At 64.7% G+C, this 57,252-nt stretch carries 51 protein-coding genes (2 of these 51 only partly in view); 25 read left to right on the top strand and 26 right to left on the bottom strand.

Annotated elements, in window-relative coordinates; genetic code table 11:
• Both WFP44_RS09820 and WFP44_RS09825 read left to right on the top strand, forming a co-directional pair.
• Positions 1–1,229 carry the 3' portion of a UDP-glucose dehydrogenase family protein gene (locus WFP44_RS09820; RefSeq protein WP_336926385.1) on the top strand. 73 nt of this gene lie to the left of the window's left edge, so the window shows 1,229 of its 1,302 coding nt (coding positions 74–1,302); its start codon lies beyond the left edge, outside the window; the stop codon is at positions 1,227–1,229.
• A gap of 54 nt (positions 1,230–1,283) precedes the next feature.
• Positions 1,284–1,622 carry a hypothetical protein gene (locus WFP44_RS09825; protein ID WP_336926386.1) on the top strand — a complete coding sequence of 113 codons (339 nt, stop codon included), beginning with the start codon at positions 1,284–1,286 and terminating at the stop codon, positions 1,620–1,622.
• Positions 1,623–1,631: 9 nt separating this feature from the next.
• On the opposite strand, the gene WFP44_RS09830 is transcribed toward WFP44_RS09825, so the two are convergent.
• The 3 genes from WFP44_RS09830 to WFP44_RS09840 are packed head-to-tail and all read right to left on the bottom strand — an operon-like array spanning position 1,632 to position 4,602.
• Positions 1,632–2,525: a hypothetical protein gene (locus WFP44_RS09830; protein WP_336926549.1), complete on the bottom strand. Its 894-nt coding sequence runs from the start codon at positions 2,523–2,525 to the stop codon at positions 1,632–1,634.
• Entirely contained in the window at positions 2,519–3,289 is a 771-nt protein-coding gene (locus tag WFP44_RS09835) for a hypothetical protein (protein ID WP_336926387.1), read from the bottom strand. The genes WFP44_RS09830 and WFP44_RS09835 overlap by 7 nt, the downstream gene beginning before the upstream one ends.
• On the bottom strand, positions 3,286–4,602 hold the full coding sequence (locus tag WFP44_RS09840; RefSeq protein WP_336926388.1) for a replication-associated recombination protein A: 1,317 nt from the start codon (positions 4,600–4,602) through the stop codon (positions 3,286–3,288). The genes WFP44_RS09835 and WFP44_RS09840 overlap by 4 nt, the downstream gene beginning before the upstream one ends.
• Positions 4,603–4,695: 93 nt before the next feature.
• On the opposite strand from WFP44_RS09840, the gene WFP44_RS09845 reads away from it, so the two are divergent.
• The gene (locus WFP44_RS09845) at positions 4,696–5,157 is read left to right on the top strand and encodes a hypothetical protein (protein ID WP_336926389.1); all 462 of its coding nucleotides are present in this window, start codon (positions 4,696–4,698) and stop codon (positions 5,155–5,157) included.
• On the opposite strand, the gene WFP44_RS09850 is transcribed toward WFP44_RS09845, so the two are convergent.
• Entirely contained in the window at positions 5,128–6,309 is a 1,182-nt protein-coding gene (locus WFP44_RS09850) for a glycosyltransferase family 4 protein (protein WP_336926390.1), read from the bottom strand. The genes WFP44_RS09845 and WFP44_RS09850 overlap by 30 nt on opposite strands.
• A 190-nt stretch (positions 6,310–6,499) precedes the next feature.
• Between WFP44_RS09850 and WFP44_RS09855 the strand changes: the two genes are divergently transcribed.
• Positions 6,500–6,997 carry a GlcG/HbpS family heme-binding protein gene (locus tag WFP44_RS09855; protein ID WP_336926391.1) on the top strand — a complete coding sequence of 166 codons (498 nt, stop codon included), beginning with the start codon at positions 6,500–6,502 and terminating at the stop codon, positions 6,995–6,997.
• Between the two features lie 17 nt (positions 6,998–7,014).
• Here the strand turns inward: WFP44_RS09855 and typA are convergent, their stop codons facing one another.
• Complete coding sequence (gene typA / locus WFP44_RS09860; protein WP_336926392.1) at positions 7,015–8,841, bottom strand: translational GTPase TypA; 1,827 nt, start codon at positions 8,839–8,841, stop codon at positions 7,015–7,017.
• Positions 8,842–9,168: 327 nt separating this feature from the next.
• Here typA and WFP44_RS09865 point away from each other — a divergent pair, with 327 nt between their 5' ends.
• Both WFP44_RS09865 and WFP44_RS09870 read left to right on the top strand, forming a co-directional pair.
• Positions 9,169–11,823 (top strand): TonB-dependent receptor, encoded by a 2,655-nt coding sequence (locus WFP44_RS09865; RefSeq protein ID WP_336926393.1) that lies wholly within the window; start codon positions 9,169–9,171, stop codon positions 11,821–11,823.
• Positions 11,824–11,944: 121 nt separating this feature from the next.
• Complete coding sequence (locus tag WFP44_RS09870; protein ID WP_336926394.1) at positions 11,945–12,334, top strand: DUF805 domain-containing protein; 390 nt, start codon at positions 11,945–11,947, stop codon at positions 12,332–12,334.
• Positions 12,335–12,354: 20 nt separating this feature from the next.
• Here WFP44_RS09870 and WFP44_RS09875 read toward each other — a convergent pair whose 3' ends face one another.
• Together WFP44_RS09875 and WFP44_RS09880 are read right to left on the bottom strand one after the other, a co-directional pair.
• A complete protein-coding gene (locus tag WFP44_RS09875; protein WP_336926395.1) occupies positions 12,355–14,874 on the bottom strand; it encodes an ABC transporter permease in 2,520 nt (839 codons plus the stop codon).
• Entirely contained in the window at positions 14,871–15,587 is a 717-nt protein-coding gene (locus WFP44_RS09880) for an ABC transporter ATP-binding protein (protein WP_336926396.1), read from the bottom strand. The genes WFP44_RS09875 and WFP44_RS09880 overlap by 4 nt, the downstream gene beginning before the upstream one ends.
• Positions 15,588–15,645: 58 nt before the next feature.
• Here WFP44_RS09880 and WFP44_RS09885 point away from each other — a divergent pair, with 58 nt between their 5' ends.
• Positions 15,646–16,347, top strand: coding sequence for an arylesterase (locus WFP44_RS09885; RefSeq protein WP_336926397.1), 702 nt, complete (start codon positions 15,646–15,648; stop codon positions 16,345–16,347).
• A gap of 4 nt (positions 16,348–16,351) precedes the next feature.
• Here the strand turns inward: WFP44_RS09885 and WFP44_RS09890 are convergent, their stop codons facing one another.
• Positions 16,352–17,602 carry an MFS transporter gene (locus WFP44_RS09890; RefSeq protein WP_336926398.1) on the bottom strand — a complete coding sequence of 417 codons (1,251 nt, stop codon included), beginning with the start codon at positions 17,600–17,602 and terminating at the stop codon, positions 16,352–16,354.
• Positions 17,603–17,604: 2 nt separating this feature from the next.
• Positions 17,605–18,675: a LacI family DNA-binding transcriptional regulator gene (locus WFP44_RS09895; protein WP_336926399.1), complete on the bottom strand. Its 1,071-nt coding sequence runs from the start codon at positions 18,673–18,675 to the stop codon at positions 17,605–17,607.
• Between the two features lie 180 nt (positions 18,676–18,855).
• On the opposite strand from WFP44_RS09895, the gene WFP44_RS09900 reads away from it, so the two are divergent.
• The 9 genes from WFP44_RS09900 to WFP44_RS09940 all read left to right on the top strand — a co-directional run bounded on the left by WFP44_RS09900 (position 18,856) and on the right by WFP44_RS09940 (position 30,065).
• A complete protein-coding gene (locus tag WFP44_RS09900) occupies positions 18,856–21,588 on the top strand; it encodes a TonB-dependent receptor (RefSeq protein ID WP_336926400.1) in 2,733 nt (910 codons plus the stop codon).
• A 71-nt stretch (positions 21,589–21,659) separates the two neighbouring features.
• Positions 21,660–22,526: a glycoside hydrolase family 16 protein gene (locus WFP44_RS09905; protein ID WP_336926401.1), complete on the top strand. Its 867-nt coding sequence runs from the start codon at positions 21,660–21,662 to the stop codon at positions 22,524–22,526.
• Complete coding sequence (locus tag WFP44_RS09910) at positions 22,523–24,952, top strand: glycoside hydrolase family 3 protein (protein WP_336926402.1); 2,430 nt, start codon at positions 22,523–22,525, stop codon at positions 24,950–24,952. The genes WFP44_RS09905 and WFP44_RS09910 overlap by 4 nt, the downstream gene beginning before the upstream one ends.
• Before the next feature lie 43 nt (positions 24,953–24,995).
• The gene (locus tag WFP44_RS09915; protein WP_336926403.1) at positions 24,996–25,586 is read left to right on the top strand and encodes a TetR/AcrR family transcriptional regulator; all 591 of its coding nucleotides are present in this window, start codon (positions 24,996–24,998) and stop codon (positions 25,584–25,586) included.
• A 47-nt stretch (positions 25,587–25,633) separates the two neighbouring features.
• Positions 25,634–27,223 (top strand): FAD-binding oxidoreductase, encoded by a 1,590-nt coding sequence (locus WFP44_RS09920; protein ID WP_336926404.1) that lies wholly within the window; start codon positions 25,634–25,636, stop codon positions 27,221–27,223.
• Positions 27,220–27,648, top strand: coding sequence for a c-type cytochrome (locus tag WFP44_RS09925; protein WP_336926405.1), 429 nt, complete (start codon positions 27,220–27,222; stop codon positions 27,646–27,648). The genes WFP44_RS09920 and WFP44_RS09925 overlap by 4 nt, the downstream gene beginning before the upstream one ends.
• On the top strand, positions 27,645–28,046 hold the full coding sequence (locus WFP44_RS09930; RefSeq protein ID WP_336926406.1) for a hypothetical protein: 402 nt from the start codon (positions 27,645–27,647) through the stop codon (positions 28,044–28,046). Before WFP44_RS09925 ends, WFP44_RS09930 begins: the two co-directional genes overlap by 4 nt.
• A gap of 10 nt (positions 28,047–28,056) precedes the next feature.
• Positions 28,057–29,682, top strand: a complete 1,626-nt coding sequence (locus WFP44_RS09935) for an FAD-binding oxidoreductase (protein ID WP_336926407.1) — start codon at positions 28,057–28,059, stop codon at positions 29,680–29,682.
• Complete coding sequence (locus WFP44_RS09940) at positions 29,679–30,065, top strand: c-type cytochrome (protein WP_336926408.1); 387 nt, start codon at positions 29,679–29,681, stop codon at positions 30,063–30,065. Before WFP44_RS09935 ends, WFP44_RS09940 begins: the two co-directional genes overlap by 4 nt.
• Here the strand turns inward: WFP44_RS09940 and WFP44_RS09945 are convergent.
• Complete coding sequence (locus tag WFP44_RS09945) at positions 30,062–30,940, bottom strand: helix-turn-helix domain-containing protein (RefSeq protein ID WP_336926409.1); 879 nt, start codon at positions 30,938–30,940, stop codon at positions 30,062–30,064. The genes WFP44_RS09940 and WFP44_RS09945 overlap by 4 nt on opposite strands.
• Positions 30,941–31,055: 115 nt before the next feature.
• Between WFP44_RS09945 and pobA the strand changes: the two genes are divergently transcribed.
• Positions 31,056–32,231 (top strand): 4-hydroxybenzoate 3-monooxygenase, encoded by a 1,176-nt coding sequence (gene pobA / locus WFP44_RS09950; protein WP_336926410.1) that lies wholly within the window; start codon positions 31,056–31,058, stop codon positions 32,229–32,231.
• Between the two features lie 9 nt (positions 32,232–32,240).
• On the opposite strand, the gene WFP44_RS09955 is transcribed toward pobA, so the two are convergent.
• From WFP44_RS09955 to WFP44_RS09975, 5 genes are all read right to left on the bottom strand, one after another.
• Positions 32,241–34,001 (bottom strand): DUF8021 domain-containing protein, encoded by a 1,761-nt coding sequence (locus tag WFP44_RS09955; RefSeq protein ID WP_336926411.1) that lies wholly within the window; start codon positions 33,999–34,001, stop codon positions 32,241–32,243.
• A 23-nt stretch (positions 34,002–34,024) separates the two neighbouring features.
• Entirely contained in the window at positions 34,025–36,028 is a 2,004-nt protein-coding gene (locus WFP44_RS09960; RefSeq protein WP_336926412.1) for a PQQ-dependent dehydrogenase, methanol/ethanol family, read from the bottom strand.
• 219 nt (positions 36,029–36,247) lie between these two features.
• Entirely contained in the window at positions 36,248–36,748 is a 501-nt protein-coding gene (locus tag WFP44_RS09965) for a MarR family winged helix-turn-helix transcriptional regulator (protein WP_336926413.1), read from the bottom strand.
• Positions 36,745–37,152 carry a MarR family winged helix-turn-helix transcriptional regulator gene (locus WFP44_RS09970; protein WP_336926414.1) on the bottom strand — a complete coding sequence of 136 codons (408 nt, stop codon included), beginning with the start codon at positions 37,150–37,152 and terminating at the stop codon, positions 36,745–36,747. Before WFP44_RS09970 ends, WFP44_RS09965 begins: the two co-directional genes overlap by 4 nt.
• Before the next feature lie 155 nt (positions 37,153–37,307).
• On the bottom strand, positions 37,308–37,472 hold the full coding sequence (locus WFP44_RS09975) for a hypothetical protein (protein WP_336926415.1): 165 nt from the start codon (positions 37,470–37,472) through the stop codon (positions 37,308–37,310).
• Positions 37,473–37,651: 179 nt separating this feature from the next.
• On the opposite strand from WFP44_RS09975, the gene WFP44_RS09980 reads away from it, so the two are divergent.
• Positions 37,652–38,353 (top strand): pirin family protein, encoded by a 702-nt coding sequence (locus tag WFP44_RS09980; RefSeq protein WP_336926416.1) that lies wholly within the window; start codon positions 37,652–37,654, stop codon positions 38,351–38,353.
• A 38-nt stretch (positions 38,354–38,391) separates the two neighbouring features.
• On the opposite strand, the gene WFP44_RS09985 is transcribed toward WFP44_RS09980, so the two are convergent.
• Genes WFP44_RS09985 through WFP44_RS10000 form a run of 4 tightly spaced genes read right to left on the bottom strand, consistent with a single transcriptional unit; the run spans position 38,392 to position 43,099 of the window.
• Positions 38,392–39,588 (bottom strand): ABC transporter permease, encoded by a 1,197-nt coding sequence (locus tag WFP44_RS09985; protein ID WP_336926417.1) that lies wholly within the window; start codon positions 39,586–39,588, stop codon positions 38,392–38,394.
• The gene (locus tag WFP44_RS09990; RefSeq protein WP_336926418.1) at positions 39,588–40,313 is read right to left on the bottom strand and encodes an ABC transporter ATP-binding protein; all 726 of its coding nucleotides are present in this window, start codon (positions 40,311–40,313) and stop codon (positions 39,588–39,590) included. Before WFP44_RS09990 ends, WFP44_RS09985 begins: the two co-directional genes overlap by 1 nt.
• A gap of 11 nt (positions 40,314–40,324) precedes the next feature.
• Positions 40,325–41,641, bottom strand: a complete 1,317-nt coding sequence (locus WFP44_RS09995) for an efflux RND transporter periplasmic adaptor subunit (protein WP_336926419.1) — start codon at positions 41,639–41,641, stop codon at positions 40,325–40,327.
• Between the two features lie 12 nt (positions 41,642–41,653).
• Positions 41,654–43,099, bottom strand: a complete 1,446-nt coding sequence (locus WFP44_RS10000) for an efflux transporter outer membrane subunit (RefSeq protein WP_336926550.1) — start codon at positions 43,097–43,099, stop codon at positions 41,654–41,656.
• Between the two features lie 182 nt (positions 43,100–43,281).
• Here WFP44_RS10000 and WFP44_RS10005 point away from each other — a divergent pair, with 182 nt between their 5' ends.
• Genes WFP44_RS10005 through WFP44_RS10020 form a run of 4 tightly spaced genes read left to right on the top strand, consistent with a single transcriptional unit; the run spans position 43,282 to position 46,741 of the window.
• Positions 43,282–44,337 (top strand): HupE/UreJ family protein, encoded by a 1,056-nt coding sequence (locus WFP44_RS10005; RefSeq protein WP_336926420.1) that lies wholly within the window; start codon positions 43,282–43,284, stop codon positions 44,335–44,337.
• Positions 44,337–45,296: an MBL fold metallo-hydrolase gene (locus tag WFP44_RS10010; protein ID WP_336926421.1), complete on the top strand. Its 960-nt coding sequence runs from the start codon at positions 44,337–44,339 to the stop codon at positions 45,294–45,296. The genes WFP44_RS10005 and WFP44_RS10010 overlap by 1 nt, the downstream gene beginning before the upstream one ends.
• Before the next feature lie 22 nt (positions 45,297–45,318).
• Entirely contained in the window at positions 45,319–46,167 is an 849-nt protein-coding gene (locus WFP44_RS10015) for an XdhC family protein (protein WP_336926422.1), read from the top strand.
• Entirely contained in the window at positions 46,127–46,741 is a 615-nt protein-coding gene (locus WFP44_RS10020; protein ID WP_336926423.1) for a nucleotidyltransferase family protein, read from the top strand. The genes WFP44_RS10015 and WFP44_RS10020 overlap by 41 nt, the downstream gene beginning before the upstream one ends.
• On the opposite strand, the gene WFP44_RS10025 is transcribed toward WFP44_RS10020, so the two are convergent.
• From WFP44_RS10025 to WFP44_RS10050, 6 genes are read right to left on the bottom strand one after another with little or no spacing between them, the layout of a single operon-like run.
• Positions 46,722–47,540: a nuclear transport factor 2 family protein gene (locus WFP44_RS10025; RefSeq protein WP_336926424.1), complete on the bottom strand. Its 819-nt coding sequence runs from the start codon at positions 47,538–47,540 to the stop codon at positions 46,722–46,724. The genes WFP44_RS10020 and WFP44_RS10025 overlap by 20 nt on opposite strands.
• Before the next feature lie 10 nt (positions 47,541–47,550).
• Entirely contained in the window at positions 47,551–48,381 is an 831-nt protein-coding gene (locus WFP44_RS10030; protein ID WP_336926425.1) for an HAD-IIA family hydrolase, read from the bottom strand.
• Entirely contained in the window at positions 48,378–49,838 is a 1,461-nt protein-coding gene (locus tag WFP44_RS10035) for a biotin carboxyl carrier protein (RefSeq protein ID WP_336926426.1), read from the bottom strand. Before WFP44_RS10035 ends, WFP44_RS10030 begins: the two co-directional genes overlap by 4 nt.
• Position 49,839: 1 nt before the next feature.
• Positions 49,840–50,331 (bottom strand): acetyl-CoA carboxylase biotin carboxyl carrier protein, encoded by a 492-nt coding sequence (locus WFP44_RS10040; RefSeq protein WP_336926427.1) that lies wholly within the window; start codon positions 50,329–50,331, stop codon positions 49,840–49,842.
• A complete protein-coding gene (locus tag WFP44_RS10045) occupies positions 50,328–51,371 on the bottom strand; it encodes a PEP/pyruvate-binding domain-containing protein (protein ID WP_336926428.1) in 1,044 nt (347 codons plus the stop codon). The genes WFP44_RS10040 and WFP44_RS10045 overlap by 4 nt, the downstream gene beginning before the upstream one ends.
• Before the next feature lie 5 nt (positions 51,372–51,376).
• Positions 51,377–53,236, bottom strand: coding sequence for a PEP-utilizing enzyme (locus WFP44_RS10050; protein ID WP_336926429.1), 1,860 nt, complete (start codon positions 53,234–53,236; stop codon positions 51,377–51,379).
• Positions 53,237–53,523: 287 nt separating this feature from the next.
• Here WFP44_RS10050 and WFP44_RS10055 point away from each other — a divergent pair, with 287 nt between their 5' ends.
• Positions 53,524–54,717 (top strand): cation:proton antiporter, encoded by a 1,194-nt coding sequence (locus WFP44_RS10055; protein ID WP_336926430.1) that lies wholly within the window; start codon positions 53,524–53,526, stop codon positions 54,715–54,717.
• A 3-nt stretch (positions 54,718–54,720) separates the two neighbouring features.
• Here the strand turns inward: WFP44_RS10055 and WFP44_RS10060 are convergent, their stop codons facing one another.
• The gene (locus tag WFP44_RS10060; protein WP_336926431.1) at positions 54,721–55,719 is read right to left on the bottom strand and encodes a helix-turn-helix domain-containing protein; all 999 of its coding nucleotides are present in this window, start codon (positions 55,717–55,719) and stop codon (positions 54,721–54,723) included.
• A gap of 113 nt (positions 55,720–55,832) precedes the next feature.
• On the opposite strand from WFP44_RS10060, the gene WFP44_RS10065 reads away from it, so the two are divergent.
• Positions 55,833–56,870, top strand: a complete 1,038-nt coding sequence (locus WFP44_RS10065) for an amidohydrolase family protein (protein ID WP_336926432.1) — start codon at positions 55,833–55,835, stop codon at positions 56,868–56,870.
• 13 nt (positions 56,871–56,883) lie between these two features.
• Positions 56,884–57,252, top strand: the 5' portion of a protein-coding gene (locus WFP44_RS10070) for a CaiB/BaiF CoA transferase family protein (protein ID WP_336926433.1). The gene runs 744 nt beyond the window's last position; 369 of the gene's 1,113 nt are visible here — the first part of the coding sequence; its start codon is at positions 56,884–56,886; the stop codon falls past the right edge of the window.

The following is a 57,252-nucleotide window of genomic DNA, read 5'->3' on the forward strand; positions in this document are numbered from 1 at the left end:
ATGTCACCTGCGTGGACAAGGACCGGGCCAAGATCGACGCGCTGCTGGAAGGGCGCATCCCGATTTTCGAGCCGGGGCTGGACGATCTGGTCGCCAGCAATGTGGCCGCCGGGCGGCTGAAGTTCACGCTCGACCTGGCCTCTGTATTGCCGCAGGCGGATGCGGTGTTCATCGCGGTGGGCACGCCCAGCCGCCGCGGCGATGGCCATGCGGACCTGTCCTATGTCTATGCCGCGGCGGAGGAAATGGCCCCGCTCTTGCGCGATGGGGCGGTGGTGGTGGACAAATCCACCGTTCCCGTGGGCACGGGGGACGAGGTGGAGGCGATCATCCGCAAGGCACGGCCCGATCTGTCCTTCTCGGTCGCGTCCAACCCGGAATTCCTGCGCGAAGGCGCGGCAATTGACGATTTCAAGCGGCCCGACCGGGTGGTTATCGGCGTCAATGATGAGCACGCGGAGCGCGTGTTGCAGGCCATTTATCGCCCGCTGACCCGAAACGAAGCGCCCATTCTGGTGATGAGCCGCCGCGCCGCGGAACTGACCAAATATGCCGCCAACGCCTTCCTTGCGACCAAGATCAGCTTCATCAATGAAATCGCCGATCTGTGCGAGAAGGTGGGCGCGGATGTGCGCGATGTGGCGCGCGGCATTGGCAGCGACAGCCGCATCGGTGCGCGGTTTCTGCAACCCGGCCCCGGCTATGGCGGATCCTGCTTTCCCAAGGATACGCTGGCACTGCTCAAGACCGGGCAGGATTACGACGCGCCCCTGCAAATCGTCGATGCGGTCGTGAAAGTGAACGCACAGCGCAAGCAGGCGATGGGGGGGAAGGTGATCGCCGCGCTTGGCGGGCAAACGCAGGGCAGGACGGTGGCTTTGCTGGGCCTGACGTTCAAGGCCGATACCGACGATATGCGCGATTCCCCCGCCATCGACATTGCGCGGTCGCTGCAGGCCGCAGGCATCACGGTGCGCGCCTATGACCCGGAAGGCATGGAAACGTCAAAGGCGGTGATCGACGGGCTGGTCTACTGCAGCGACAGCTATGACGCGCTGACCGGGGCGGATGCGGCGGTGATCGTGACCGAATGGGATGCGTTCCGCGCGCTCGACCTTGCGCGGGCCAAGCGCGTAATGGCCAATCCGCTGCTGGTCGATCTGCGCAATCTCTACAGCCGCAAGGATGTGGAACGCCACGGCTTCACCTATGTCGCGGTGGGCCGCTGATCCGCCGCCAGCGGGTTTAGCAATTTGTTTGCTTGTCCATGGCAAGAATTGGGCATGATCTTTGCCAAACGCTCCCACACGCTTGTCTTTGGGGCCGCCATTGTGGCGATGGTGGCCTTTCTGGCCGACCGCGACGGCGCGATCAGCGCGCTGGCGTCGCAATCGCACGAAGATCCGGGCAAGAGCGCCGAAGCTTCGGCTGAAGTGGCCGAAGCCCCGCCAGTGGTCGAGCAAGCGCCGATGGTGTCGGACGATGCGGCCTTTGCCGACGATGTGGAGATGGACGAGCCGTTTGGCACGGAGGAATTCGATCCCATGCCCGACAATATGGGCGAGGATATCTACAACCCGGATGACGGGGCATTCGGCACAGAGTCTTCGGACGGCTGGTAAAGGCGGTTCCTACATGACGCCGAACGTCCACCCTTCAGTCTGCGCAATCTGTGGGGTCAGGCGGGCGGGCTTCCATAATTCGGGCCGATCGGCACGGGTGCGCAGCCACGCGGCAGTGAGCAGCGCGTCGGTCGAATGGTCGTCGATCGCGCCGCTGCCGGTGACAGGCGGACTTCCCAGATTGGCGAGCGCGGCGTTCAATTCCTCCACGCGGCGCATCTTGCTGCGCCCGGCGCTGCGGCCGGCAGCGATGGCGGCAATGGTCGTGTAGATTTCGACCACCAGCGATGATCCGCCCGCCGCTCCCGGCCCGGAGGGCAGCGGGTCGATCGGCCAGACCGGAAGATGTCCGCGCAGCCGGTGGAGCATCCGCATCCCTGTCAGGCTGGATTTGCCCACTTGCGCCGCGCCCACCAGATTGAAATTGGAATAGGGTTTGCAGCCTTGCACTTCCTGCACCAGTTCGGCCACGCGGAACCGGCCCCGGCCACCGCCAAAGGCATCGCCCTCGCGCCCGCCATGGCGGCGGAAATGGCGGCTGGCCTCCGGGTGATCGACAAGGGTGGTGGCGGCAAGATGCGGATCGCTCGCACAGATATCGTCCACCAATTGCCACAGGGCCGGTGCAGTGCGGGGGCTTTGCTCCCAGCCGGGGAAATAGGCGCCCCGGTCCGCAAAGGGCAAGGCAATGCCCAGATCCAGGCCCACCAGCGTGCCCGGCGGCAGATCGTCGCGCAGCAAGGCCAGCACTTCGGCGCGCGACCAGCCCTTGTCCCGCTTCACCAGCACCGGTGGCCCGCCTGTGTCATCTGCCATCGCCACGGCAATCGCGCGGTGGCGTTCGCCCACCGCGCCCGACCAGTCCACGGCGATGAAACGGGAAAAGCGCGGCGGTGTCAGCATCCGCCCGGCGAAATCTTCCACCCGTCCGCCTCGCGCGCATGGAAAGGGGTGCGCTGCGCCTTGTCCCAGTCGAACCCGGCCGCTTCGGCATCCTTGTAGGCAACCGCGCCGATATTCAGGCAATCCTCACCTGCCCAGCGATCGATGCGGAAATCGTCATAGTCTTGGAAAGTCCAGGCGAGATTGTGCCCATCGGGCAGGCGGAACAACTCTCGCAGGCCTGTGCGTTCAACCTGCCAGATGGCCAGACTTTCCAGCCCGCCAAAGCCCGATTGCGTGATTTGCAGCGCTGCAACCCGCGCGGAGGACGGGGAGAAAACCGGCATTTCACCCACTTCCACCACTTGCCCTCCGCCGCTGCGATCAAACAGGAAGGTGCCGAACGCCTCGAACGCACCCCAGGGCAGCGCCAGGAACCGGCTGCCCTGAAGCATCTGCCCGTCACCCAGATTGAGCAGCCAGCTGGCGTCCTGACACACTTGTCCGCCACCCAACGTGGTGACGGCGATATTGGTCTGGTCGGTGGCGGCGATGGCGGAAAGCGCGGGCGCGATCACCAGCGGATCGGTGCGCGGGCCAAACTCCTCCTCATTATAGGCATATTGCGGCGGCGGGCACGAACCCGGATCGGGCCGGGCCAGCGCCTCGACCAGTGTCTCGCTGTCAGCATCGCTTTCGCCCGCATCGGGCGGCGACGCATCGCCACAGGCGGCAAGAGTCACAATCCCCGCAAGCGTGGTGGCAAGAGGCCAAATCCGCGTCATCCTCGTTCCTTTCGCAGGCGATCCCAGTAATCCAGCCGCTTGCGCACCTCACGTTCAAACCCGCGTTCGACCGGGGCATAGAATGTCTGCGGCGGCAGGTCGTCGGGCCAGTAATTGTCGCCCGAATAACCTTCCGGCGTATCGTGATCGTAGGTGTAGCCTTTGCCGTAGCCCAGCTTTTCCATCATCCCCGTGGGCGCGTTGACGATGTTCATCGGTGGCATCAGGCTGCCCGTATCCCTCGCGGCATTCCACGCCGCTTTCTGCGCCAAATAGGCAGCGTTCGATTTGGGCGCGACCGCGATGTAGAGGCAGGCCTGCACCAGCGCCAACTCGCCTTCGGGGCTGCCCAGAAAGCGATAGGCCTCCATCGCCGCCATGCATTGCGGCAGCGCCTGGGGATCGGCCAGGCCAATATCCTCCACCGCCATGCGGACAAGACGGCGGGCGAGGAACAGCGGGTCTTCGCCTGCCACCAGCATCCGCGCCATGTAATACAGCGCCGCCTGCGGATCGGAGCCGCGCACAGCCTTGTGCAGCGCGGAAATGAGGTTGTAATGCCCTTCGCGGTCCTTGTCGTACACGGCCACGCGGCGTTGCAGGAACTGGCCCAGCGCCGCGGGATCGAGCGGTGCGTCCAGCCGCGCCGAATAAAGCGTTTCGGCCTGCCCCAGCAGGAAGCGCCCGTCCCCGTCCGCACTGGCAACCAAGGCGGCGCGGGCATCGGGGGTGAGCGGCAGCGGCCCTTCCAGCGCCTCGGCACGGGCAAGCAGGCTTTCGAGCGCGCCTTCGTCCAGCCGTTTGAGCACCAGCACCTGCGCGCGGCTGAGAAGCGCGGCGTTGAGTTCGAAGCTGGGATTTTCGGTGGTCGCGCCCACCAGCGTCACCGTGCCGCTTTCGACATAGGGCAGGAAGCCGTCCTGCTGCGCGCGGTTGAAGCGATGGATTTCGTCCACGAACAGCAGCGTCTTCTGGCCCGCGCGGCGCGCGTCCTCTGCTGCGGCGAATACCTTGCGCAGATCGGCCACGCCCGAAAACACCGCGCTGACCGCGGCGTAACGCATCCCCGTGGCGGCGGCGAGCAGGCGGGCGATGCTCGTCTTGCCGGTGCCCGGCGGGCCCCACAGGATCATGCTCGACAATCGCCCTGCGGCCACCATCCGGCCGATCGCGCCCTCAGGCCCGGTCAGATGGTCCTGACCGATCACCTCGCCCAGGCTCTGCGGGCGCAGCCGGTCGGCCAGGGGCGCATCGGCCGCAGGCGAAAGGTCAGCCGCAGCGAAACCGGGATCGGGGGCGAAAAGATCAGCCATCTTGCCCATCAGATAGGCCGGGGCAGGGCGGATTGCCAAGCGCGCAGATTGGGCGCATCCTTGCACCGGCAAGAGGAGAGGAGGGCCGCCCCCGTGTCAACCGAGCGAGAAAGCACGCCGGTGCCCTGGCATCTGTGGGTAGTGGGCACGCTGGCGCTGCTGTTCACGCTGATGGGCGCCTATGACTATGTCATGTCGCAGACCGGCAACCGCGCCTATATGGAAGCGATGGTGAAGCCCATGGGGCTCAATACAGACGTGGCTGTGGCCTATTTCTCCGGTTTCCCCCTCTGGGCCGATGCGGTCTGGGCGATCGGCGTATGGGGCGGGGTCGCAGGTGCGGCGCTCCTGTTGCTGCGGCGCGCGCTTGCTTATCCCATGCTGCTGCTGTCGTTGGCGGGACTGGTGCTGTCCAACGCCTATGCCGTCGCCAATCCCGTGCCGGGCATGACCGACAGCTTTGCGACCTATGCCACGGTTGCCATCGTGTTTGCCCTCATGCTGGGGCTGGCGCTGTATGCCCGATCAATGCGCCGCTTGGGCGTGCTGCGCTGACACCGCAGGCTGCCGCTGCGCAATCAGCCGCAGATAGGTGCGCGCCACCGCGCCGTTGATTGCATCCCATGAAAAATGCCGGCTGCGCGTCTCGCCAGCGGCCCCGTGCGCGCTGCGCAGCGACGGATCGGCGCAATAGGCGGCAACCGCATCGGCAAAGGCAGGGATATCGCCCGGTTCAACCAGCATTCCGGTAATCCCGTGCGCCACAAGGCTGGTGGATCCGGTCGCCCGCGCCGCGACAACAGGAATGCCGCTGGCCATGGCTTCGAGTGTCACATTGCCGAATGTCTCGGTGATCGAAGGGTTGAGCAGCAGATCCATGCTGGCCACCGCGCGGCCCAGATCGGCGCCGCCCTGAAAACCGGTGAACACCGCGTCTGGCACGCTTTGTTCGAAAAAGGCGCGTGCCGGGCCTTCCCCCACCACCAGCACCTTGTGCGCCACGCCGCGCCGCTTCAGTTCCTCCAGTGTGGCGCCAAAGACATCCAGCCCCTTTTCCATCACCAGCCGACCCAGAAAGCCCACCGCCACATCGCCATCGGCAATGCCGTGCGCGCGGCGCCATTCCGGATCGCGGCGCGAGGGATCGAAAATCGCCCGGTCCACCCCGCGCGACCAGATCGAGATGTCATGCCCCATGCGCTGTTCGCGCAGCACCTGCACCATGCTTTCCGACGGCGCGACCAGCGCATCGCAGCGCCGGTAGAAGCGGCGCAGGATCGCTTCCACCGCCGGTTCCAGAAAGCCCAGATTGTAATAGCGCGGATAGGTTTCAAAGCGCGTGTGCACGCTGGTCAGCACGGGCAGGCCGCGTTTCCGCGCCCAGGTCAGCGCGCGGTGTCCTGCCATGTCGGGGCTGGCGATATGCAGGATATTGGGCGCAAACCGTTCCAGATCGGCCTTGCCTTCGGCCGAAAGCCCCAGTGAAAACCTGTATTCTCCGCGCCCCGGAACAGGCAGGTTGGGCAAGCCCACCAGATCGCCGGTGGGCGGAAAGGCTGGATTTGGCACCTTGGGTGAATAGACGCGTACATGAGCGCCCTGGCGCAGCAGGAAATCCACCAGCCTGTTCAGCGCCTGATTGGCTCCGTCACGGACATAATTGTAATTGCCGCTGAACAAGGCCACGCGCAGATCGCTTATCTCCATGGCTGGCCCATAGGACAGGCTTCGCCCGATTGCGAGAGGGGCGATGGCGGAGCCGTGCAAATTCACTGCCGACAGAACGGGCGCGGACGGTCGCGTGGCGGCAAATGCGCCCAGTATCAGGGGGTTGTGGTTGAAGCGGCGCTCTCTATGCTGTCACAATCGGGTTACAGTCGGGAAGGGAACTGCCACAATGCCCATGCCACCACAAGCCGCGGCCCGCTGTCTTGCCATGCTGGCTATTGGCAGCGTCGCCAGCGCTGCCAATGGCCCGGTCGCCGCGCAAACGCTGCGCCCTGCGCTGGATTATGCCAATGCCGCGACGATCCGTGACACCTGCCTTGCCTTTGCGGCAGAGCGCGGCCTCGCCGTGGCGGTCGCGGTATATGACGCGGCGGGTCGGCTGATCGCCTATGCCCATATGGACGGCGCCCCCACGGCGGTAGGCGAATATGCCCAGTGGAAGGGGCGTTCGGCGGCTACCATCCACGTTGCGTCAAAGGAAACTGCCAATTGGGGGCCGGGCGCGCCGCCGCCGGGGCTGGCAACCTGGGAAGGGGGCGTGCCCTTCTTCACCACCGATGGCGCCCCGCTGGGCGGGGTGGGCGTATCGGGCGCGTCAAGCGCACAGGACAGCGCCTGCGGCGAAACGGGTATCGCCGCCGCAGGATTGCTGTCGCAAAGGCCGTAAGGCCGCGCTTTGGCAGCTTACGCCGCTTCAACCTTGCGCTTGTGGCGCTTGCGCTCGTGCGGGTCGAGATGCACCTTGCGCAGGCGAATGCTCTGCGGGGTCACTTCGACCATCTCGTCCTCGTCGATATAGGCAATCGCCTGTTCCAGCGTCATGATCCGCGGCGGAGTCAGGCGGATGGCGTCGTCCTTGCCGCTGGAGCGGAAGTTGGTCAGCTGCTTGGACTTGAGCGGATTGACTTCCAGATCGTCGGGCTTGGCGTTTTCGCCAATGATCATGCCTTCATACAACTTGGTGCCGGCGGTGATGAACAGCTCGCCGCGCTCTTCCAGCGAATTGAGAGCATAGGCTACCGCATCGCCCGCTTCCATCGAGATGAGCACGCCGTTCTGGCGGCCTTCGATCCGGCCCTTGTAGGGGCCATATTTTTCGAACAGGCGGTTCATGATGCCCGTGCCGCGCGTATCCGACAGGAATTCCCCGTGATAGCCGATCAGGCCGCGGCTGGGGGCGGAGAAGGTGATGCGGGTCTTGCCGCCGCCGCTGGGGCGCATATCGGTAAGCTCTGCCTTGCGCAGCGCCATCTTCTCCACGACCGTACCCGAATATTCATCGTCCACGTCGATCACGACCGTTTCATACGGTTCGGTGCGGTTGCCGTTTTCATCGGTGCCGAAAATCACACGCGGGCGCGAAATGCCCAGTTCGAACCCTTCGCGGCGCATGGTCTCGATCAGCACGCCCAGCTGCAATTCGCCGCGCCCGGCCACTTCGAAGCTGTCCTTGTCCTCGCTCTCGGTCACGCGGATGGCGACATTGGATTCCGCCTCGCGCTCCAGCCGGTCGCGGATCATGCGGCTGGTTACCTTGGTGCCTTCGCGCCCGGCCAGCGGGCTGTCGTTCACGGCAAAGCGCATGGACAGCGTGGGCGGATCGATCGGCTGCGCCTGAATCGGTTCAGTCACGCTGGGATTGGCAATGGTGTTGGCAACTGTCGCCACGGCAAGGCCGGCAATCGAAATGATATCGCCTGCCTTGGCTTCGTCCACCGGCACGCGCTCCAGCCCGCGGAAGGCGAGCAGCTTGGACGCGCGGCCCGTTTCCACCACCTTGCCCGACGAATCGAGCGCGTGGATCGGATCGTTCACCTTGATCGAACCGGAGGCGACCTTGCCGGTGAGGATGCGGCCGAGGAAATTGTCACGATCCAGCAGCGTCACAAGGAACTTGAACGGCCCGTCCTCGTCCGCGGATGGCGGAGGGACATGGTCGACGATCTTCTGGAACAGCGGGGTCAGCGTGCCTTCGCGCAAGCTCGGGTCTTCATTGGCATAGCCGTTGCGGCCCGAAGCGTAGAGCACGGGGAAATCGAGCTGCTCGTCATTCGCCTCAAGGCTCACGAACAGGTCGAACACCTCGTCAAGCACTTCCTGAATCCGTTCGTCCGGGCGGTCGATCTTGTTGACCACCACAATGGGGCGAAGGCCGAGCGACAGCGCCTTGCCGGTGACGAACTTGGTCTGCGGCATCGCGCCTTCGGAACTGTCGACCAGCAGGATCACGCCGTCGACCATCGACAGAATACGCTCCACCTCGCCGCCGAAATCGGCGTGGCCGGGCGTATCGACGATGTTGATGCGCGTGCCTTCCCATTCCACGCTGGTGCACTTGGCAAGGATGGTGATCCCGCGTTCCTTTTCCAGATCGTTGGAATCCATCGCCCGCTCCTCGATCCGCTGGTTGTCGCGGAAGGTGCCGGATTGGCGGAACAACTGGTCGACCAGAGTGGTTTTGCCATGGTCAACATGGGCGATGATCGCCACATTGCGAAGGGGCGCGGACATAGAAGAGCCTTTGGATAGTTTGGCCGCGGGCGAACATATGTGCTGCACCTGCGAAGTTTCACGCGCGCTTTAGACGACACGGGCCGACAGGGCAAGGCACTGCGCCAATGTGTCCAAAATGCGGCGCAAGCCTTTGCTGCAGCGCAATAATTTGCCGGAATGTGGCCCATTTGCTACAGGCGCGGTTTCAATCGCAACTGTTTTGAACAAGGTTAAGCGGTTCACGATTGCGTTGACGCGTGGGTGCGGCGTATCCAGAGAGCGATCACAACCGGTGCACCAGAGCCCAGAGGGCCTGCCGGAGGTGTGAGGGAGATGGAGAAGCTCATGATTAACCGCACTTCCGGCAAGTCCGGACACGCGCGCTCGCTCCTTTGCGGGGTCGCCGCCATTGCCATTGCCATGCCTGTTGCCTCCTATGCGCAAGACGCGCCGGAGGAAGAGGCAGCCAGCGGCAACATGATTATCGTGACCGCCACAAAGCGCGAAACCACGCTGCAGGAAACACCGGTCGCCGTCAGCGTTACCACCGCCGAAACGCTGGAGCGCGAACAGATCCGCGATCTGCGCGATCTTCAGGCCGTGGTGCCATCGCTGCGTGTCAGCCAGCTGCAAAGCTCGGCCAATACCAATTTCATCATCCGCGGCTTTGGCAACGGCGCAAACAATGCCGGCATCGAGCCTTCGGTGGGCGTGTTTGTTGACGGCGTCTATCGCAGCCGCACGGCGGCGCAGATCAACGATCTGCCCAATGTCAGCCGCATCGAAGTGCTGCGCGGCCCGCAATCGACGCTGTTCGGCAAGAACGCATCGGCGGGCGTCATTTCGCTTGTCACCTCGGCCCCGTCCTTCACGCCTGAAGGGTCGCTGGAAGTATCCTATGGCAATCTCGATGCCACCGTGGTGCGCGCCTATGCCAGCGGCCCGCTGAGCGACAGCTTCGCAGTCAGCCTGGCGGGCGGCATCAACCAGCGCGACGGCTATAACATCGACACCGCATCGAACAGCCGCACGAACGAGCGTGATCGCTGGTTCGTGCGCGGGCAGATGCTGTATGACAACGGCAACAACCTGCGCGCGCGCATCATTGCCGATTACGACAAGATGGACGAGAATTGCTGCGGCGTGGTCAATGTCCAGCGTTCGCCCGCCTCGGCCGCCATTCTGGCGCTGGGCGGCCAGTTGAACGATCCGAACGATCCCTTTGCCAATCTCGTCTACAACAACTTCCCCTCGACCAACGAGATCGAGAATTACGGCGTTTCCGCACAGCTCGATTTCGAACTGGGCGGCAATTTCACGCTGACCTCGATTTCCGCCTATCGTGAAAATAACGGGCAATACGATCAGGACGTCGATTTCACCTCGCTCGACCTGCTCCAGCGTTTCCAGACGCAGAACCTGGAAACCTACACGCAGGAACTGCGGCTGGCGGGCGAAATCGGCCCGGCTTCGTTCCTGGGCGGCCTGTTCTACTTCCGTGAGAACATCACCGAGGACCAGACGGTCAACAAAGGCGCGCGTTTCCGCAACTTTGCCGATCTTTCGGCAGGCGGGAACGGCTCCGGCAGCACCGTCGCCTTCCTCGAACAGACAATCGGCACACTTTACGGCGACCCCACGCAGTTTGTGAACACCTTCGCGACGCCGGGCATTGCGGAAACCGGCGGGTTCTTCCTGCGCAACAACGCGCTGTCGCTGTTCGGCCAGGTTGATTTCGAAGTCGCCACCGGCCTCGTCTTAACGGTGGGCGCGAACTACACGATGGATCGCAAGCGTGCGGTGACCGATTACCAGTCGCGCGACGTGTTCTCGAATATCGATCTTGTCGATGCAGGCTTCCGCGCGATTCGCGCGCAGACCATTGCGACAGTGGTCGGCCAGCAACTGGGCCTCGATCCGGGCGTGCTCGCCACGCAGGAACAGATCAATGCCTTTGCTGCCAATATCGGGTTGGCGAACTTCAATAACCTGATCGTTGTTCCGGCAACCGCCTTTGCCACCGCCAATTCGACCAATCCTGCGGTGAACCCTTTCCTGGTGGGCCGGGCGTTGCAACTGTTCCCGCGTTTCATCAACATCCCCAACGCAGTTGAGGACGGGCGCACGCGCGACAACGATCTCGCTTACACCGTCCGCCTGGCGTATGATGTCAGCCCAGACATCAATGTCTATGCCAGCTATGCGACGGGCTTCAAGGCAAGCTCGTTCAACCTGGGCCGTGACAGCCGCCCGCTGGCGAGCGATCTGGCTGCGGTGACCGCGCTTAACCCCACTTTCCGAAACCAGATTGCGGGCAGCCGCTTTGCCGGGCCGGAAGAATCCAAGGTTATCGAGCTGGGCTTCAAGGGCAATTGGGATGTGTTCTCGATGAACCTGACGGGCTTCCGGCAGGACATCGATGGCTTCCAGTCCAACATCTTCACCGGCACCGGCTTCCTGCTGTCCAACGCCGGTAAGCAGCGCACTTGGGGTGTCGAGCTGGAAAGCATGGTGAGGCCGGTGGAGCAATTGACGCTGAACTTTGCCACCACCTGGCTCGACCCAACCTATGTCAGCTTCCCGCTCTCGTCGATCGGGGATCTGACCGGCACCAAGCCGGCAGGTATTCCGGAATGGACGGTGGTGCTGGGCGCGCAGTGGGAACAGGATCTGGGTAATGGCGATGTGCTGATCGCCAACACCACCTTCTACCACGAAAGCAAGACGCAGGTGATCGAAGGCTTGCCGGGCTTCCTCTCGGGCGGACAGGCAGCGGCGATTGCCGCAGCGGCGCCGTTCCAGCGGCAGGTGGATGAGCTGTCGGCCTCGCTGACCTATCAGTTCACCGATCTGGGTCTCGACCTGACGGTGTGGGGCCGCAACCTGACCAACGACCGCTATCTGCTGTCGCTGTTCGATTCGCCCGGCCAGCCGCGGTCGATCTCTGGCTATCCCAACCAGCCGCGCACCTATGGCGTGACGGCGCGCAAGAAGTTCTGATCCACGCAAGTCGGGATTGCGACACGGGGAAGGGGGCCAGCACGGCCCCCTTTTTCGTTTGCCTTGTTCCTGCCGTTATGTTCCCTTTTAATCCGAGGGGTTAAGCAAGAGGGGGATTGTGATGGACTGGATGCTGATGCCGCTGCGGCGCTATGCCGATTTTTCGGGGCGTTCGCGGCGCAAGGAATACTGGATGTTCGTGCTGGGCATGATCATCGTGGCGATCGTGATCGGCGCGATCGAGGGATTGCTGGGCTTGAATCAGATGATCGGCGGTACCTATGGCCCGCTCAGCCTGCTGTTCGTGCTGGCGATTATCATACCCGGAATTGCGGTGCAGGTGCGCCGTTTCCACGACCAGGACCGTTCGGGCTGGTTCGTGCTGCTGGGCTTGATCCCGTTCGTCGGTTCCATCGCCGTGCTGGTGTTCATGTGCCTTGAAGGGACTCGCGGCGACAACCGCTATGGTCCCGATCCCAAGGGGCAGGCGCCGGTCGATACCTTCTCCTGATCGCGGATCGGCGCGGGCGCTCAGAGGTTTCGGAGCGTCTGCGCCGGCCGTGCCCGCAGCACGGGCAGGCTGGCGGCGAAGGCAAAGCCCAGCACCAGCGCCAGCCCCGCGCCCAGCACGGCAAGTATTCGTGGCCAGTCGGGCAGCCAGTCGAATTCGAACAGCTGGGTGATGATCGCCCAGGCAAGGCCCGCGCCCAAGGCGAGCGAGACGCCGGCAAGGATTACGGCAAGCAGGCCGAACTCCGCCAGTTGCAGGCCCAGAAGCTGGCCTCGGCTGGCGCCCAGCACGCGCAGGATGACGGTATCGTAAATCCGTGCGGCGCGTGCGGCGGCAATCGCGCCCAGCAGCACTGCGATTCCCGCCAGCACCGCCACCGATGCAGCGGCCAGAATGGCGAGCGAGACCTGATCGAGGATGCTGCGCGCCTCCTCCAGGATCGGCCCCACCTCCACCACCGAGCTGGAGGGGAAGGCGCGCGCCAGATCGCGCAGCAGCGTGGGCACCTCCGCCCCTTCGGGCAAGGATATGGTAGCCGCCACATTGTGCGGCGCATCGGCCAGCGTGTTGGGTGAGAACACGAAGACGTAATTGAAGCCCATGCTTTCCCAGTCCAGCCGTCGGAAGCTGGCAATGCGCGCGGTTTTCTGCACGCCCAGCACGCTGACCGTGATGATGTCGCCCAATTGCAGATCGGCCGCACGCGCGAGTTCCTCGTCCACTGAAACGAGCGGTTCGCCGTTATAGATTTCAGGCCACCATTCGCCGCGGGTCAGCACATTGCCCTGGGGAAGCGCAACCGAATAGGTCAGCCCGCGTTCGCCGCGCAGCGCCCACGCGCCATCGGGCAATTCCTCCAGTTCGCTGACAATGGTGGGGTTTTCGGGGTCGCCATAGGCAATGACCTGCCCGCGCAGCGTGGGAGTGGCGCTGATTTCAGCTCCCGGTGCATCCGCCTCGACCAGCGCGGTGAATTCGCCCACGCGCGCCACCGGCAGGTCGAGCACGAAATAATCAGGCGCGATGGCCGGCACGGAGCGGCGGATATTGCCATCCAGACTGGTTTGCACCGCCGCCAGCAGGACAAAGGCGGCAAGGCCAAAGCCCAGCGCCGTCACCAGCGCGCCGGTGGCCGCGCCAGGGCGGTAGATATTCGACAGCGCCGCGCGCAGGATCGGATGGGCCGGGCGCGGTGCGCGCTTTGCTGCGCGGGCAATGGTAACGCCCAGCACCCCCAGCAGCAGCAGCATCCCCAGCGCTCCCGCCAGAAACCCGGCGGACAGCAGCGGCGTCGGCGATCCGACCAGCGCCAGCAGGGCAATTCCCGCCATGCCCAGACCCACGGGCACCGCCGCGCTGCGCCAGCCCTGCGAAATCGGCGCAACGCGCGAACGCATCAGCGCCATTGCGGGAAAGTCGCGCGCGCGCAGGATTGGCGGCGCGGCAAAGACCAGCGCCACCAGCAGCCCGAACGCAAGGGCGCGCAGCAAGGCCAGCGGATCGACCACGAAAGCCGTGCTTACCGGCAGCAGCGATCCCAGCGCGTTCGCCAGCAGCGGCGTGACCAGCACGCCTGCCGCCAGCCCCGCCAGCGACCCCGCCAGCGCCGCCGCACCCACCTGCAGCGCGTAGATGCGCGCGATGTCACCGCTCGATGCGCCAAGGATCTTCAAGGTGGCGATCCCGGCGCGCTTGCTTTCGAGATAGGAGGAGACGCCGCCGCCAATGCCGATGCCGGCGATCACCAGCGCGGCAAGGCCCACCAATGTCAGGAATTCGCCCATGCGGCTGACAAAGCGTTCCGCGCCGGGCGATGCGCGGTCGCGGGTGCGGATATCCAGCCCGCTTTCCGGAAAGGCTTCGAGGATTTCCTCCTCCACAGCCGCAGGATCGGCATTTCCGGAAAAGCGCACACGCGTTTTCGTTTCGTACATCGCGCCGGGCAGGGTAAGGCCGGCAGCCTCTGGCACGTCCAGCCCCACGATCACGCTCTGGCCCAGCGAAAATCCTTCGGACAGGCGGTCGGGCTCCTCCCCGATAATGCCCGCCACGGTCAGCGGCAGCGTGCCGAGCAGGATGCTGTCACCCACGCCGACGTCCAGCCGGTCGGCCACGCCCTGCGCAATCCACGCGCCGCCATCGGGCAGGTCGCCCGCCACGCTGCCATCGGCCAGCGTCAGCGCGCCGTAGAGCGGCCAGTTGCCTTCCACTGCTTTCAGCTCCACCGGCGCTGCAGCATCGCCATTGGTGAGCATGGCCTGCATTCTGAGGCCGTTGGACAACTCGCCATATTCCGAAAGAAAGGCCACTTCCTCCGCGCTCAAGGGGCGCTGATAGACTTCCACTTCCAGATCGCCGCCCAGCAGCACCTGCCCCTGGCCGTTGAGTTCGCTGCGAATGGCCGAGGTGAGCGAGCCGATCGCCGCCAGCGCGCCCACGCCCAGAAACAGGCATACGAGCAGCAGGCGCAGGCCGCGAAACTGGCGGTGCAGGTCGCGCCGCGCAATGCGCCATGCCGCTGCCCAGCCGAGCGATGTCATGAAGCGGGCATATCCGCCTTGACCGTGTCGGACACGATCCGGCCATCGCCCAATGTAACCACCCGGTCGCACAGGGCGGCCAGATCCTTGTCATGCGTGATGATCACCAGCGTCGCCCCGGTCTGCGCGCGGCGCGAAAACAGCACATCGACAATCGAACTGCCGGTCGAACCGTCGAGATTGCCTGTTGGCTCGTCCGCGAAAATCAGCGGCGGGCGCGAGGCAATGGCGCGGGCAATGGCGACGCGCTGCTGTTCCCCGCCCGAAAGCTGCGCGGGGTAGTGCGTCAGGCGATGGCCTAGGCCCACGGCCTCCAGCTCCGCCGCGGCGCGTTCCCATGCGTCCTTCTCGCCCGCCAGTTCAAGCGGGGTGGCGACATTCTCCTGCGCCGTCATGGTGGGCAGCAGGTGAAAGGCTTGCAGCACGATGCCGATGCGCCCGCGCCGGGCCAGCGCCAGTTCGTCCTCGCTCATGCTGGAAAAGGCCGCGCCTGCGACGACGAGTTCACCGCTGGTCGCGCGTTCCAGCCCGGTAAGCACGCTCATCAGCGAGCTTTTGCCCGAACCCGAAGGGCCGAGCAGCGCCAGCGTCTGCCCGGTTGGCACGGTCAGATCGATGCCGCGCAGGATCTCAACGGCTGCCGCGCCTTCGCCCAATGTCAGGCGCAGGTCACGGGCAAGGATGGCGGGATTGTTTGGCGGGGGGCTTGTCACCGCCCAGCGATGGCATAGCTATGACAGCGAGGCAATAGAGGCATAAGGGCGGTAATCGATGCGGATTGGCGGTTGGGCGATAACGATCATGGCGCTGGCGCTGGCCGCCTGCGGCAACGAAGCCGCGTCGCCGGCACAGGCCGACACGGCCAGCGCTCAACCCGTCGCGGGGCAGGCCGCGCCGGTAACCGGGCCGGAACGCGTGATCCTGGCCTTTGGTGACAGCCTGTTTGCCGGATACAATCTGGCAGAGGACGAAGGCTATCCCGAACAGTTGCAGGCAGCGCTGCGGGCCGACGGGATCAATGCCCGTGTGATCGACGCGGGGGTTTCGGGCGATACCACTGCGGCCGGGCGGCAGCGGATCGGTTTCGTGCTCGACAACGCGCCCGCCGCGCCGCACCTCGCCATCGTGGAACTGGGCGGGAACGATATGCTGCGCGGTCTGCCGCCATCGGCGACGCGCGAAAATCTGGCCGCCATTCTGGAGGAACTGAAGGCGCGCAATATCCCGGTGTTGCTGATGGGGATGCGTGCTCCGCCCAATCTCGGCGCCCAGTTTCAGGCCGAGTTTGACGCGATCTATCCCGATCTTGCCCGGCAATATGGCGCGGCGCTGGTGCCGTTCTTCCTTGAAGCGGTGTATGACAAGCCGGAACTGAACCTGCCTGACCGCATCCACCCCACGGCTGAAGGGGTGCAGGCGCTGGTCGCGTCCACCAAGGGCGCGGTGGTCGCAGCCATCCCGCCCGCCGAGTAATACATCAGCGCAGGCTGCGGATCAGCATCACGCCGGCCCCTGCCAGCAGCGCCAACGCCGCGCAGCCCAGGAAAAGCACGCCCAGCACATCCGCCAATGCGCTGGTCTGAAACGCGATCAGTGTCAGCACCGGGGCGATGATTGCAGGGACGGTATTGGTCAGGTTCATTACCCCCAGCAGCGCGCCGCGCCGTGGGTGCCCTGCCACCAGTTGCGCCACCATCGCGGTGTCGATCGAAAGGAAGGCCGCCAGCCCGCAATAGAATACGGCATAGCCCGCGATGAAGGGCCATAGCGTGTCGGCTTGCGACAAGACAGCCATCCCAAGGCCCACCAGCACGGCAGCGACAGCTAGTGGACGGCGGCGCTGGCCCAGCCTGTCGGAAAGCAAGCCCGCGACCTGTGTTGCCCCGATCGCCAGCAAGGCGGCTGGCGCAGCGAGGCTCGCCAGCATCTGCGAGGCCCGCGCCGCCGGATCAGCGGCGGGCGCGGCCAGCGTCTCGATCAGATAAAGGTAGATATAGCCCTGCACGAACGCCGCGCCCAATTGCACGGCGAGCCGCGCGCACCATGCAATGCGGAAATCGCGCAGCCGGTCGCGCGTGACCTCCTGCGGCGCGGTCACGAGGTTCTCCACAAACGGCGCGGGAAGATGCAGCGCGCCCAGCGGCCACAGGATCAGCAAAGGCAGGATGCAGGCCACTGCCACGGCTCCCGTCACCAGAAAGGCCGCCGCACTGTCCTGCGCAAAGCCAATGCCCACCGCCACCACCGCCAGATTGGAAGCGGGAAGGGCAGCGTTCATCAGCCCGCTCATCCGGCCCTTTTGGCGGTCGGGGAAATGGTCGGCCAGCAGCGCGCCCAGCGGGGCAAAGGCGAAGTTCAGAGCCAGCTGAAACGACAGAATCGCCGCCAGCATTGCGGGGAAGCTGTGGGCAAAGGCCAGCAGCAGATAGGATGCGGCCAGCATCCCTGCGCCGATCAGTGCAAGCCCGCGCCGGTTGCCATGGCGGGCCAGCCAGCGGTCGCTCAGGTGACCGGCCAGGATATGCGCCGCTGCCGCCATCATTGCGCCCGCCAGCAGGACCCAACTGAGCAGAACCGCGGCATTTCCGGGTGCAAAGCTCTCGATCCGGCGCGGGATCAGCAGAACGAGCACGGGCATGAAGGCCAGATAGACGCCGAGGAGCGCAAGCGTATACAGCCCCATGGCCGCCCGCGATTGACCGGGCTGGAGCGGGAGGCCTGCGATCACCGTCAGCCGGTCTTGCGCTTGGCTGGCGCGGGGGCAGGGCCGGTGGTGGCCCGCTCCACCAGCCGGTAGGGCAATTTGATGCTGCCATGCGCCGGGCCGCCCGCGCTGGCGGCGATCAGTTGCGAACAGGCTGCCGCGATCATTTCCGCCGTGGGCTGGCGAATAGCGGTGAGCGGCGGCACGCTGAAGCGCACGCCGGGCGTGTCCTCGAAACTGGCGATCGAAAGCTGCTGCGGCACCTCAAGGCCCAGCCTGTCCGCCACGTGCATGGCGGCAAAGGCCATTTCGTCATTCTCCGCGATCAGCGCGGTTGGCGGATCGGCGCGGGTCAGCAGGCGTTCGATTTCCTGCGCGGCATCGGCAAAGCGGAAATTGCCCTTGGCAACGCAGCCCGCCGCTTCGCCCAGGCCGCTGGCCGCCAGCGCGCGGGAAAAACCGGCGAGGCGCTTGGTCGAATTGCCGTATTCGGGCGATCCGGCGATAAAGGCCAAGCGCATATGCCCCAGCGCGATGAGGCGTGCGGTGATCTCGGCGGCGGCCTCCTCCTCGTCCATGAACACGTCGATGAATTGCGTGCCGGGACGCCGCCCGATGCGGGCGCAGGGGATGCCGCGTTCGGCCAGCAGCACCGGCAGTTCCTCGTTATCGCTGTGCGGCGGGGTCAGGATCACGCCATCGGGGCGCAGCGCCGCAATGGCGTTGGAAAGCTGGCGCGGCGCGGTGGCGGGATCGGTGTCGATCAGTTCGAAGATGAGGTGATAGCCGTGCTTCTCGCACTCGGTAATGCCGCCGTGCAGCATCTGGTCAACCCAGTCATTGCCGCGCCCCGCGCGCCAGTTCTCGATCGTGCGCTGCCGGTCGTTCACCGCCAGGATCAGATAGGATTTGCCCCCGCCCATGCGCCGCGCGGAGAGGTTGGGGACATAGCCGAGCGCGGCAATCGCCGCCTCTACCCGTTCGCGCACTTCAGGCTTGACGTTCGGCCCCTTGTTGATGACGCGGGAGACGGTCTGGCGCGAGACGCCGGCGGCCTGCGCCACATGCTCGATCGTAACGCTGGCGCGCGATGCCATCTGCGTCCCCCAACCTGAAAAGCCAATCCCAGCGCGGGCTTATGACCTAGCCTTTGGTCTGTGTCCAAGCAAAAGCGCCGCCAAATCGTGAGCGCTCACAATTCATCTTGTGAACGATCACGTCAAGATGTATGTGAACGTTCACACGGCTACCATAATGCCGGTTCCTGGGAGGGTTTCATGCGCAAGTTTTCCGTTTTGCTCGCTGGCGGCGTGTCCGCTTTTGCTCTTTGTGTTCCGGCAGTTGCGCAGGATGCGGGTGCCGAACCCGATCTGAGGGAAGCGCCTGCTGCGGCCGATTCGATCATCGTTACGGCAGACCGGCGCGAACAGGCGATCCAGGATTACGCCGGCACCGCCGCCACCTTCAGCGGCGATGAATTGCGCGCACGCGGCATTCAGGACATCACCGATTTCAACAATGTCCTGCCCGGCATGACCGTGGCGAACAATGGCGGCAATGTGGAAATCTGGATCCGCGGCGTCGGCTCCTCCAACAATACCGAACTGGGCGATCCGGCGGCGGCCTTCCATTATGATGGCGTCTATGTGCCGCGCCCCTCCGGCATCGGCTCGGCCTTTTTCGATATCGAGCGGGTGGAAGTGAACATCGGCCCGCAGGGCACTTTGCGCGGGCGCAACGCCACCGCCGGTTCGGTCAACGCGATTGCGTGGAAGCCGGGCATCGGCATCTGGGATGCGGAGGCGGAGATTGCCTATGGCAATTACGACCATGCCGAATTCCGGGGTATGCTGAATGTGCCGCTTGGCGCAAATGCGGCCTTCCGCGTGTCGGGTATGTATCTGAAGCACGACAGCTATTACAACAATGTCGGCCCGATCCAGAATGTCGACGTGGCCGAGGCGGAGGACAACAAGGCCGTCCGCGCGCAATTGCTGTGGGAGCCGACCGACCGGCTGACCATCCTGCTGGCAGGCGACTATATTCACGAGGAAGGCACCGGCTATACCGGCACCAATTACGCCAACCCGCTGGGCAATGGGGTCGATCCGCGCGACATCCGCAATCCGCGCGATGTCATCGCCAAGGCGTTCACGCCTGATCTGGACACCAAGCATTGGGGCCTGCGCGGCACGGTCACCTATGATGCCGGGCCGTTCAGCGTGGAATATACCGGCAGCTACCGCGATCTGGTTTACAACTACAACGCCACCACGCCGCTGACGCCTTTCTACGACGGAGTGTATGACAATTTGTCCCGGCGCGAGGATGTGCTGGCGGGCGGCTTCGTCAATCCGGGCGTGGTGCTGGAGGAAGTGTATGACAACTGGTCGCGTTTCCAGTCGATCACCGACAGCCGTTCCCATTACCACGAGCTGCGCCTGTTCGGAGAGGACGACCGCCTGACCTGGAGCCTGGGCGGGCTGTATTTCCGCGAAGACCAGTATGCCTTCCTCGGCTCCACCGGGGATCGCGGCCTGTTCTTCCAGGGTGTGGAATTCAATATGCCCGATGTCGATGCGGAAAGCTGGGCGCTGTATGGCGATGCCACCTTCAGCGTGACCGACCGGTTCCGCGTGACCGGCGGCCTGCGCTACACCGATGACAGCAAGAGCCGCGAAGGCGTTGCCTCGCGCTATGGCTTGGCGCTGGGCGATGGCAATTTCAACTGCTGCGGCGGCGTGCGCTACGGCACCGAAGGATTTGCCTTTGCCGGGCGCGACCGCACCATCTTCAACCCCGACACTGATGGCAACGGCTCGATCAGTGATGCCGAAGTGTTTGCCTTCTGGCAGAACGGCGTTGCCAATTTCGGCGCGCGCGACAATCTGGACGAGATTCTCGATTTCGGCCCCAAGGGCGGCGATCCCTTCCCGGTGGCAGGCGCGCCGCAATGTCTCGACACGGTGACAGGCGATTTCTGGACCTGCAACGGCTTCACCAATGGCGATCCGTTCTTCAACAACCAGTTCACCTATGCCGTGCCCTTCCAGGGGCAGATCTTCCGCCAGACGGGGCAGATGCAGGACAAGTTCGTCGATTGGCGCGTGCGGGCCGAATATGATGTGACGCCCGACAATCTGCTTTATGCGCTGGTCGCCACGGGGCACAAATCCGGCGGTTTCAACGACAATCTGGGCGATGCGGGCGTTGCGCCCACTTACGACACCGAAAAGGTGCGGCTCTACGAACTGGGCAGCAAGAACGCGTTCTGGCTGGGCGATGTGCGTGCGCGGCTGAACCTGTCCGCCTTTTACAACGATTATTCGGATCAGGTATTCACCTCGCTGCTGTCGGTGGCGCAGGTGGTCGATTTCCTCGACGGGCTGGGACAAACCGTGCCGCTGCCGGAAAATACCAGCCTCGCGCTGGTCGTGTCCTACAGCTACAACGCGGCCGATTCCGAGATTTACGGCCTCAATCTGGAAGGCGGCCTGCAATTGCCGCACAACATCAACTGGAACTTCAACGCGCTGTGGCTGGAAGCGCAGATCCAGAATGCCGAGCCCATTCAGGATTTCCGGTTCCAGGCCGACGTGGCGCCCGATGAAGCAGTGTTCCAGTCGATCAACGGCGCGCGCCTGCCGCGCACGCCGCGCTGGCAGCTCAACACCTCGATCAGCCAGTCAATCGATGTGCCCAGCGGGTCGATCGACTGGATCGTTTCGGCGGGCTACCGTTCGTCCACTTTCCAGACGATCTTCAATTCGCAGGATTTCCAGAACCCGAACAATCCGCGCCTGCGCCTGAACGATGTGGTGCGCGGCTATGCCACCTTCGATCTGGGGGCGGGGTATACGCATGGCGAAGGCGATCTGCGGTTCGAGGTCTATGTGAACAACATCACCAACGAACAGCGCGAATCCGCGATCATCATCACGCAGTTCGACAACACCCGCTTCTTCACCCGCCCGCGCACCTTTGGCGCCCGCGTCCGGGTTGGTTTCTGATAGCAGGGGGCGGGCGGGTGCAGGGCTGACACGGCGCTGCACCCGCTGCTCGTGCAAACAGGAGAACTGGCGTGATTAATCCCCTTCTGGCCATTCTTGCGGCTGCCATGCAGGCAGGCTCCTCCGCAGGAGGCGATGCGGCTCATATCTCCCCGATTGAGCCGCATCGCGCTCCTGCCGGATACGAACTGGTCTTTGCCGACGAGTTTACCGAAGGCGATCTGCCCGATGGCCGGAAGTGGACTTACGATACGCACCGCAATGCGGAAGGGTGGTATAACAACGAATTGCAGTATTATGCTGCCGGCCGGCGCGAGAATGCGCGGATCGAAAACGGCGCGCTGGTGATAGAGGCGCGGGCGGAGAACCTGCGCGGTCTGTCGCTGGCGGATTTTGGCGGGCAGAATTACTCCTCCGCCCGCCTTGTCACCAATGGCGCGGGCTGGACTTACGGCTTTTACGAAATCCGCGCGAAGCTGCCCTGCGGGCGCGGCACCTGGCCGGCGATCTGGATGCTGCCTGCCGATACCACGGTCACCTGGCCCAATGGCGGCGAGATCGATATCATGGAGCACGTCGGTTACGATCCCGGCGTGATCCACACATCGGTGCATACCCGCGCCTTCAATTTTCGGCGCGGCACGCACCGCACAAATTCCTACTCCCTGCCCACCGCCTGCGACCGCTTCCACCGCTACCAATTGCTTTGGACGCCGCAGAGGCTGGTGTTCGCGGTGGATGATGCGCCCAATTTCCTGTTTGAAAAGGTGCGATCGGACCGCAGCCGATGGCCGTTTGACGCGCCGATGAACCTGATCCTCAACATTGCCGTGGGCGGTGACTGGGGCGGCCAGCGCGGTATCGATTCCGCAGCTTTCCCCGCGCGCATGGAGATTGACCATGTGCGTGTTTACCAACTTGCAGGAGGCGCGCAGTGACGCATCGCAAACGGCGCGGATGGATGGTGGCGGCGGCGCTGGGGTTTTCGCTCATCGCGGGTGGCTGCGCTACCGATGCCGGTGATGCGCCCGCCTATGACTGGGCCGATACACGCCACGATGCGCGGATTGCCGAACTGCTCAGTCAGATGAGCGTGGAGGCCAAGATCGGCCAGCTCATCATGCCCGATATCTCCACCATCACGCCCGAGGATGTGGCGCGCTACCGCTTTGGCTCGATCCTGAACGGTGGAAATAGCGGCCCCGGCGGCAATGACGAAGCGCCTGCGCCCGAATGGCTGGCCTTGGCCGATGCGATGTGGGACGCGGCGATGAGCCCCATGCCCGATGGCCAGCCGGTGATTCCGATGCTGTGGGCAACCGATGCGGTGCACGGCCATTCGAACATTCCGGGCGCGACGATCTTCCCGCACAATATCGGCCTTGGCGCGACCCGCAATGCCGACCTTGCGCGCCGCATTGGCGAGGCGACGGCGGCGGAAATCGCGGTGACCGGCATCGACTGGACATTCGCCCCCACGCTGGCGGTGGCCACCGATGACCGCTGGGGCCGGACTTACGAGAGCTTCTCTGAAGATACGGCCCTTGTCAGCGAATTGGGCGAGGCAACCATTCTGGGCCTGCAAGGCGCGCCCGGCAGCGCCGATTTCCTCGGCCAGCGGCGGGTGATTGCCACGGCCAAGCATTTCTTTGGCGATGGCGGCACGGGCGGGCTGGACCGGGGCGATACACGCGGCGATCTGGACGATCTGAAGGCGGTGCACGGCGCGCCCTATATCCCGGCGATCAACCAGGGCGTGCAGACGGTCATGGCCAGCTTCTCCTCGATCAACGGGGCCAAGATGCATGGCGACGCACCGCTGCTGACCGGATATCTGCGTGGGCAAATGGGCTTTGGCGGGCTGGTTGTGGGCGACTGGAACGGCCATGGCGAATTGGCGCAATGCACCAATGCCGATTGCCCGGATTCGCTGCTGGCGGGCCTCGACATCTACATGGTGCCCGAAGACTGGCGCGGCCTTTACGACAATCTGCTGGCGCAGGTGAACGACGGCACCATCCCCATGCAGCGGCTGGACGAGGCGGTGGGCCGTATCCTGCGCGTGAAGCTGGAATACGGCCTGTTTGAAAAGCCGCGCCCCTCCCAGCGCGAACTGGCCGGGCAATGGGCGCTGCTCGGTTCGCCCGAACACCGCGACATCGCGCGGCAAGCGGTGCGCGAGTCGCTGGTGCTGCTCAAGAACGAAGGCGGTGTGTTGCCGATCGCGGGCAATGCCAAAGTGCTCGTCACCGGGCCGGGCGCGGACAGCATTGCGATGCAAGCGGGCGGCTGGTCGATCACCTGGCAAGGTGGCGGCGAGTTGACCAATGCCGACTTTATCGGCGCCACCAGCATCTATGCCGGATTGGCCGATGCCGTGCGCGCTGGCGGCGGCACCGCGACGCTTTCCGCCGATGGCAGCTATACCGCGCGGCCCGATGTGGCGGTGGTGGTGTTTGGCGAGGAACCCTATGCCGAATTCGTGGGCGACCGCGAAGATCTGGCTTTCCGCGACGAGGCGGGGCTTGACCTGCTGCGCCGGTATGATGCGGCGGGCATTCCCACGGTAGCTGTGTTCCTTTCAGGCCGCCCTCTGTGGGTGAACCGCGAACTGGCGATGGCCGATGCCTTTGTCGCCGCCTGGCTACCGGGCAGCGAAGGGCAGGGCGTGGCCGATGTGCTAGTGGGCGATGCTGATGGGCAGGCGCGGCACGATTTCAGCGGCAAACTGTCCTTCACCTGGCCTGCCGCCTGCGCACCCGGCGGGGGCGAGGCGCTGTTTCCCTTTGGCGCGGGCTGGACCTATGCCGATGCGCCTCCTGCGCGCAATTTTGCGGCGGAATGCGCGCTGCTGAGCGCTGATCGGGCGGGGCAATTGCGTCTGTTCCAGCGCGGTCTTAACGCGCAGGTCAGCGCGGCGGCGCAGGACGCATCGGGCAATGCCACCCTCACTAATCTGGTGGGGGCAAGCCCGGCGCGTAGCCTTAGCGTGACCGCGTTTGATTACCGCGCGCAGGAAGATGCGCGGCGTCTGGCCTGGACGGCTCCGGCATCGCTTATCCTTACCCTGCCGCAAGGGTATCGCGTGGCCGAGGGTTCATCACTGGTGCTGACCTATTCGCTGGATGCGGTGCCCGGCGGGCCGGTGCAGTTGCAGGCGGGCGGGCGAAGCCTTGATCTGTCCTCCACCTTCACGCTGGGGGCGGGCAAGGGCTGGCGCACCTCGCGCGTGCCGCTGGCCTGTGTGTGGGAAGATGGGGCACGCGCGCTGCAATTGCGCGCCCCGGCGGGCTTCACCCTGTCGCTGGCCGAAATCGCCATCTCGCCCGAAAGCTTTGGCACCGACTGCAAAGGGCCTTTCTAACCCGGCGCTTGCAATGGCAGCCCGCCTGCGGTGAAAGGCGGGCATGGAGCCAGGCCGACAGGAAGCGGGAACACGCGAAAAGCTGCTGGCAGCGGCGGAACGGATTGTCGTCGAACGCGGGCTGACGGGCCTTTCGGTGCGCCGCGTGGGCGAGGCGGCGGGGATGAACCCTACGCTGGTCACCTATCACTTCAAGGGCGTGGGCGGCCTGCTGGATGAATTGTGCCGCTGCAATCTCGATCCAGTTCTGGCGGATTGGCAGGCGGTGCGCGCGGGCGATCCGCTGGATACGGTGCTGGAGGCATGGCTGCGCCCGATGCAGCGGCCCGCCGCCTTCACCCCTGATGGCCGCGCGCTGGTGGTGCTGGACGAGATTGCCGCGCACGGCACGGGCGCTTTGCGGCAGCAGGTGCTGGCCGCGATGGAGCAGTTCATCCGCAATCTGCGCGAGGCATTGGCCCCGCATTGCCCGCATCTGTCGCCGGAGGAATTGCGCGCGCGGCTGCGTTTCATTTCAGGCGCTGTGCTGGGGCCCCCGCCGCGCAGCCACGGTGCGCCCGTGCTGGACGACGGACGCGCTTTGGATGATCTCGTCTTCCTCCTCCGCTTCGCCCGCGCCGCTCTTGCCAATTAGGCAAAACCCGATTTATACACTCGTATGAATCAGGGAGAGGGCAAGACGTGACGACAGCACCGGGTTTGACCGCCGCCGCTTTTGCGGATGGCCTGGCGGAAATGCGCGGCATTGTCGGCAGCGAATGGGTTTTCGATCAGCCGGCCGACCTCAATACCTACCGCGATTTCTATTCGGTCCTGTGGGGCGAGCCCGAGGAAAAGCTGGCCAGCGCGGCGATCGCGCCTGCCAATCTGGAGGAGGTGCAGTCGGTCGTGCGCGCAGCGAATGCGCGGCGCATCCCGCTTTACCCCATCTCCACCGGGCGCAATCTGGGCTATGGCGGCGCGGCCCCGGTGCTGTCGGGCAGCGTGGTGCTCGATCTCAAGCGCATGAACCGCGTGCTTGATGTGAACGAAAGCGATTGTTCGTGCCTTGTCGAGCCGGGAGTGTCCTATTTCGACATGTACCGCCATCTGCGCGAGACGGGATCGAAGCTGTGGCTGGACGTGCCCGATCCGGGCTGGGGCAGCATGGTGGGCAATGCGCTGGACAGCGGCGGGGGCTATACTGCCGCACCCTATCGTGGCCATTTCGAGGCGCAATGCGGGATCGAGGCGGTGCTGGCATCGGGCGAAGTGCTGCGCACCGGCATGGGCGCGCTGCCGGGGGCCGAGACGTGGCAGCAATACCGGATGGGCATCGGCCCCTGCCTTGACGGGCTGTTCCGGCAGAGTTCGCTGGGCGTGGTCACCAAGATGGGGTTCTGGCTCTTCCCGCAGCCCGAAGCCTATCTGTCCGCCAGCGTCGATGTGATGCGGTTCGAGGATCTGGACGAGCTGGTCACTCTGCTGAACGAGCTGGAATATGGCAATATCTTCAACGGGATGCCCGGCGTGTCCTCGCCCGTCCTGTCGCAGCAGAACCCGATTGCCATGGCGATGATCCCGGAACCGGAAGAAATGAACCGCATGGTGGAACAGAGCGGGCTTCCCGCCTGGCGCGCCAGCTTCAGTTTCTACGGCCCGGAAAAGGTGATCCGCGCGCAGTGGGAATATGTGCAATCGCGCTTTGCGCATTTCCCCGGCGTGCGATTCAACGAGGCGAGCTTTACCCGCTTGCCGCTTTCCGCCGATGATATGGAGCGGATCCAGAAACCGCGCTTCGGCATCCCCGCTCTCGACATTTTCAGCGTGGGAAGCCGCGGATATGGCAATTTCAACCCCAGCGATGGGCACATCTGGTTCTCCGCCGTGATCCCGCGCAGCGGGCGCGGCATTGTGGAGGCGAACCGGGTGATGCGGCGCGAATGCGCGCGGCTGGGGCTGGACCTGTTCATGTTCGCCCCCGCCGTCACCTGCTGGACGCGCAGTTTCGTGCTGTTTGCCGCCGTGCCGGTGTACAAGGACCCGGCCCGCAACCGCCATCTCCGCGAGGCGGTGACCGAGATCATCGGCATCTGTGCGCAGCACGGCTGGGGCGAATACCGCTGTCCGCCCGCCTTCATGGACAGCGTGATGGATGCCTACAGCTTCAACGGCCATATCCTGCGCCGCGTGAACGAGGCGATCAAGGATGCGCTGGACCCCAATGGGATCCTGTCGGCGGGCCGTTACGGCGTGTGGCCCGCGCATTTGCGGGAAGGGAGAGGGGCATGAAAGCGTTTCTGATTGCTGCTGCGCTGGCACCGGCGCTGGCGCTGGGATCGGCTGCGGCGCAGCAAAGCGTCCGCACGGGGCCAACCGCGCCTGAGCTTGCACCAGGACGCCAGGTCTACGCGCAATGGTGCGCGCCGTGTCATGCTGCGGGCCCGCGTCTTGCCGGCACGATGAGCTTGCAGGCGAAGTATCAGGGCGAAGTGCCCGCCGCGCTGGAGGATCGTACCGATCTGAGCGCACCGGTAATCGCCCATTTCGTGCGCAACGGGGTGGCGTGGATGCCGCCTTTCCGCCGCACCGAGATTTCGGATGCGGATCTCGCCGCGCTCAGCGCCTATCTCACCGCGCCGCTGGAACGGCGCGGTGCCCATGCGCCGTTGCTGGCGGATGAAATGGCGGTATTGCCGCAAGGAGGCCGCCCGTGATTTCCCGCCGCGATGTGATGAAGGGCGGGGCGATTGGCTCTGTCCTGCTGGCAGTGCCGCAGATGGTCTCTGCCGCCGAGACGCCGGCTCTCGATGCCTTGCTGCTTGACACGCGTGTCGTACCCACGGTTCCGTCGGGACATGAAGGCGTGCCCCTGCTGCGCTTTGCCGGGGATGTCACGCGCGTGTGGTATGACCATCTCGACCGCCGCTGGCGGCAACCCGGCCATGTGCTGGGCGGGATCACGGGTAGCGATGCGCTGTTCGTGCTGGAAGTGCTGGCCGCGCAGGCGGGCCGCCGCGTGGTGCACCGTCAGACCCTTACCCCCGCTGATGGCAACGGTGTGGCAACGATCAGCTGGGTGATCGCGCCGCACCATCCCAGCGTAATGGTGTGAGGGCACAGCGATGCCAGTTCTTCCTCCCGATCTGGACGAAGCGGGATTTGTCGCATTTCTCGACGAACTGCGTGCGGCTGTCGGCGCGGACTGGGTCTGGTCGTCGCAGGATGATCTGTTCCCCTATCGGGATAGCTTCAGCCCGGTGTGGAATACGGGCGAGGAACGCCACGCCAGCGCCGCCGTGGCTCCTGCCGATGTGGCGCAGGTGCAGGCGGTGGTGCGCGCCGCGCGCCGCCACCGCGTGCCGCTGCACCCGATCAGCACGGGGAAGAACTTCGGTTATGGCGGCCCGTCGCCCAATGTCCACGGCTCGGCCGTGCTTGACCTGAAACGCCTCAACCGCGTGATCGAGGTGAACGAGGCGCGGCATTACGCACTGGTCGAACCGGGCGTTTCCTATTTCGACCTGTACCGTCATATCGAGGAACGCGGCCTGAAGGTGATGATCGATTGCCCCGATCCGGGCTGGGGATCGCCGCTGGGCAATGCGCTGGACCGGGGCGTGGGCTATACCATGCCGTTCTTCCGCGATCACATTGGGGCAGCCTGCGGCATGGAAGTGGTGCTGCCTGATGGCGAAGTGATGCGCACCGGCATGGGCGCGCTGCCGGGTTCGCCAAGCTGGCAGGAATACCGCCACGGCTTCGGCCCCGACCCCGCCGGCCTGTTTGCGCAGGGCAATTTCGGTGTGGTGACGAAGATGGGCCTGCGCCTGATGCCGCTGCCCGATCATTACCGCACCGGTCTGATCACGGTGCCCAGGCGGCGCGATTTGATCCCGCTGGTGGAGCAGGTGAATTACCTGTCGGACAGCGGCTTCATCGGGGAGGTTCGTTTTGCCAGCCCGCTTGCCGCGCTGATGGGCAATGCCGATTTTGCCGCGCTTGCCACCCGCATGGGCGGGCCAAGCGACGCGGAAATGGATGCTGCCGCCTCTGCCGCAGGCCTGCACAGCTGGGCGATCGACCTGCAATTCTATGGCTCGGAAGCGACCACACTGGCGAACTGGAACTATGCCAAGGAGCGTATCCTTGCTGCCATTCCCGGCGCGGTGGCGATGGCCGGCGATCACTTCCCGCTGCCCGCCACGCCGCAGCAGCTCGACAATGTGACGCAGCCCTACAATTCCGCGATCCGGCGCAAGGGCGCGCTGGGCGTGCCGAGCCTTGGTATATGGGAAATCGTCCGGGATAACGGCCATGTCGGCTTTTTCCCCGTGCTGCCGCGATCGGGGGAGGCGATTTTCGAGGCGCAGCGCGTGCTGGGCGATGCCAGCCGCGAATTTCCGCTGCCGCCGTTCTTCAGCGCGATCACCGCACCGCTCTATTGGCAGAGCTTCTCCTTCCAGATGGTCTTTGCCCCGACAGTGCGGCACAACGATCCGGCGCATAATGCGATGGTGCACCGGGCGATGAAGAAGATGGTAGCGGTGGCCGCCGAACACGGCTGGGGCGATTACCGCGCCTCTCCCATCTATCAGGATGATGTGGCTGACACCTACAGCTTCAACGGGCACGCACTGCGCCGCTTTTGCGAGACGCTGAAGGACGCGGTGGACCCCGACGGCATCATTGCTCCCGGCCGGGGCGGGATCTGGCCGCGCCGGTTCCGTCCGGTAAGGAATGGCCAATGAAGGCGGTTGCTTGTCTGGCGGTGGCACTGAGTGCCGCTGTGTCGCTTTCGGTCGCGGCGCAGCAGGCCGAGCGTCCGCGTATCAATCCGGCCGATCTGCCCGGCCGTCAGGTCTTTGCGGCGCAATGCGCGCCCTGCCACGGGGCTGGACGAGGCGATGACGGATCGCACAGCCTGCCGGGGACAGAGGCACTGGCGCGCAAATATGCCGGCGCTCTGCCGGGCGAGCTGGAACGGCGCAGCGATCTGCCCGCGCCGCTGCTGCGCCTGTTTGTGCGGCGCGGGGCCGGCGCGATGCCCGCCTTCCGCCCTTCTGAACTGACCGATGCCGAGATCGTGGCGATTGCCGATTATCTGGCGGCTACGGCGCAACGCAGCCGCTAGGGCATTTGCTGCCTTGCCCGGCTGCGCCACTGCGCGGGCGCTATCCCGCAATGGCGCGTGAAGAAGCGCGAAAAATAGGCCGGGTCGGCAAAGCCCACGCTATCGCCCACTTGCGCCACGCTGAGTGCCGAAAAGGCAAGCAGGCGCTGCGCCTCCAGAACGGCGCGCCGGTCACGAATGCTGCTGGGCGTCTGTCCCGCAGCGGCACAGGCTTCGCGCAAGCTGGTCTCGCTCACACCCAATGCGCGCGCATAGGTGCTGACCGGTTCGCGCAGCCGGTAGCGGCTTTCGACAAGCTGCCGAAACCGCGCGACCAGTTCGCGGCGCCGCGGATCGCCTTCGGGCGGGGTAACGGCCTGTTGCAGCCGCCGTGCTGCCCGCACCAGCACGCCCAGCAATCCGGCATGGATCGCGGCACTTTGTCCAAGCCCAACCCATGACAATTCCTGCGCAATTCCCGCAATCGCCTCGTCTATTGCCGCAGCATCTGTCCTGTCCAGCGCAATGCAGCGCGGCCGGGCAAACAGGTCTGCCAATTCGCCATAGGCGGCAAGGACCTGCCGCAACTGGACATCGGCAAGCGTCAGCACATGGCCACGCGATTCCCGTTGCCACGAAAAGCCATGCACGCAATGCGCGGGCACGGCCAGCAGCACAGGGGCTTCGAAAGGGATTACTTCCGCATCGAAGCGGATGGTGCCGCCGCCTTCGGCAATCAGCAGCAAATGGTTGAGATCGCTGTGCTTGTGCGGCGCGATCTGCCAGTTTCCGGGGCGCGACCTTGTGGCAAGGTCCTCGACATGAATGAAATGCGGGTCTGCCTCGCGGTTGGGTTCGCCATACAGGAAGAAATGCGGCAGGGGCGCGGGGTTCATGGCGCGCCTTGTTTCACACCTGCGTTGAATTGTCCAAGTCTTGTGGCGACATTGCCATGTGATTGCGCCGCCACGCGGCCTAACTCTCTCCGCCAGAATGGGAGAGACACGGCATATGAAAACCCAGGTTTGCATCATTGGCGGAGGCCCGGCGGGCCTGTTGCTGGGCCACTTGCTCCACGCCGAGGGCGTGGAATGCGTGGTGCTGGAACAGCGCACCCCCGATTATGTGCTCAGCCGCATCCGCGCGGGCGTGCTGGAAAATATCACCGTCAGCCTGATGGAACGGCTGGGGCTGGATGCAAGGCTCAAGGCCGAGGGGATGCCGCATGATGGCTTCAACCTTGCCGATGGCGAGCGGCTGATCCGCATCGACATGGCCGATCTGGTGGGCGATCATGTCTGGGTTTACGGCCAGACCGAAATCACCAAGGACCTGATGGATGCCGCGCCCGAACGGGGGCTTCAGGTGATTTACGAGGCGGAAGGCGTTGCGCTGCACGATGTCGCGGGTGACGCGCCCTATGTCACCTATCGCCTGCCGGGGGACGAGGATGACCGCCGCGTCGATTGCCGCTTCATTGCCGGGTGCGACGGGTTCCACGGCCCCAGCCGCAAGGCGATCCCCGCCAGTGCCGGCACGCCTTACGAACTGGTCTATCCCTTTGGCTGGCTGGGCATTCTGGCCGATGTGCCGCCGTGCAATCACGAGCTGATCTACGCCAATCACGAGCGCGGTTTTGCGCTGGCTTCCATGCGCAGCGCCACGCGCAGCCGCTATTACATCGACGTGCCGCTGACCGACCGGGTGGAGGAATGGAGCGACGACCGCCTGTGGGACGAGCTGGCGATCCGCCTTGGCCCGGAAGCCGCCGCCAATATCACGCGGGGGCCCGCGATTGAAAAGTCGATCGCGCCGCTGCGCTCCTTCGTCTTTGCGCCCATGCGCTATGGCAGCCTGATCCTGTGCGGCGATGCAGCGCATATCGTGCCGCCTACGGGGGCCAAGGGGCTGAACCTTGCCGCATCGGATGTGCACTACGCGTCCGAAGCACTCATCCGCTTTTTCAAGGCGGCGGATAACGATGCGGTGGCCACATATTCCGACAAGGCGCTGGCCCGCGTGTGGAAATCCGAACGTTTCAGCTGGTCGCTGACCAAGCTGATGCACCGTTTCCCCGAAGGCGGCGCGTTCGAACGCGCCATGCAGGTGGCGGAGCTCGATTACATCGCCAACAGCCGCGCGGCGCAAACCACGATTGCGGAGAATTACGTGGGCTTGCCGGTCTGACCGGGCTCCCTAACGCGGGCGCATCCCGTAAGGCAGTTCGCTGGTAAAGGCTTCCAGCCGCGTGATGCGCCCGTTCTCTATCCGGCTGACCTCCACCACCTGATAGGTGAGCGGGTAGCCGGTGCCATCGGTGGCAGGAATGTCCTCGAAAAAGCGCAAGGCGACAAGGCCGCGTGCCTCGTCCACCGCCAGCACTTCGCGGTCGCGCACGGCTTCGATGCGTTGCAGGGGCGGAGAACCAAAGGATGCGGCGCATCCGCCCACGCCTTGGCCGTTGACCAGCCATTGGCAATCGCTTGCGAAAATGTCGGGTGCGGTGGCAGCGCGTGATCCCAGCGCTTGCATGAAGCTTTCGGCGGCTGCCACCATGCGGGTGCGCGCCGTGCGGCGGTTTTCCGGCAGTGCGGCAAATTGCGGGGCGGCGATCGGTTCCGCAAAAGGCGGGCCGTAATTGCTGCGCCGGATCAGCGCGTCCACGCTGCCCACCGATTGGCCATCCGCCGCCACGGTGAAGGCAGCCCAGGCGGGCTGGCCGTGTTCCTCGATGCGGCCGATCCACACCGCCTTGCCCGTTTGCGCGTCAGCAATCACCAGCGGGCTTTGGTCCACCGCGGTGATCCCGCGCCAGATGCTTTCACCCACGCGGATGCCGACCGAGTTTTCGGAGTATCCCACGCGGCTACCCCAATAGACCTCCTCCCAGCGGTTGCCCGGCATGGCGCTTGCCACCGATGTTGCCAGATTGGCGAGGCATTCGGTGTTGCAGTCGAGCGGATCGACCGGGAAACGCGGCATGGGCGCGGCGTCGCCCCAGAAGGGGTTGTGCATGAAATAGGGGACATAGGTGAACACCGCCTCCACCCGCTGGATCTCGGCATTGCGGATGCGGAAGGCTTCGATGAGCGTGATCGAATTGGGCCATTTGAGCGCGGTCATCATCTCGCGCCCATTGGTCAGCAGATAGCGATCCCACTCGTTCGCATGGTCGAAAAAGCCGCTGCCCACCACCACGCCGCGATGCTCGTCCACCAGCGGCAGGGTGCGCCGCACGCGCTTGTTGATCTTGTAGAGGCCGAGTTCAAACTGCTCGCGGCAGCCGCTGGCGATATTGGCCGCGCTCTGCTGCTGGCCGGGCACGGGCGCGGTGGTGGTAATGCCGTTTTCCAGCCGGCTGCAATCCTCGCTGAACGGCGCGAAAACCTGCCCGTCATTCAACTCCACCGTATCGAAATAGGCGTCCGCAATCGCCAGCATCCGTTCACGCGGACGGCGTTCCTCTTCAGGCAGCACTTCGTAGAACTCCGCGAAATGCGCCATGTTCTGCCAGTCGCCAAAGGGGGCGGGCAGGGCGGTGCGGCGGTGAACCACGCTTTCCATCTCGTGAATCTGCCCTTCGCCCACCCGGATGCGCACTGCGTAGAAGGCGGCGTGGCCGTTTTCGCGCACCGATCCGAACCACGCGGCATGGCCGGTCGTCTCGTCCGCCACCGCAAGACCGTCATCATCCACATCGACCACGGTGCGCCACAAGCCGGCACCCACGGGCAGAACGACATTGTTTTCGGTGAACACGGCATCGGGCGCAAGCGGCAGCGCAGCGGGATCGCGCGCCTCCAGCGCGGCCATGTGGGCGCGCACATGGCCGATCAGGCAATCATAAAGGCACGAACGATCGGGCACCGCGCTCGCCTCGCCCGGCGCCTGCGCCAGCGCGGGGCAGGATAGCGCCGTGGCCAGCAGCAGGGCGGCGGCGGTGGTCAGCTTCTTCATCGTCTCTCTCCCATTCCCCGCTTTCAGGGGTGCGCCGATGCATCGGCGTAATCCTCGTTCGCCCGCGCGATCAGGAAGGCGTGAATGGCGTTTGCATCTGCCTCGCTCAATTGCCCGGCAAAGCCGATCATCCCCCGGTCCGCCAATGTCCCGCGCAGCACGATATCGGCAAAGGCGGCGCGCGTTTCCGCCGTCATCCAGCGCAAATCCTTCATGCCGCCCACAGCATTGGGGCCGTGGCAGCGCGCGCAGTTTTCGCCATAAAGCTCCCGCCCGCGCGCAACCATATCCTCGGTCGCGGTCAGGAAGGGCGGGCGCGGCACGCTGCTGGGCGGCGGGGGCGGGGGCAGAGTGACGCCGCTCGCGCCCAGACGGAACACCAGCAGCTTGGCCGTGGAAGTCTGGAACGGCCCCAGATTATACACCGGCGATCCGCCCCAGCCGGCATTGATGGCGATATATTGCACCCCGTCGACCAGATAGGTGATCGCGCCTGCCACCGGGGCCTGATCGATATCCATTTCCCACAATTTGCGGCCCGTATCGGCGGCATAGATCGCCAGCGTCTTGTCGATCGTGCCTTGCACAACAAGGTTGCCTGCGGTTGCCAGCACGCCGCCGCTGCCCGGCACGCGGTAAGGGACGCGCCACGCCTCGCTCTGCGTCACCGGGTTCCAGGCGAGGAGATAGCCTTTCTCCTCGGCCCGCGCCTGCTCCATCAGCCGGGCGCGAAGTTCGGGCTGGTTGCGGCGCTGCTGGCCTGAATTGCTGCGGTGGTGAACGTAGGTAAACTCGCCATCTTCCGCGCGGGCATAGACATCGCCCTGTTCCTGCGCGCTGAAATAGACAAGGCCTGTCAGCGGGCTGTAGGCCATCGGGTGCCAGGTGTGCGCGGCGAGCCAGCTTGGGCTCATCAGATGCGGTGTGGTGGTATTGTGCGCGCCCGGCATCAGCACCGGGCGGCCTGTCGCCCTATCGATATGGCTGGCCCAGGTATTGACCGAGACATAGTTCTGCGCGCTCAGCAATTCGCCAGTCGCGCGGTCGATCACATAGAAGAAGCCGTTTTTGGGCGCCTGCATGATGACCTGCCGCGTGCGCCCGCCGATTTCGAGGTCGGCGGTGATCATGGGCTGGGTGCAGGTGTAATCCCAGTCCTCCTCCGGCACCATCTGGTAGTGCCAGACATATTCGCCGCTTGTCGCATTCACCGCCACGATTGAACACAGGAACAGATTGTCGCCTTGGCCATCGCTGCGGAAATGCCACATATGCGGCGTGCCATTGCCCGTGCCGATATAGACGAGGTTGAGCTGCGGGTCGTAAGCAAAGGCATCCCACGCGGTGCCGCCGCCGCCATAGCGCCACCATTCCCCGTGCCATGTCGGCAGGGCGATCTGCATTGCGCTGTCGCTTGCCTCGCCATCGGGGCCATTGGCCGGATTGCCGGGCACGGTGTAGAACTTCCACAGCCGCTCGCCCGTTGCCGCATCATAGGCGGCGACAAAGCCGCGCACACCGTAATCCGCGCCGCCATTGCCGATCACAACCTTGCCGTCGTAAACGCGCGGCGCGCCGGTGATCGAATAGGCTTCGGCCCGGTCGAAAGTCTGCACGGTCCAGACCTCTTGCCCGGTGGCGGCATCCACCGCAATCAACCGGCCGTCGAGCGCCGCAATGTAGATCTTCCCCTCCCACGCGGCGATGCCCCGGCTGGACGGGCCGCAGCAGGCCAGCCGCGCCCATTCCGCGCCCACCTGCGGATCGTAGGTCCAGAGCCGTTCACCCGTTGCCGCGTTATAGGCGGTGACGATGTTGTAGATGCTCTCATTATACAGCACGCCGTCGACCACCAGCGGGGTTGCCTGCACGCCGCGCATCGTCGCCAGATCGTCGAACCATGCGAGGCCCAGTTGCCCCACATTCCCATCATTGATCTGGGCAAGCGGGCTGAAGCGATCCTCGCCCCAATTGCGCCCGTGGCTCATCCAGTTGGCGATATTGGCGGGGGCGTCGGGCGTAAGCATCCGCGCGGTGGAAACGGCGGCGGGGCCGGATGCTGCGATGGGTGTGATCGGAAGCGCGGGATCAGGGCCGGGTGCGGCACAGGACGCGAGCAGCAGAGCTGCCCATCCACTTGCCCAAATACCCTTTGCCTGCACCGTCCCCTCCATCACATTCCCGAACGCATCGCTAGCGTGAAAGCGGCGCGCATCACAAGGCGCAGTTTGTCGCAAGGTTTGGCGCTATTCGCCCGCATCCTCCTGCGGCGCATCCACCCGCGCGATGATCCGGCCCAGCAGATCGTGCATCATGGCGCGTTCGGCGGGATCAAGGTCGGCCAGCACATGGTCGCGCAAGTTGTCATAGACCGCGAATATCTCCTCCAGCGCCGCTTCGCCTTCCGGGGTGATCGACAGCAGGTTGACGCGCCGGTCGGCCGGATCAGGCGCGCGTTTGACCAGCCCTTCACGGCTGAGAACGTCGATCATCCGCGTGACCGTCGCCCCTTCCAGCCGCAACCGCCGCGCCACATCGCTTTGCGATTTGGGATCGGGCATATTCAGGATCGCGGCCAGCGTTTCCATGCGCGAGGCGCTTTGCCCGATGCGGCGCAAGCGTTCATCCAATTGCCCGCGCACGGCGCGCACTGTCAGAATCAGCCGCACCATCAGCGCGATGTCGGGCGTGGTCCCGCCGGCGCGGTAGGTGGCAAAGCCGCTCGTCGTCCGCTCCTCGCCGCTCATTCGCATCCGCCTTCATTGCGCGCGCCGTTCAGCGCCAGAATTGCCTTGTCGAGCAGGCGGGTGAGTTGCGCCATGCCGTCCGTTCCCAGCGCGTCGCGCAAGGGCGCTTCAATCCCGGTCACCGTGGCGAACATGGTTTCCACCTGCGCGTGACCTGCGGCGGTAAGTTCCAGCAGGTTGCGCCGCCGATCGGCCGTATCCCGAACCCGTCTGATGAAGCCGCGCGCTTCCAACTCGTCGATCAGGCCGACAAGGCCGGGCCGGGTGATGCCAGCCAGTGCGGCCAGATCGGCCTGCGATCCGCGCGGATTGGCTGCCACCAGTGCCATTACGGTAAGCGATCCTGTCGGCAGGCCGAAAGGTTCCGATACGGCGAGCGAAGCGGCATTGAGAGCATTGCGCAACAGCCGTACGCGCGGGCCGACCGATCCGTCCAATATGCCCCAATCCAAAATCCATACTCCCGGCGCGCAGGCCCGACGGGGGCGCTGCAAGGCTCAGCTATGGCGCGGCGGGCAGTGCCCTGCAAGGGGTGGGGAGCGCCTGCGATCCGCGCAGGTCACCCGCCCATGTTCAGGGCCAGCACCCCCACGGCACCTGCCAGCCCGATCAGTGCCAACATGATGCGCACCGGATCAGCCTGCCGGTGTTGCCCCCGCCCGTGCAGCGTCCGCCCGGCCGGTGCGACCGGCGCATCATCGTGTGCGGAGTTTCTCTCGCTCATCGCCTGTCCCTCGTCCCCTTTCCGCCAGACTGCCACACAGTCTCTCAGTGTCAAGTTGAGGACATAAAAGGCGAAAGATGTCTGCGGGCGTACCGGCCAAAGGCGGGTCTTTTGCAAACGATTTGCAATACCTATCTTTGGCGGGAAGCCGATCAGGCAAGCATGAAAGGGTCAACCCCATGATCGATATTCGCCGTTTCGAAACGCTGGGCAAGGCCGATCACGGCTGGCTCAAGGCCAATTTCCATTTCTCCTTCGCGGACTATTTCGATCAGCGCCGGATGCACTGGGGCGGATTGCGTGTCTGGAACGATGATATCATCGCGCCGAAAACCGGCTTTCCCCCGCATCCGCACGCGGACATGGAAATCATCACCTATGTCCGCAAGGGCGCGATCAGCCACCGCGACAGCCTGGGCAATCAGGGCCGCACCGTGGCGGGCGATGTGCAGGTGATGAGCGCGGGCACGGGCATCACCCATGCCGAATACAATCTGGAGGATGAGGAGCTGCATTCCTTCCAGCTGTGGATACTGGCCGATCGCAAGGGCATCCCGCCGCGCTGGGGCGAAAAGCAGTTCCCGCAAGAAGCGCGCGACGGCCGCTTTGCCGTGCTGGCCAGCGGACGGGACGAGGCGGAGGACGAAGGCGCGCTGCGCATCAATGCCGATGCGCGCGTGCTAGGCGCAACGGTCAAGGCGGGCGAGCAGGTCACCTACGACCTTGGCGGGCGCAAGGGCTATCTTGTTCCGGCCACGGGCAAGGTGGAAATCGAAGGCCAGACGGTGAACGCCCGCGACGGCGCGGCGCTGGCGGATATCGCCACGCTGACGGTGAAGGCGCTGGAAGACGCCGAACTGGTGCTGGTGGATACGAAGTAAGGCGACGGCCCCTTCCGATATCGGGAGGGGCCGCACCCCTATTCGTGGCGCAGCGCCTCGATCGGGTCGAGCTGGCTGGCGCGGCGGGCGGGGAAATAGCCGAACACGATGCCGATCAGCGCCGAAATCACGAAGCTGATGATGTTGATCGCGGGGTCGAACACGAAGGTGAAGCCAAAGGCGCTCGACAGGCTGTAGGACAGCACGAAACCCAAGGCGATCCCCACCAGCCCGCCAAAACAGCACAGCACCACCGCCTCTGTCAGGAATTGCAGCCGCACCTCGCGCGCCAGCGCACCGATGGCAAGGCGGATGCCGATTTCGCGCGTCCGCTCGGTCACGCTGACCAGCATGATGTTCATGATGCCAACCCCGCCCACCACAAGGCTGATGGCGGCAATCGCGGCGACCATGATTGTCAGCGTGCCCACCGTGCTCGACACGGTTTCGTTGATCTGCGCGGTGTCCACGATGTCGAAATCGTTGGCCTGCCCTTCGAGCAGCACGCGCCGTTCGCGCATCAGGTCAACCAGCGCGCGGGTCATCGTGCCGCTGTCATATGCGCTGTCGTAACTCACCGCCATGTAACCGATATTGTCATTGCCGGTGAAACGGCGTTGCACATTGGTCAGCGGCATGAAGATCGAATTGTCATCGTTTCCGTTGCCGCCCACCGATCCACGGCTGGCGAACAGGCCGATGACCTGACAGCTGACATTGTTGAGCCGCATCCGTTCGCCCAGCGGGCTTTCACCGGGCAGGAACAGCTCCTTGTATACTGTCGGGCCGATGATGCAGACATTGGACCCTGCGGCCATTTCCGCATCGGTAAAGCGGCGCCCTTCCTCGATGGCGATGCCGCGCGCGTCGAAGAAGTCGTTGTTCACGCCTTCGACCTTGCTGTCCCAGTCCTGCCCGTTGAAAATGGCGACGACATTGCTTTCCACCTGCCCGGCGACCGATCGCACCCCGGCAATCTGCTCGCGCACCGCATCCACATCGCGTTCGTCAAAGGGGCGGAACTGGCCGCGTTCGCCCTGAATGGGGAAGACGAAGAACACGTTGGAGCCAAGCGAGCTGATCTGCTCCTCGATATCGGCCGTCACGCCGCGCCCCAGCGTGACCATGGTGATGACCGCCGCCACGCCGATGATGATGCCCAGCGTGGTGAGGAAGCTGCGCATGATGTGGCGGCGGATCTCGCGGAAAGCGAGCAGGAGCGTGGTGCCAAACATCAGTCGGCACCTCCGCCTGCACCCGCCCACGCCAGCGCGCCGCTTTCAATCCGTTCCACCAGCCCGTCCTTGAAATGCACGATCGTCTTGGCAAAGGCGGCCATGTCCGGCTCGTGCGTGACCATCAGGATCGTGATCCCTTGCGCGTTGAGTTCGGCCAGAAACTTCATGATTTCCACTGACCGTTCGGAATCGAGATTACCTGTCGGCTCGTCTGCCAGCAGCACTTCGGGATCGGTCACCAGCGCGCGGGCAATCGCCACGCGCTGTTGCTGGCCGCCCGACAATTCGGCCGGGGTGTGATCGGCCCAGGGGCCAAGGCCCACCCGGTCGAGCGCACGCATCGCGGCCGCGCGGCGTTCCGCCTTGCCCATGCCGCGATAGATCAGCGGCAGTTCCACATTCTCCACCGCCGTGGTGCGCGCCAGCAAATTGAAGCCCTGAAACACGAAGCCCAGATAGCGGCGGCGCAGCAGGCTGCGCTGGTCGCGGTTCAGCGCCTGCACTTCGGTGCCCAGAAAACGGAACACACCCGATGTGGGCACATCGAGGCAGCCGAGGATATTCATCGTGGTGGACTTGCCCGAACCCGATGGCCCCATCACCGCCACGAAATCACCGCGGTCGATGGACAGATCCACGCCCTTCAGCGCCTGAAAGGCCGCCTCGCCCGTGCCGAAGGTCTTGGTGATGCCCTTCAGCTCGATGATGGGTTGTTCGCTCACCGCGCCATGCCTCAATTCTTGGTGGAGCGGATGGCGGTGACAACCTTCATACCCGGCCGCAGTTCATCCGATGTGACGGCGGTATAGCGGCCATCGGAAAGACCGGTGGTGACGGTGATCGGCCGCAAGCTGCCGTCTGCTTCAAGCACGTGCACAAGGCGGCGGCTGCCGGCGTTGATATTGGCGCGCGCTTCTTCACGCTCCAGCCCGAACTGCTCGCCATCGGGGCCAATCTGCACGCCGCCAGCCTCGTCCTCCTCGGGCGGCTGGAAACGCAGTGCGCCGTTGGGGACGACAAGTTGCGGTGCGGTGCTGTCGGTGGCGATCGTGGCTGTGGCGGTCATGCCGGGGCGAAGCAGGCCATCGGCATTGGCGACGGTGAGCCGTGCCTCATACTCCACCACGGCGTTGGTCTGCTGTCCCTGCGTGGCCGCGGTGGCGATATTGCCCGATGCCAGATCGATGCGTTCCACTTGCGCGGGGAACTGGCGGCCGGGATAGGCATCCACGGTGAAGGTGGCGCCTTGTCCGGCCTGCACCTGGCCCACATCCGCCTCATCCACTTTTACGCGCAATTGCATGACCGACAGATCTTCGGCCAGCACGAACAGCGTGGGCGTGTTGAAGCTGGCGGCCACGGTCTGCCCCGGTTCGACCTGCCGGGCGAGCACCACGCCCGAAACGGGGGAGCGGATCACCGCCCGATCGCGGTTGGTGAGCGCCGTGGAAAGCGAGGCCTGCGCGGCCGCCACATTGGCCTGCGCCGCGGCGACATTTGCGCGGCCGCGCAGAACCGCGCCTTCGGCCGCTTCCAGTTCCTGCAAGGACGGCACGCGCCCGCCCGACACGCGGTACACTTCGCGCAGGCGATCAAGCTGCGCCACATCGACATTCAGCGTGGCGCGGGCCTGCTCGACCTGCGCGCGCGCCGCGTTCACATTGGCGCGGCCCTGCATGATCTGGTCATTGATCACATCGGTGTTGATGCGCGCCAGAACCTGTCCGCGCACCACCACATCGTTCACATCGACCAGCACCTCGTCAATCCGGCCCGACACTTCGGAACCGACCTCCACCTGGTTGGTGGGGCGCAGATTGCCCGTGGCGGTGACCACCAGATCAAGGCTGCGGGTGACGACATCTTCGCTGATGTAATCCGGGCCCTTGTCCTCCTGCCCGAAAATCGCCCAGCCGATCAACGCCAGCACCAGCACCAGCGCGGGAATCCACACGATCCGGCGCTTCCAGAAAGGCGTTTTGCCCGTGCCGAGGAAATCCTCGATATTCTGCCCGGAAGTCGGGCCGGAGGGTGTAACGGTCTGGCTCATCACGGCGTCCTGTTATTTTTGCGCGGGCAGAGAGGTGAAAGTCGAGCTGCGCGGATCCCATCCGCCGCCCAGCGCCTGCGTCAGACGGACAAAGGCGGAGGCGCGGTCGGCCTCGGCAGCGATCTGCTGGTTGCGGGCGGAAAGCAGCTGGTTTTCTGCGGTCAGCAGGTTGCGAAAATCGGTCAGGCCCGCTTCGTACTGGCTGCGCGCCAGAATGGCGGAATTGCTGGCGGCATCCACCGCTTCGGCATTTATCGCCACACGCTCGGCAGCGCTGCGCTGATCGACCGCGGCGCTTTCCACTTCCTCCAGCGCCTGCAGGATCGCCTGTTCCCACGCGGCGAGCGATCCGCGCGCGGCGGCGCGGGCGCTGTCGACCTGTGCCGATGTGCGCCCGCCGTCAAAGATCAGCTGGCTGACGCTGGCAACTACGCCGGATGTGACGACATCGAACAGATTGCCGATACCCAGCGCATTGGTGCCGATATTGCCGGACAAGCGCAGCAGCGGGAAGAGTTGCGCGCGCGCCACGCCGATGCGGGCGGTGGCGGCGGCAAGGCGGGCCTCGGCCCCCCGCACATCGGGGCGGCGGCGCAGCACTTCTGCGGGCGCTTCCCATCCGGTCAGCGCGGCAGGCTGGGGCACCGGGGCCGGGTTGGCGGGATCAAGCTGCGCCAACACGCGGCCCGGCGCCTCGCCCACCAGCGTGGAAAGGGCATTGGCGGTTGCGGCAAGGCTGCTTTCCAGCGCGGGGATCGTCGCGGCGGTGGAGGCGCGCTGGGCGCGGGCCTGCTCCACATCGAGGGCAGACACCAGCCCCGCCTGGTTGCGCCAGCGGGCGATCTGGAGATTGTCCTCCTGAAAGGCGAGGGTGGAGCGGGCAATCGCCAGTTGCTGCGCCAGCGCGCGGGCATTGATCGTCGTCAGCGCCACCTGCCCGGCGATCAGCCGTTGCAGATCCGCCAGCGAATAGCCTGCAGCCAGCAGTTCCGCCTCGGCCGCGCCGATATTGCCGCTGATCTGGCCGAACAGATCGGCTTCCCAGCTGGCATCCAGCCCAAGGCCAAAGGCGAACTGGTCGGGCGCGTTGTCGCCCAGATCACGGCTGCTGCGTCCGCTGGCGGACAGCACTGGCAAGAGCGCCGACCGCGCCTGCACCAGAGAGGCGCGCGACTGGTCAAGCCGCGCGGCGGCCTGCGCCAGATCGCGGTTGCCGGCGATGGCCTGTTCCACCAGATCAGTGATCAGCGGGTCGTTCAGCAGCACCCAATAGGCGGTGAGGTCGGTTGTGGCAGCGGCAGGTTCAGTCTGCGACCATTCATCCGGAATGGCGAGCGAGGATTGCGGCGGCACAGCCTGCGGGGTGGCACATCCCGCCAGCAGCAGCGCCAGCGCGGCCAGCGGCAGAACACCCCGCCACCCATGACCGCCTGCCCTATTGTTGAAATCCCCAATCACCCGCAATGACCCCCAATGCCTTGCGCCCGGCCCTTGCCCTGCAACTCGGCTTGCCGCAAACGCTCTTTTCCCGGCCCGATGGCCCATTCCATTCAATACTGAACTGTATGAACCTGCGCTTTCAACCTCTGTCCGGCCTGCAAGGGGCACAAGCTGCGCTTTGCGCGCGCCTTGCCCTTTTCTTGGCCCTTCTGTTCCTTTCAGTTCCCGTGCAGGCCCATCCCGCACCGTTCAGCTATCTCGATCTCGATCTGCATCAGGACCGGATCGAAGGCCGCTTGACCGTGCACACGATTGATCTGGCGCATGAATTGCGAACCGACGAACCGTCCCTATTGCTCGACGAAACTGTGTTGTCGAGGCAATACAGCCAAATTGGATCAATTCTCGCAGGCCGCCTGTCGATCGGTGCGGGAGACCTTCCGCCGTTGCAATGGACCGGCATTGCCAGTGTGGCGGGGGATGATGCGGTGCGGCTGCAATTCGTGATTCCGGCCGCGCCGCCGCCCGCGCTGGAGGTGGCGGCCGATCTGTTCCCCTACGATCCGCAGCACCAGACCTTTGTGAATGTGCGCGAGGATGGGCAGTTGGCGCAGCAATGGATACTCGCACCTGGCGATGGCCCGCGCACCCATTTTGCCGGCACGACGGCGGGTGTGCTGGCCGTGATGGGCACGTTCATTCCCGCCGGGGTGCATCACATCCTGATCGGGCCGGATCATATCCTGTTCGTGATTGGCCTGATTCTGCTGGGGGGAGGCTGGCGGCGGCTGGCGCTGATTGTTACCGCCTTTACCCTTGGCCATTCGGTCACGCTGTCGCTGGCGGCCTTGGGCAAGGTGGTGGTGCCCGCCAGCATTGTCGAGCCGCTGATCGCGCTGTCGATCGTGGTGGTGGGCGCTGACAATCTGCTGCGCGGGCAGGAGCCGGACACGACGCGCGACCTGCGCCCGCTGTTCGCGGGCCTGTTCGGCCTGATCCACGGCTTCGGCTTTGCTTATGTCCTTGCCGATTTCGGTCTGCCGCAGGGGCAGCTGGCCTGGTCGCTGTTCGGCTTCAATCTGGGGGTGGAGATCGGGCAGCTTGCCATTGTGCTGGTGGCCGTGCTGATCCTTGCCGCCATTCGCCGCCGCAGCGAAGCCGCCGCGCGACGGCTTGCGACAATTGGCTCGCTTGCGGTGGTGGCGGCGGGTGCCTATTGGTTCATCGAGAGAGTCTTCATGTCGGGAGGGGCATAATGAAACGGATAGCGGTGCTTGGCGCCATCGTAGTGAGCGGCCTTGCCGCCGTGGGCGTCACGGCGCAGGGATTGCCCGGCATTACCGAGATCGAGCACGTCAACGGACGGGTCTACAAGATCTTCGGCGCGGGCGGTAACACGGTTGTGTTCGTGCGCGAAAACGATGTGGTGCTGGTCGATACCAAGCTGCCCAACAGCGGGGAGGCGATCCTGGCCGAAGTGCGCCGGGTAACCGACAAGCCCATCGGCATGATCATCAATACCCATTCGCATCCCGATCACATCGGTTCGAACAACCAGATGAAGGAACTGGCGGGCGGCAATGTCACTGTGGTGGCGCAGGCCAATACCGCGCGCCGGATGATGGCGGGCGGCGGCCCCTTCGGCCCATCCAATGTCGACACGGTTTTCACCAATTCGCTCACCCTTGGTGAAGGTGCCGACCAGATCGTGCTGCATTATTTCGGCGCAGGCCATACCGATGGCGATGCCTTTGTCGTGTTCCCCGCCGCGCGCACGATGATGGCGGGCGATATCTATGCCTGGCATATGAGCCCGCTGATCGATCCGGGTTCGGGTGGGTCGATGCTGGCGCTGCCCACCACGCTGACCCGCGCGCTCTATTCGGTGAAGGGCGTCGATCACGTGATCCAGGGGCATGGCGGCGTATCCACCTGGGCCGAATTCCGCAGCTTCGTGCAGTTCAACCGCGCGCTGGTGGCGCAGGCTGAAGCCACCGCACAGGCCGGGGGCACGCCTGAAGATGCGCTCGCCGCGCTGCAACGCGCGCCCAACTTTGCCATCTTCCTCGATCACCAGATCAAGCCGGGCCTGGAATATGGCGGCACGCCGTGGAGCCGCGCGCTGATCAATCTGCGCGTTGCTTTCCAGGAACTGCGCGGCGAGGAACCGCAGCTGATCATGGGCATCCAGGATCCCAACCAGCACCAGCATTGATGGGTGCGCGGCGGTATCGTTCATGATTCACGACGACCGCGCCGCCCTTCGTGCCGCCTGCCAGCCCGGCGTGGGCCTGTGCACCATTGCAGGGATCGAAGGCAGCTTTTCGCGCCGGATGGGTGCGCAGCTGGCCGTGGCTCCGGATGGGTCGATAACCGGCAGTCTGGCCGACGGATGCCTTGAGCGGCAGCTTGCTGCCGAAGTGCTGGCAGGCGGGGAACGGCGCGTGATGCGCTTTGGCGCGGGATCGTCGCTGATCGATTTCCGTCTGCCCTGCGGCGGCGGGCTCGACATACTGATCGACCCCGCGCCCGATCATGCCGCTTGCAGCGCGGCGGCGGCTGCACTCGACCGGCGGGAAGCGGTGAGCCTTGTCTTGCCATGCGGGCCCTTGAAGGAGCGGCATTTCATCCCCGCCCTGCGGCTGCTGCTGTTTGGCGAAGGGCCAGAGCTGGACGCGCTGGCCATGCTGGCGCGGGCGGCGGGGCTGGAGGTGGAAACTTTCAACAAGGACAGCGGAGCAAATGGCCTGTCGCTGGGCCGCGCCCCTGTAGGCGTGGCGGTGGACCAATGGTGCGCGGTGATTCTGCTGTTCCACGATCACGAATGGGAACAGGCGATCCTCGAATGGGCGCTGGCAACCCCGGCCTTCTTTATCGGTGCGCAAGGCGGCGGGCCCGCGCGGGCGGAACGGCGCGAACGTCTGCTGCGCGCAGGGGTGGCCGAAGACCAACTGGCGCGCATCGCCAGTCCCATCGGCATTGTCCGGCACAGCCGCGAGCCGGTGGCGCTGGCGCTGTCGATCCTCGCGTCGGTCGTGGGCGAATATGAGGCGCTGCATCCCCATGCCTTGCTGCCCGCCCGCTGACGCCGCGCCGCTGGTGGCGGTGCTGGCAGCGGGTGCGGCAAGCCGCTTTGGCGGGGGTAAGCTCGATACGGTTCTGGCAGGCAGGCCGGTGGGGCAATGGGTGCTGGACGCGGTGGAGGCGTCGGGGCTTCCTGCGGGCGTGATCGTGGTGGGGCAGACTGTTCCGCAGTTTGCCGCGCAATCCGGCTGGCCGCTGGTGGTGAACCCACGCGCAGCCGAAGGGCTTGGCACATCTCTGGCATTGGCTGCGGGACGCGCCTTGGCGCAGGGGCGGGCGCTGCTGGTGCTGCTGGCCGATATGCCGCTGGTGGAGGCGGGCTATATCGCCCAGCTTGCCGGGGCAAAGACCGGCGCGGCGACGCTCTACCCCACAGGCAAGCGCGGCGTTCCGGCTTTCCTTCCGCTTGCCCTGCTGCCGCAGATTGCGGCTTTGAGCGGAGATCAAGGGGCGGGCGCGCTGCTGGCCGGACAGGAGGACTTCGCCCGGCTGGAGCCGCCTGCCGCGATGTTGCTGGATATTGACCGTGCGGAAGATCTGGCCCGCGCGGCGGCGATTATCTCTGCGCGCGGCTGAAAACCGGTTCTCCGCCACGCTCCACACCGATATGGCAGATCAGGCCATTGCGCAGCGTGTAGGTGACGTGGACGCGCACATCGATCCATTCGCCTTGGTTGAGGGGGCCGACCACGAAATCGGGCGCATCGGTGATGGCGGTGAAGCGGCTGGTGCAATCGACCGCGAGGCGTTCATCCGTGGCGTCGAGGGTGTGGATCGTCAGAGTCTCGCGCACCGACTGGAACATGGTTGAGTAGAAATCCACGATCCCTTGTGCGCCTTCGATCCGGCCGACCGAACTGAGTTCCAGCACCACATCATCGGTGTAGAAGCGGCGGAACCGCTCCGCATCGCCGGCGGAAAAGGCGGCGGCATAGGCATGGTAGGCCGCGATCTGGCCCGGATGTCCGCCGAGGCGCGGCGCCTTGGTCACGCCCTGTTCGGGCGGCCACGCCATGGTGGTGAGCTTGGCAATCTTTCCTTCGCCATTCAGGTCATATCGGGCCAGGAACTTAACCGTTATGGTTTCTCCCGGCAGCATCGGCCCAAACGGGAAATCGGGGCGCGGGGCATGGCAGTGAAAATCCATGTCGATATCGGCAAAGACCACATCGCCTTCCTGCACATGGCGCTGCACGCGCGGACATTCGCGCACGCCGTCATGCGCCCAGGCGAGGAATTCCTTCATCCCCTGCTTGCCCGTGCGCACGCCCGATGCCGAATGCATTGCGCAATCCTCGGCAAAGAACTGCTCCACCAGTGCATCATCATCGCCGGTCAGGAAGCAGTCGAGATAGGCGAGGTAGTCGAAGGTCATGGGCAGCAGACTAGTCCAGCCCGCAGGCCGCCGCCAGTTCCCCGATATTGCCGATCACCAGATGCGGCGCGCGCGCCGGGGGCTGGGCGGCCCATTCCTGTGCGCTGGTGCTGCCGCTTGTCACGGCGATGCCAATCGCGCCGGTGCTGCGCGCCATCTGCATTTCGGCCACGGCATCATCGCCGACCACGCCCACACCCTGCATGGGGACGCCCAGCGTTTCGGCAATCACTTCCATCGCGTGGAGCGAAGGCTTGCCGCAAGGTTCCGGTTCCACCCCGGTCACGCGGGCAATCGCGCCGTTGATGGCGCAGGAATAGCCAAAGCTGCGGCCTTCCCTGGTCGCAAAAAACGGAACATCCGAAGCCGAGAGCAACGCGGCCCCGTCCAGCACGCGCTCGCAGGCGAGGTGGATGTGATCCATCACGCAGTCCGGGTGCCAGGCGACATAGACCGCATCGGCGCTCTTCGCCGCCTCATCACCCAGCATCGAGCAGGTCACGCCCAGTTCGGTGAGCGCCTCGGCCACGCTGTCCAGCCCCAGCACCAGCACATTGGAATAGCGGCGCGCGCACATCACCTTGGCCGCCACCGAATTGGGCGTGAAAAGCTGGGCGTCGGGAATGGGCAGGCCGACATCGCGCAGTTTCGGCCCCTGCACGCGTGACGGGTAGGCGCTGCCATTGGTCAGCGCGATCCACGGGATGCCGCGCCGGTTCAGATCCTCCAGCGCCTCGGCCGCGCCGGGAATGGCGGTGTAGCCGCCCAGCTTGCGGTTCGAAAGGATCAGCGTGCCGTCGAGGTCGAACATGAAGCCTTTCGGCTGGCGTGGTAAGGTCATGCCGAAACCTCCAGCTTGAAATCGCCCTTGGCGATCTCGAACGCGGAGACATCGCGGCGTTTCAGCACTTCGCGCACCAGCGCCATCACCGCCACCGTATCGGGATCGTATTCGCGCGGCGCGGGGCCGGCGGCCTGCATCGCATCGACCAGTTCGGCGGGCATGGTGGCACGCAGCAGGAATTCCTCGTCCGAGAGGTTTTCCCCGATGCGTTTCCGCAGAGTCTTGAGGTCGGCCATGCCGGTTTCGGCCTGCAATTCCCTGGTGCGCGGATTGGCCATGATGCGGTCCATCACTTGCGGATCGACCGGCGCGTTGGGCCGCCCGAACTTGCCGATGGCAAAACGGATGATCTCGTCCGGGATCACGCCCCAGCGTTCCTTGCCCGTCACATTCATCACCGCCTGCGTTTGCAGCATCTGGGCAAAGGGCGTCATCACGATGGGCCAGCCCAGTTCCTGCCGCACGCGGCCGATTTCCTCGATCACCGCGCCTTCCAGATGCGGCACGCGCTGGTCGGCCAGATGGCGGCGCATCGTGCCCACCATTCCGCCGGGCAGATTGTGATGGAAATAGGCGGCGTCAAACGCCATCGGGCTGCCGGTGGGAAGCCCTTCGGCCTCGGCCACGGCAGTCCAGAAATCGGCCACTTCCTGCGCCGCCTCGTCATCGATCGGCACATCGTGACCCGCTGCGCGCAAGTTTGCGATCATGCGCGTGATCGGCGGGTTGCTGGTGCCGTCCGCTGCGCCGCCGCTGGCGCATTGCACCGCCGCCACGCCCAGATCCGCGGCCTCCAGACAGGCCGGTTCGGCAAGGCCGATGGTGCAGTGGTTGTGCAGTTCCAGCTCCTTGTCGCCAATCTCGGCCAGAATGGCGGGGATCAGCGTCTGCGCGCGCTTGGGGGTGAGCAGGCCACCCGGATCCTTGATATACAGCGCGTCGATATCGGGGCTGGCTGCCATCAGGCGGGCGGCGGTGGCATAATGCGCATCGTCATGGATGGGGCTGATCGAAAAGACCAGCGCGCCCACCACCTGTTCGCCGCCCGCACGCTTCACCAGCCGGGCGACTTCGACATTGCTGGCCGCATCGTTCATCGGATCGGCCAGCGCAAAGCGGCGAATGCCGTTGGTGGCCAGCGTGCGGAAGGCCAGCTCCATGAATTCGGGGCTGGCCGTCTCCCACGCGATGAAGCGGAAGCCGGTGGACAGGAACTGGAGCGGCGTGGTCTTGCAGATATCCGCCATCGCGCGGATGCGTTCCCACGGGTTCTCCTGCTTGTAGCGGACGGCCACACCCATATGGGTGGAAGTGGTGAAATCGATCGCCTTGTATCCGGCGCGCTCCATCGCAGGCGCGATGGTCAGCGTCTTGGCGGTGTTGACCCCCAGCGCGCCCCACAGACACTGGTTGCCATCGCGCAGACTGGTTTCGACAATGCGGATTGTCGCCATGTCAGCTTACCTTTACCCGGATAAGCGCCTGGCCTTCCTCCACCGCCTTGCCGTTTTCGGCGAGCAGCGCGGTCACCGTGCCGGCAACACCGGCGCGGATCGGGTTCATCAGCTTCATCACCTCGATAATCCCGATGGTCGTATCAGGGCCCACCGTGTCGCCAACCTGCACAAAGGGCGGTTCACCCGGACGCGGCGCGGCGTAGTAATTGCCGAGCAGCGGGGCGGGCACATCGACTTCTCCCGCGGCGGGGCCGCCAGCAGGGGCAGTTGCGGCAGAAGTCGGAGCAGGAGTTGGGGCAGCCGCGCGCGGCGCGGCACGCGGAGCAGGTTCGCTTACGCCTTCCTCGTCATCGGCCCAGCCGCCTCCACCCCCGCCATCGCGGCGGATGCGCAGACGAAATTCGCCCATGGTCAGGTCAAGGCTGGCGAACTGGCTTTCGTCCAGCAGCTTGGCGATTTCGGCAATATCCTTGCCGGTCAGTCGGGTCACTTCTTGCCCCCAAAAATGTTCATGATATGCGCCATCGGATTGGCGACCGGAGCAGCGACGGGCTTGGCCTCGGCATCCTTCACCGCCCACACCGTTTCGGGGCGCGATTGCAGCAGCAGGATATTGCCTGCCTTGTCCAGCGCCCATTCGATATCCTGCGGCTTGCCGTAATGGCGTTCCACCCGGCGGCCCACTTCGCGCAAGGCCAGCAATTGTTCGTCGGTAAGGCAGGGGGTGGTGCGCTCCTCGCCGTGCAATTCCACCTCGATAATGCCGCCGCCGGGGGCGGGCACCTGCTTGGCGTGCTTATCCGAAATGTCGCGCACCGAAATGTCGCCGGTGATCTTGCCGATCACCCAGCGATCCGGCGTCACTTCGCCCGATACGACCGCGCTGCCCAGCCCCCAGGCGCCCTCGATGGTGATGACGGACTTGTCACCCGTGGTGGGGCTGCGCGTGAACATCACGCCTGCGCAGGCGGCATCGACCATGCGCTGCACCACCACCGCCATCGCCACGCCGCTTTCGGGAAAATCCTGCTTGCGGCGGTAGGTCATGCTTTCCACCGAATAGAGGCTGCCCCAGCATTCGCGCACCTTCTGCGCCATCTCCTCCGGCGTCAGCACCCACAGGAAGGTATCCTGAAGCCCTGCAAAGCTGGCGTCCTCGGCATCCTCGGTGGTGGCGCTGGAACGCACGGCCACCGGCTGCCCATCGGCGCACAATTCGCGCATTGCCGCCATGATCGCGGTTTCGACCTGCGGCGGCATGGGTTCGCCCATCACGCGCGCGCGCAACTGTTCCGACAGCCGCGTGGCCGCGCCCAGATCGGTGGGGTCAAGCGCTTCCACCTTGTCGCGCACGCTCTCGCGCGCTTCGAGGGCGTTCAGGAACTCCTCAAAGGCGTGGGTGGTGACGACAAAGCCGGGCGGAACGGCGATGCCGGCCCGTGTCAGCTCACCCAGCGAGCCGCCCTTGCCGCCCACGGTGGGACGGTCGGCAATGCCGACATCGGCAAACCACGAAACCGCGTTGGACATGGCGTTCAGGCATCCTCCAGCACGGGCTCGGCAGCCGGTGCCACATCGTCCAGAATGGTCACAATGCCGCGCCCGCCATCGACGCGGATGCGCTGGCCGTCCTTGATGCGCAAAGTGGCCGTGCCGGTGCCGACCACCGCGGGCAGGCCGTATTCGCGCGCCACGATGGCCATATGGCTCATCGATCCGCCAATGTCGGATACCGCCGCGCTGATCTTCTGGAAGATGGGCGACCATGTGGGGTTGGTCACCTGACACACCAGAATATCGCCCTGCTCAAGGCGGCTGATTTCGCTGACCGATTTGACCACGCGCGCCGTGCCTTCGACCACGCCCGAACAGGCGGCAAAGCCCTTCAGTTCGTTCGTGTTTTCCGACCCGTCATCCAGCCAGCTGTCGAGGTTTTCGCGGGTGATGCCCCACAGCATATTGATCGCCGGATCGTCGATCGCATCGGGCACATTGCCAAGGGCAGGGGGCGTGGGGTGCCTGGCCCATTCGGCAATCGCGGCCTTGCGCGTCGCAATGATCGGCGGCCAGTGTTGCGGCCCGCGCGGCTCTGCGCCCACGCCCCAGCTGAGCATCAGATCCTGAATTGCGGCTTCCAGTTCATAGCGGGTGAGGTGGAACACGTCCTCTTCCACGCCGTCCGGCCCGAAAAAGCCGTGCGCCAGCAGCAGGCGGCCGAACTCGCGGATCTTGTTGAAGAACAGGTTGGTGTACCAATGCTCGCAATAGAACTTGTGCCCCTCGACATAGGGGAACACGCGGTGCGCCAGTTCGATCAACTGGTCGTAGGTCGCCTTGTCCTCCTCGGTATCGAGCAGTTCGCGGTAATCACGCACCAGCGCCTCGCGCTCTGCGATCAACTGCTCGGTCGGGCGCTCGATATTCTGGCCCGCCTTGATCTTCTCGATATAGCCGGGAAGTGCGGCAAACGGCATCGACAGGTCATCCTGCCAGCTGCGGTGATAGTGGTAGAAGCCATCGCCGCTGGACACGTTGAACCACGGGTTGCGGCTCACCTCCAGTTCGGCCAGCCAATCCTTGCCGCCACTGACCTTGTCCAGATCGGCCAGCACCTGATCGATGTTCACGCTGTCGGTGAAATGGTGATCGACGCCAAGCTCCACCGCGCGGCGGGCGAGGCGCTTCACCTCCTCGTCCGGGCGGAAGATTTCGGCTTCCATCCCGGCGACCATGCGGCTGATCGCCTGATCCGAAATCTCCGGGAAGGCCTTCTTGCAGAAATCGAAGAACGTCATGTAGGCGCCGTAACCCAGCAGCAGGAATTCGAAATGATGGTGCCACATCCGGTGGTACCCTTCGATCTGCTTCTGATAGATGTCGAGCAGGCTGTGGCTGGCGGCCACCGCATTGCCTTCCTTGAAGGTCGCCAGCGGCTCGTAATCGGGGAGGGACGGAGTGGGCAGCGCCTGCGCCTCGGCAATCAGCGCCTTCATCTTGTCCTTCCACTGGTCGTAAAGGCTCTCCCAGTTCTCGTAATACCAGAAGGCGCGCTGCTGGAATTCGCCCACGCGTTCGGCGATCTCGTCCGGATCGGTCACCACCACGCCGCCGATATAGACGCGCCCATTGATGATGCGGTGATCGACGCCCTTTGCCGTGGGCAGCACGTGCACGCGCGTGTTGAACGCGCCCATGGCGACATAGGCCGCCTCTGCCGTGATCATGTCGAAATGATGCATCGGTTCGGGGAAATGCATCGAATTATAGAACCAGAACTTGCCGTCATCTTCGGGCACGAACTGGGTGTAGTAGGGATAGGCGGCCTGCGCCGCTTCGGTGCCAGGCACCACGGTCAACGAACTGGGGAGGGGGAACCCCTTTTGCGTTTTCGTCACATTGTCACCTTTCAGCGTCGGGCCGATCGGTGAAAGCGCCAACCGGCCTGATGTTCGGCCTGATGTTCGGAGCGCCGCCCCGCCTCTTATGGGCGGTGGCGGCGCACCCAGGTCTCCTCTCCGAGCCTGAACTTGTGGACACTTCCTTTCGACCCGAAGCGCCGCAGACAATTGTCTTGATGGGGAGACTACTGCATCAAGCAGCATCGCGTGAGGATTCGCGCGCAGATCAAACAGGACAAAAGCGCAGGGCATTTTGTCTAACTTCTGGATCAAGGTTGCGGTAAATGATTGTTACTACAACAGAACTTTTCCTGATAGCGCTAACAATCATCCTCGCGGTCCCCTATCTGGTGTGGCGGGTTTTCAAGACGGATTACTTTGCACCGCTGGTGGTGGTGCAGATTGTGGCGGGCATCATCCTGGGGCCCGGTGTGCTGGGCGCGGCGTTCCCCGCCTATTATCAGACGATCTTCACGCCCGATGTGATCGGCGCGCTCAACGGCATAGCGTGGTGGGCGGTGATGATGTTCGTCTTTGTCGCCGGGGTGGAGCTTGATCTGGCGGCCGCGTGGAAGGACCGGCGCGAAACCGCGATCACGGCAAGCCTGGCCTTGATCGTGCCGTTGCTGGCAGGAGCGGCGGCGGCGGTTCTGATCCTGTCATGGCCCGGCTGGCTTGGTCCGCAGGGGTTCTATTACCAAGGCGTGCTGGGCATCGGCATGGCCTGCGCGGTGACGGCGCTGCCCATTCTGGTGCTGCTGATGGAAAAGCTGGAAATCTTCCGCAAAGAGCTGGGCCAGCGCCTGCTGCGCTATGCCAGTCTCGATGATCTGGCAATCTGGGCGGTGCTGGCGCTGATCCTGCTCGATGTGGAACGGATTGCGCGGCAGGGTGCCTTCCTTGTCTTCTTCATCGCAGCGGCATGGGCCATGCGCGCCCTGATGCGCCGCCTGTCGCAGAATGACCGCTGGTTCGTGGCGCTGGTGTGGCTGGCGATGTGCGGGCTGGTCGCGGACTGGGCGGGGCTGCATTACATGGTGGGCGCATTCCTGGCGGGCTGTGTGCTTGACCGGGAGTGGTTTGGGGAAGAGCGGCTGGATATTTTCCGCGGCGTGATCCTCCTCACCGTGATGCCGGTGTTCTTCCTGTCGACGGGCCTGCGCACCAGTTGGGAGGGCGGCGGGCTGGCGGTGTTCGCGGTGGCGGCGCTGCTGCTGGCGGCATCGGTGGGCGGCAAGGTGCTTGGCGTGCAGATCGCCGGGCGCATACTGGGCTGGAAAAAGGGCGAGGCGAGCGTGATCGGTTGGCTGCTTCAGACCAAGGCGCTAATCATGATCATCTTTGCCAATGTGCTGCTGGATAAAGACATCATCACCAGCCAGACCTTCACCGCGCTGTTGCTGATGGCGGTGGCCAGCACCATGCTGACCGTGCCGATGGTGACGCCGAAGCTGCGGAAACTGACGGGCGCAGCCTGACGATCAACTCTGCGGCGCATTGCCCGCGCGCCATTGGCGCGGGGTAATGCCGAAACGCTTGCGGAACAGGCGTGCAAAATAGGCCGGGTCGAGAAAGCCCGTGCGGTAGGCCACATCGGCAATCGCCAGCCCCGCTGCGCGCGGATCGGTCAGCATATCACCTGCCCGATCAAGCCGCGTGGCGTTGAGTTCCGCGACGAAGCTGGTGCCGCTGGCTGCCAGCAGCGTTTGCAGATAGCGCTTCGAAATGCCCACCTCGGCCGCCACGGTTTCGGGCGAGAGTTCGGGATCGGCATAATCCCGCTCGATCTGTCGCAGGATGCGCGCGGCCAGCTGGTTCTTGTGCCGGCCAATGCTGCGCACAGGCTCCGCTGCATCGGGCGAGCCGGTCGCCAGCGCCAGCAGGCTGCCGAATTGCTCTGCGATCAGTGGCCGGGGCAGCGGAGCGGCGTCCAGCCCGCCATCCATGATGGTTTCAATAAAGGCGCCCAGCGGCGCGCCCCACCCTTTACGCGCACAGATTGAACGGCCCAGCAGCGCTGCGGGATCGGGCACATACCGTTCCAGCCACCCCTGCGGCATCATCAGATCCACCGCTTCATGCGGTGTGGCCATTTCCATCTGGTAGAAGCGGGTATTGTCCAGCAGAACGAACTGGCCCGGCGCGACATCGAAGGTGCGCCCCCCGATCGAGGTCTTCAGCACCCCGCTGCGGGCGTAAACGAGCTGAATCGACGGAGTGGCGCGCATGGCCATGCCTTCGGTGCCGACATGAGTCACACGCTGCGCCGGCGCGTAGATTTGCAACAGGCGCAATTGCCCGATGCCATGGCTGACCCAGCGTGCGGCGAACGCGTTGGGATCGAAAACCTCCACTTCGATCGGGGCGATGGTGCTGGCAGCCCATTCGCGCCAAGCATCGATCGCCTCGGGCCGGGCGAGGCCGGTGCTGCTCCAGCTGGCGTCCTGCCGTGTATCCGGTAACGGGGCGTGTCGGGCCATGCGGGCAGGCTAGTCAAGCCGTGGGGGAACGGCAAGATTCCATTGCGCTTGCCGGTTTTGCTGTGCGCGCTACTTTGCCGGGCACACGAATTGTGTGGTGGGAGAGAACGCACATGGGAAACAAATGCCGCCTGATCGCCTGTGAAGAAGCCTGGACGATCCCCGAAGTCGCCGCCGAATTGCAGAAGGTTGCCCGCAGCCCGACGCAAAGCCTCGACAAGCTGCTGGTGAAGGGCATTTACGACGCCGACCACGATACCAGCGGCTATGGCAAGATGAACTTCCTCAACGGCCTGCTGGATGTGGAAGAACAGCGCCTGCCGCAGATGGACGAATATGGCGTGGATATGCACCTGCTAACGCTGACCGCGCCCGGCGTGCAGATGTTCGATGCCGATACCGCCACTGAACTGGCTGCCCTTGCAAACGATCGCCTGGCTGAAATCTGCGCCAAGCGTCCCACGCGTTTTGCCGGCCTTGGCAGCTTTGCCCCGCACAGCCCCAAGCGCGCGGCAAAAGAGGTTGAGCGGGTGATGGGCGAACTCAAATTGAACGGCCTCATCGTCAACGGGCATACCAATGGCGACTATTTCGATGATTACCGCTTCTGGCCGATCTTCGAGGCGGCCGAGGCGCTCGATGCGACGATCTATATCCACCCGCGCGGGCCGTCCGACACGCTGAAAGGCCCGTTGCAGGACTATGCCATGGACAGCGCCATGTGGGGTTACGGCGTGGAAGTGGGCACCAATATGCTGCGCATGATGGCCAGCGGCCTGTTCGATCGCTTTCCCAAATTGCGCATCTGCGTGGGCCATATGGGCGAGATGGTGCCCTACTTCATCTGGCGCATCAATTTCATGAACAGCCGTGCGCAGAAAGTGGGCCGCGCGCCCAAGACCGAGCGGAGCATGGAGGAATATTTCCGCGACAATTTCGTGTTCACCACCAGCGGTGTGGAAGACCCGTTGGCGTTGCGCTATGCCATCGACCGGATGGGGATCGACAATGTCATCTGGGCGATCGATTACCCCTACCAGCCGATGAAGCCCGCGGTCGATTTCATCGAGAACTTCGCCTGCACCGATGCCGAGCGCCACGCCCTGTGCCACGGCAATGCGGAGCGGGTGTTCCATATCGCGCCCGAATAAGGAAACGCATCGCATGGCCAAAACCCCGCTGGCTGGCATCAAGGTCGTCGAACTTGCCCGCATCCTTGCCGGGCCGTGGGCCGGGCAGGTGCTGGCGGATCTGGGTGCAGATGTGGTCAAGGTGGAAAGCCCCGGCGGCGATGACACGCGCGGCTGGGGCCCGCCCTTTATCGAGCGTGCCGATGGCAGCCGCGACGCCGCCTATTTCCACGCCGCCAACCGCGGCAAGGCGAGCATAATCGCCGATTTCCGCGATCCGCATGATCTGGCCCATGTGCTCGACCTGATCCGCGATGCGGATGTCGTTATCGAGAATTTCAAGCTGGGCGGGCTTGTCCCCTTCGGCCTTGATTACGAGAGCGTGAAAGCGATCAATCCGCGG

The sequence above is a fragment of the Alteraurantiacibacter palmitatis genome (assembly GCF_037154115.1).
In the GTDB taxonomy this organism is placed as follows: Bacteria; Pseudomonadota; Alphaproteobacteria; order Sphingomonadales; family Sphingomonadaceae; genus Alteraurantiacibacter; species Alteraurantiacibacter palmitatis.

What these genes read in the sequence shown, in the direction of transcription:
- WFP44_RS10045 (WP_336926428.1), bottom strand. Translation starts at nt 51,371, where the DNA reads ATGTCCAACGCGGTTTCGTGGTTTGCCGATGTCGGCATTGCCGACCGT.
- WFP44_RS09870 (WP_336926394.1), top strand. Translation starts at nt 11,945, where the DNA reads ATGGACTGGATGCTGATGCCGCTGCGGCGCTATGCCGATTTTTCGGGG.
- WFP44_RS09975 (WP_336926415.1), bottom strand. Translation starts at nt 37,472, where the DNA reads ATGAGCGAGAGAAACTCCGCACACGATGATGCGCCGGTCGCACCGGCC.
- WFP44_RS09980 (WP_336926416.1), top strand. Translation starts at nt 37,652, where the DNA reads ATGATCGATATTCGCCGTTTCGAAACGCTGGGCAAGGCCGATCACGGC.
- WFP44_RS10010 (WP_336926421.1), top strand. Translation starts at nt 44,337, where the DNA reads ATGAAACGGATAGCGGTGCTTGGCGCCATCGTAGTGAGCGGCCTTGCC.
- WFP44_RS10035 (WP_336926426.1), bottom strand. Translation starts at nt 49,838, where the DNA reads ATGGCGACAATCCGCATTGTCGAAACCAGTCTGCGCGATGGCAACCAG.
- WFP44_RS10020 (WP_336926423.1), top strand. Translation starts at nt 46,127, where the DNA reads ATGAGGCGCTGCATCCCCATGCCTTGCTGCCCGCCCGCTGACGCCGCG.
- WFP44_RS09900 (WP_336926400.1), top strand. Translation starts at nt 18,856, where the DNA reads ATGCGCAAGTTTTCCGTTTTGCTCGCTGGCGGCGTGTCCGCTTTTGCT.
- typA (WP_336926392.1), bottom strand. Translation starts at nt 8,841, where the DNA reads ATGTCCGCGCCCCTTCGCAATGTGGCGATCATCGCCCATGTTGACCAT.
- WFP44_RS09955 (WP_336926411.1), bottom strand. Translation starts at nt 34,001, where the DNA reads ATGAAGAAGCTGACCACCGCCGCCGCCCTGCTGCTGGCCACGGCGCTA.
- WFP44_RS09895 (WP_336926399.1), bottom strand. Translation starts at nt 18,675, where the DNA reads ATGGCATCGCGCGCCAGCGTTACGATCGAGCATGTGGCGCAGGCCGCC.
- WFP44_RS10030 (WP_336926425.1), bottom strand. Translation starts at nt 48,381, where the DNA reads ATGACCTTACCACGCCAGCCGAAAGGCTTCATGTTCGACCTCGACGGC.
- WFP44_RS09960 (WP_336926412.1), bottom strand. Translation starts at nt 36,028, where the DNA reads ATGCTTACGCCCGACGCCCCCGCCAATATCGCCAACTGGATGAGCCAC.
- WFP44_RS09865 (WP_336926393.1), top strand. Translation starts at nt 9,169, where the DNA reads ATGATTAACCGCACTTCCGGCAAGTCCGGACACGCGCGCTCGCTCCTT.
- WFP44_RS10025 (WP_336926424.1), bottom strand. Translation starts at nt 47,540, where the DNA reads ATGACCTTCGACTACCTCGCCTATCTCGACTGCTTCCTGACCGGCGAT.
- WFP44_RS09925 (WP_336926405.1), top strand. Translation starts at nt 27,220, where the DNA reads ATGAAAGCGTTTCTGATTGCTGCTGCGCTGGCACCGGCGCTGGCGCTG.
- WFP44_RS10065 (WP_336926432.1), top strand. Translation starts at nt 55,833, where the DNA reads ATGGGAAACAAATGCCGCCTGATCGCCTGTGAAGAAGCCTGGACGATC.
- WFP44_RS09945 (WP_336926409.1), bottom strand. Translation starts at nt 30,940, where the DNA reads ATGAACCCCGCGCCCCTGCCGCATTTCTTCCTGTATGGCGAACCCAAC.
- WFP44_RS09835 (WP_336926387.1), bottom strand. Translation starts at nt 3,289, where the DNA reads ATGACGCGGATTTGGCCTCTTGCCACCACGCTTGCGGGGATTGTGACT.
- WFP44_RS09850 (WP_336926390.1), bottom strand. Translation starts at nt 6,309, where the DNA reads ATGGAGATAAGCGATCTGCGCGTGGCCTTGTTCAGCGGCAATTACAAT.
- WFP44_RS09875 (WP_336926395.1), bottom strand. Translation starts at nt 14,874, where the DNA reads ATGACATCGCTCGGCTGGGCAGCGGCATGGCGCATTGCGCGGCGCGAC.
- WFP44_RS10015 (WP_336926422.1), top strand. Translation starts at nt 45,319, where the DNA reads ATGATTCACGACGACCGCGCCGCCCTTCGTGCCGCCTGCCAGCCCGGC.
- pobA (WP_336926410.1), top strand. Translation starts at nt 31,056, where the DNA reads ATGAAAACCCAGGTTTGCATCATTGGCGGAGGCCCGGCGGGCCTGTTG.
- WFP44_RS09940 (WP_336926408.1), top strand. Translation starts at nt 29,679, where the DNA reads ATGAAGGCGGTTGCTTGTCTGGCGGTGGCACTGAGTGCCGCTGTGTCG.
- WFP44_RS09830 (WP_336926549.1), bottom strand. Translation starts at nt 2,525, where the DNA reads ATGCTGACACCGCCGCGCTTTTCCCGTTTCATCGCCGTGGACTGGTCG.
- WFP44_RS10060 (WP_336926431.1), bottom strand. Translation starts at nt 55,719, where the DNA reads ATGGCCCGACACGCCCCGTTACCGGATACACGGCAGGACGCCAGCTGG.
- WFP44_RS09825 (WP_336926386.1), top strand. Translation starts at nt 1,284, where the DNA reads ATGATCTTTGCCAAACGCTCCCACACGCTTGTCTTTGGGGCCGCCATT.
- WFP44_RS10055 (WP_336926430.1), top strand. Translation starts at nt 53,524, where the DNA reads ATGATTGTTACTACAACAGAACTTTTCCTGATAGCGCTAACAATCATC.
- WFP44_RS09855 (WP_336926391.1), top strand. Translation starts at nt 6,500, where the DNA reads ATGCCCATGCCACCACAAGCCGCGGCCCGCTGTCTTGCCATGCTGGCT.
- WFP44_RS09985 (WP_336926417.1), bottom strand. Translation starts at nt 39,588, where the DNA reads ATGTTTGGCACCACGCTCCTGCTCGCTTTCCGCGAGATCCGCCGCCAC.
- WFP44_RS09885 (WP_336926397.1), top strand. Translation starts at nt 15,646, where the DNA reads ATGCGGATTGGCGGTTGGGCGATAACGATCATGGCGCTGGCGCTGGCC.
- WFP44_RS09965 (WP_336926413.1), bottom strand. Translation starts at nt 36,748, where the DNA reads ATGAGCGGCGAGGAGCGGACGACGAGCGGCTTTGCCACCTACCGCGCC.
- WFP44_RS09840 (WP_336926388.1), bottom strand. Translation starts at nt 4,602, where the DNA reads ATGGCTGATCTTTTCGCCCCCGATCCCGGTTTCGCTGCGGCTGACCTT.
- WFP44_RS09995 (WP_336926419.1), bottom strand. Translation starts at nt 41,641, where the DNA reads ATGAGCCAGACCGTTACACCCTCCGGCCCGACTTCCGGGCAGAATATC.
- WFP44_RS09935 (WP_336926407.1), top strand. Translation starts at nt 28,057, where the DNA reads ATGCCAGTTCTTCCTCCCGATCTGGACGAAGCGGGATTTGTCGCATTT.
- WFP44_RS09915 (WP_336926403.1), top strand. Translation starts at nt 24,996, where the DNA reads ATGGAGCCAGGCCGACAGGAAGCGGGAACACGCGAAAAGCTGCTGGCA.